Genomic DNA, 56,768 nt, shown 5'->3' with positions numbered 1-56,768 from the left:
GAGCAGTGGGCGTTCGCGCAGGGCCAGGGCGGCGCCGAGCGTCACCGGGCCGAGGCGGCCGACGAACATCAGCAGGATCAGCACCACCTGGCCGGCCGGCGGCAGGGCGGCCGTGATGCCGGTGGACAGGCCCACCGTGGCGAACGCGGAGACCACCTCGAACAGGATCCGTTCCTGGCCGAAGTCGGTGATGAGCATCAGGAACATCGTGGAGCCCACCACCAGGGCAATGGCCAGCAGCACCACCGTGATCGCCTGCCGGTGCACTGCGCGGGAGAGCCGCTTGCCGAAGATGTTCACCGCCGTGCCGCCCTGCAGTTCGGTCAGCAGGATGAAGAAGAGCACGCTGAAGGTGGTGATCTTCAGGCCGCCCGCCGTGCCGGCCGGCCCGCCGCCGATGAACATCAGGATGTCCATGCCCATCCAGGACACCGGGTGCATCTGGCCGATGTCGATGCTGTTGAAACCGGCCGTGCGCGTAATGACGGACTGGAAAAAGCCGGCCAGGACGCGCTCGCCGGGTTTGAGCGCGCCGAGGGTGGCCGGGTTGGACCATTCGACGGCGGTAAGGAAGACGGTGCCTGCCGTGAGGAGGACGGCCGTGCCCACCAGGACCAGCTTGGTGTTCATGCTCCAGTGGATGGGCCGCTGGTACTGCCGCCGCAGCTCGAACAGCACAGGGAAGCCGAGGCCGCCGATGATCACCGCGGCCGCGATGGGCAGGCAGATCCACGGGTCGCCCGCGAAGCCGATGAGGTTGTCCGTGTGCAGCGCAAACCCGGCGTTGTTGAACGAGGACACCGAATGGAAAACCCCGTGCCACAGTGCACGGCCGGGCTCGTACCCGTAACCGGCGACGAGCCTTGCGGCCAGGATCCCGGCGAGCACGATCTCCACGGTGAGGCTGATGGCCAGCACCCCGAGCAGCACGCGCCGCACGTCGCCGAAGCCCGTGCTCTTGATCTCCGCGGCCGCCGACAGCCGTGAGCGCAGCCCCAGCCGGCGGGCCATGAGCACACCCAGGAGCGTGCCGAAGGACATGACGCCGAAGCCGCCGATTTGGATCAGGCTAATGATCACCACCTTGCCGAAGCCGCTCCAGTACACGGGAGTGTCGACGGTGATCAGACCCGTGACGCACACCGAGGACGTGGAGGTGAACAGGGCATCCAGGAAGGGCGCACCACCGGGGCCGTTCCGCGAGACGGGCAGCATGAGCAGGCCCGTTCCGACGGCGACGGCGGCGGCGAAGCCGAGCACGATCACCTGGGCCGGGTGCTGGGGTGCGAAGACGTTGAGGATGCGCGGGAAGACGGTGCCTGCAGGCCGGGCCTTCGGGGCAGGAACGTCGCGCATAGGCGTCACGCTACCACCGTGGAATTCCCCGCGGCCGGTGTGAAGGATGAGGCGTTAAGAAAGCGTTAAGAATCCCCGCTTTTGGCGTTTTTGGCAATCCCGCCGGTGCTACGCTCCCGTGGTCATCAGCAAACTGCCCATGTGAATCGAAGGACCCCGTGGCCACCTCAAGCACGCAAGGCCGTGTCCTGCCATGCTGACCCAAAACGCCCCGTTGCTGTGGCTGATCCTCGGGATCGGCGTCACCGGCTACATGATCTACCGGCTGATCAGAGCAACGAAGTAGCCCCCGCGGTCGGACGCCCTCCCATGGTCCGGCGGCGGGCAAACCCTTCCTCACCTTTCGTCGCCTGATCCCTGACCCTTCCTCACGTCCCGCCGCCCGATCCCTGACCCTTCCGCAATACCGGCACCAATTTCCAGAAAGACATTTCATGACCGCACCAGCCCAATATTCTGTTCCGGCCAGTGTGCCCAACCCGGAGCGGGAAAACGGCCCCGGCGGCGCGTTCACGCGGTGGCTGCTGGAACACAAGGTGCACCAGCCGGTGGGTCCGGAATCCGAGGAAGGGGCCGGGCACCAGCAGAGCTGGTGGAAGGTCATGTGCCTGACCGGCGTCGACTACTTCTCCACACTGTCCTATCTGCCGGGCATTGCCGCTCTCGCCGCCGGGGCGTTGTCGCCGCTGGCCACGCTGTTGATCGTGGCGCTGACCCTGCTGGGCATGCTGCCGATGTACCGGCGGGTGGCGCACGAGAGCCCCCACGGGCAGGGGTCCGTGGCCATGCTGGAGAACCTGCTGCCGTTCTGGCGCGGGAAGGTGTTCGTGCTGGTGCTGCTCGGGTTCGTGGCGACGTCGTGGATCATTACCATCACGCTGTCCGCCGCAGACGCCACCGTGCACATGCTGGAGAACCCGTACCTGCCGCCGTTCCTCGAGGGCCAGGCCGTCCTCATCACCGTGGTGATGCTGCTGATTTTGGGCGGGGTGTTCCTGCTGGGCTTCTCGGAGGCCGTGGCCGTGGCCATTCCGCTGGTGGGCGTCTTTCTGCTGCTCAACGCGATCATTATCGGCGCCGGGATTTACGACGCCGTCACCCAGCCAGGTGCCGTGGCTGCCTGGATCGCTGCACTCGGCTCTTTTGGCGGCGGCTTCTTCAATTTAGCCGGCCCGGCGGTACTCGCGTTCCCGCTGCTGGTGCTGGGCCTCTCCGGCTTCGAAACCGGCGTCAGCATGATGCCCCTGGTGAAGGCCGCCGGGTCCACGCCCGAGGAGATGCTCCGGAACCGGATCCGCAACACACGCAAGCTCCTCACGACGGCGGCCGTGGTCATGAGCGTCTACCTGATCGGCAGCAGCTTCGTGACCACCGTGCTGATCCCGGCCCCGGCGTTCCAGGAGGGCGGGCCGGCGAACGGCCGCGCGCTCGCGTACCTGGCGCATGAGCGGCTGGGCAACGGCTTCGGGTCCGTGTACGACATCAGCAGCATCCTGATCCTGTGGTTCGCCGGTGCGTCCGCGATGGCCGGGCTCATCAACATCGTGCCCCGGTACCTGCCCTCTTACGGCATGGCGCCCGACTGGTCCCGGGCCGTGCGCCCCGTGGTGCTGGTATACACGGCCATCAGCATCCTCATCACCATCGGTTTCCGGGCCGACGTCAACGCCCAGGCCGGCGCCTACGCCACGGGGATCCTGGCGATGATGGTCTCCGGCGCGGTGGCCGTCAGCATCTCCGCGGCGCGGAAAAATAAGCGCGGGGCCGCCGTCGGCTTCACCGTCCTGACCCTGGTGATGCTCTACGCGCTGGTGGAGAACGTGATCGAGAAGCCGGACGGCCTGGCGATCTCCGGGTTCTTCATCCTGGGCATCGTGGTGGTCTCGCTGGTCTCCCGTGTCTCGCGCACCACCGAGCTGCGGGTGGAACGGATCGAGTTCGACGAGGCCGCGCGGCGGTTCGTGACGGACACGATTGACTACGACGGCCGGATCAACATCATCGCCAACCGGCCACAGGCCAGGGATGCTGCGGAGTATGCGGAGAAGGAAGCCGCGCAGCGGGAGAACAATCCCGTGCCCGGCACGGCTGACGTGATGTTCCTGGAGATCGACATCACGGACCCGTCGGGCTTCAGCGACGTGCTCACGGTCCGGGGCGTGGAGGTGGCGGGGCACCGTGTCCTGCGGGCGAACAGCCCGGCCGCTCCGAACGCCATCGCCGCGATCCTGCTGGCCCTGCACGCCGCCACCGGGGTCCGCCCGCACGCGTACTTCGAGTGGGCCGAGGGCAACCCGCTGGCACACCTGATGCGCTACCTGCTCCTGGGCCGCGGCGACACCGCCCCCGTAGTCCGGGAAATCATCCGCGAAAACGAACCCGACCCCGACCGCCGCCCCGGCATCCACGTCGGCTAGCCGGGCCTCCCTCCGGACGCTCCCTCACTTTCTGCCGGGTTTCTCCCGACGCGTCCTCACGTCCCGTCGGCTTCTGCCCAACCCTTCCTCACTTTTGGTCGCCTGATTCCCAACCCTTCCTCACTTTTGGTCGCGTGATTCCCAACCCTTCCTCGCAGACACCGTGAGGAAGCGTCTGGATGTAAGCGACAAGAAGTGAGGAAGCGTCTGGATGCAAGCGACAAGAAGTGAGGAAGCGTCTGGATGCAAGCGACAAGAAGTGAGGAAGCGTCCGGGGTCAGGAACTCGGCGCAGGGGAGGCCGCGACCACCACGTTCTTGCCCCACGGGTCCTCGGTGTAGCAGCTGATCAGGACTACCCGGTTGGGCACGACGTTCCAAATGTCGCTGTCCTTAAGCGTGTTCTTATCGTGCGTCGTCACCGAATCCACGACGTACTCCAGCGCGCCCTTTGCAGTGGTGACCGTCAGTGCCTTGCCCACGAGCGAGCTGTCGCTGAGCCTATTGAACGGGGCATCCCGGCCGTCCCAGCTGTGCCCCACGATGTACGTCGTGTTGGTCGAACCCGTGCCTGGGATGCCGTAGCCCGTCAACCAGTACGCGTCGAGAGTCAGTGGCGGCACAAGCGATTCCGAAGCCAAGTCCTCTGCACTCGGAGTCAGCGGCAAAACGCGCACGTTGAGGTCGGCCGCGCCGATGGACACTGCCGTGGGCGGCGCAGCCAGCGGCCGGACCGGCTTGCGGTTGGCCATCGCACTTGGGGCAGCCACGGCTGTGGGGGCAGCCGTTGTGGGAATGATGGGGGAGGCTGCCGGTGAAGGCACGACGGCGGGGCTGCCGCCCCCGTCCGGCGGCAGAGCGTTCGACGGCGCCAGGAAGAGAACCGCCGCGAGGCCGGCGGCAGCAACAGCAGGCACAGCAAGCCAGCGCCGGCGGAGGGGACGGCGTGGGTCGGTGCCAGATTGCGGAGCCACGGGCTTACTTAGGCGTGCGCTCCAGCCGGCGCATCCTCAGGGCCACCGCCGCGGGAACGGCGATGCCGGCCGCGAGCAGCCCGGCGAGGAGCGCCAGCCCGGGATGCACTCCCGGCTCGGCTTCCGCCGCGGTCTGCACGTTGAGGCCCCTGTTCGTGGCGATTGCCGGATTGCCGCCCCCGGCGTTAGGCAGGTCGACCGGGTTGGCGACGTCCGGCGTCGTGCTTCCTGGGCCGGTGACGGGACCAGTGACCGGCCCGGCGACAGGCGGGGCCGCCGGCGGCATGACGGGATCGGTGCCCGGGGAGTCCGGGTTGCAGGCTGTCAGGAAGGCCTCGAAGAGACCCGCGAGGTCGGCTGCGGAAGCTTCGTCGAGCGAGACGGCAGCCAGTGCGGCGTCGAAGTCGGCCGCCACGGCGTCAGAGGCGTCCTGGGCTGCGATGATGTCCGGCGTGCTGATGGCCGCGTCGTATGCCGCTGTCAGGTCCGCCACGGCCTTCCGGGCTTCCTCTTCGGCCTGCTCGGCTGCTGCCGTGGCTTCCTGGGCAGCAGTGATGGCGGCCGGATCACCCGAATCCTCGGCCACTTCCTCTGCCGCTTCGGCGGCAGCCGTCGCTTCTACGGCGTCGTCCAGCACGGCCTGTGCAGCCCCGAGTTCGGCCGCGGGGATCGCTCCGGCTGATTCGACCATCGACAGGTAAAGCGCTTCGGCGTCCGCGGCGATTGCGGCCTTGGACTCGAGATCTGCAACTGTGGCCTCAGTGATGCCGGCGGCGGAGAGCGCGGCCTCGAACTGGGTTGAAGCCTGTACGCACGCGGGATCCCCGGGCGCTGCGGCGGCTAAGGGGGCTCCGAGGAAAAGCCCGCCCGCCAACACGGCTGCCGACGAACCAGCGGCTGCCCATTTGGATGCTGCGGTCATGGTCTGCGTCCCCCCAAACACTGAATGGTCGCCGGGCCAGCCCCGGCGGTTCAGCACGCGACAGAACGGCCTACCCGTTGCCGCTGAGATTCCACGGGACCAGGCGGGAGGGACGCTCATGCTGCTAATCAACCGAAGTACGACAGCGAGACCTCAGTTACCTGAATGCCGCCCGGAAGATCGCTGTGAAAGCAAAAATACCGATCAATGCCGACCGTGGCAAACATCACTGCGGAAGGGTTGGGGAAAAGGCGACAGGAGGTGAGGAAGGGTTGGGGAAGAGGCGGCGGGAGGTGCGGAAGGGTTTAGGCGAGGCCGGGGGCTATCGAGAGGTTGGGTTCGGGCTGGGACAGGTCGCGGGCGCGCAGCACGGCCATCGACTTGGCGGCCACCTTCAGCACCGAGCCGGCGTCGATGGGTCCGCGGTCCACTCCTGTCCCGGCGGTGTTGATCACCATGTCCCAGGATTCGGCGAACTCTCCGGACGGGAGCGTGAACTTGATGTCGTCGTCGTGCGCGTTGAAGTACAGCAGGAAGTTGACGTCCGTGATCCGGCGGCCGCGGTCGTCCCGGCCCTGGATGCCGTCGCCGTTGAGGAAGGCACCAATGGTCCGGCCGAAGCCCCGGCCCCAGTCCTCGGGCAGCATTTCCATGCCCGCCTCGTTCAGCCACACGATGTCCGGCAGCTTTTCGCCCTTGCCGCGCCGCACGGGCCGGCCGTCGAAGAACTTGCTGCGGCGGAACGTGGGGTGCTTGGCGCGCAGCTGGTTCACCGCGGCGGTGAAGTCCAGGAGCGGCTTGTCCACGGTGTCCCAGTTGATCCAGCTGAGCCTGGAGTCCTGGCAGTACACGTTGTTGTTGCCCTGCTGCGTCCTGCCGAGCTCGTCACCGTGCGTGATCATCGGCACGCCCTGGGAAAGCAGCATGGTGGCGATGAAGTTGCGCTGCTGCCGCGCCCGCAGCGCCAGGACCTTGGGGTCCGACGTCGGGCCCTCCACACCGCAGTTCCACGAGCGGTTGTGGGATTCGCCGTCGCGGTTGCCCTCACCGTTGGCGTCGTTGTGCTTTTCGTTGTAGGAGACCAGGTCCCGGAGCGTGAAGCCGTCGTGCGCGGTGACGAAGTTGATGGACGCCACCGGACGCCGCCCCGACCGCTCGTACAGGTCCGCCGAGCCGGTCAGCCGCGAGGCGAACTCACCGAGCGTGGCCGGCTCTCCCCGCCAGAAGTCACGCACCGTGTCCCGGTACTTGCCGTTCCACTCCGTCCACTGCGGCGGGAAGTTGCCCACCTGGTAACCGCCGGGCCCGACGTCCCACGGCTCGGCAATCAGCTTCACCTGCGACACGATCGGGTCCTGCTGCACCAGTTCAAAGAAGGTGGAAAGCCGGTCGACGTCGTAAAACTCCCGGGCCAAAGCGGCAGCCAGATCGAAGCGGAACCCGTCCACATGCATCTCGGTGACCCAGTACCGGAGTGAATCCATCAGGAGCTGGAGGGAGTGCGGGTGACGGACGTTCAGGGTGTTGCCCGTGCCCGTGTAGTCCATGTAGTACTGCTTGTCGTCCGCCAGCAGGCGGTAGTACGCGGCGTTGTCGATGCCCCGGAAGCTCAGGGAGGGCCCGAGGTGGTTCCCCTCGGCTGTGTGGTTGTAGACGACGTCGAGGATGACCTCGATCCCCGCACGGTGCAGGGTGCGGACCATCGCCTTGAAGTCCTGCACCTGCTGGCCCATCTGGCCGATCGAGCTGTACGTGTTCTGCGGCGCGAAGAAACCGATGGTGTTGTAGCCCCAGTAGTTGCTCAGGCCCTTTTCCTGCAGCGTCCCGTCATTGACGAACTGGTGCACGGGCATCAGTTCGATGGCCGTGATGCCCAGCCGCTGGAGGTGGGCAATGACGGCAGGGTGGGAGACGCCGGCAAAGGTGCCGCGCTGCTCTTTGGGCACCTCGGGATGCAGCTCGGTGAGCCCCTTGACGTGGGCTTCGTAGATGACCGAGCGGTGGTAGGGGATGCGGGGCGGGCGGTCACCGGCCCAGTCGAAGAACGGGTTGATCACCACACCCAGCATGGTGTGCGGTGCAGAATCCTGGTTGTTGCGGGAGGAGGGGTCACCGAAGTTGTAGGAGAACATCGCCGGGTGCCAGTGCACCTGCCCGGCCACGGCCTTGGCGTACGGGTCAAGGAGGAGCTTGTTGGGGTTGCAGCGCTGGCCCCTGGAGGGATCGTATGGCCCGTGGACGCGGTACCCGTACTTCTGCCCGGGCTGGATCTGGGGCAGGTAGCAATGCCACACATACCCGTCCGCCTCGAGGAGCTCCACGCGCGTTTCGGTGCCGTCCCCGGCGATAAGACACAGCTCGACGGCGGTGGCCACCTCGCTGAAGAGTGCGAAGTTCGTCCCCATCCCGTCAAAGGTCGCACCCAGTGGATACGCGCTGCCCGGCCAAACTTCCATGATTACTCCTGCGGCTGTTCAGTTGTTTTCCGAACCATCGTCGATGTCCGGTCAGGGTCCGCGCGCCTCGTCCTGACTCAAGGCTAAGCACGCTTACTGGATTCGCCAAGCTGGATAGGGGCCCCGGGGGAGATGTATATCAAATTGTTTGTGATTCCCGCCTCGCAGGGAGGCGTTTTCGCGGGCAGCCGTCCCGGCCGCGCCTAGGATGAAGGTGATGACCCCGCCGCCGCCAGACAGCCCGCCCTTCAGCCTCCGGGGCATCGCCGTTCCGGCCTTCGGCCCCGCCCTCCTGTTCAGCATAGGCCAGGGCGCGATCCTGCCGGTGGTGGCGCTGTCCGCCCGGGAACTGGGCGCATCCGTCGCCGTGGCCGCGTTGATCGTCACGCTCATGGGACTCGGCTCCTGGTTTTTCAACCTCCCGGCCTCCATGATCACCCTGAAGTTCGGCGAACGGTGGTCCATCGTGGGTGCGGCCGCCGCAGGGGCGCTGGCCCTGCTGGCCGCCGGCATGTCCCTGGTGATCGGCAACGGACTGTGGCTGCTTGCGGTGGCGATGGCCGTCGTCGGAATGTCCGCCGCGGTGTTCAGCCTGGCCCGGCAGAAGTACCTCACGGAAGCGGTGCCGGTGGAGTTCCGCGCCCGTGCCCTGTCCACGCTGGGCGGGGTGAGCCGCATCGGCACGTTCATCGGTCCGTTCATTGGCGCCGCTGCCATGGCGTTCGTCGGGATCAGCGGTGCCTACTGGGTGGGCGTGGCCGGCATGGCAGCCGCCGCGGTGCTGGCCGTGACCGTCCCAGACCTCGTGGCCGCGGACGGGCACACCGCCCAGACCGGCCCGGAGCCCACACTCCGCGGCGTGGCCGTTTCACACGCCGGCGTTTTCCTGACGGCGGGCACGGGCATCCTGCTGCTCAGCGCCCTGCGCGCGTCCCGCCAGGTGGTGATCCCGCTCTGGGCCGACCACCTGGGCCTGGACCCCACCCATGCTTCGCTGGTCTACGGGCTCTCCGGTGCGATCGACATGCTGGTGTTCTACCCGGCCGGCAAGGTGATGGACCGGCGCGGCCGGCAGTGGGTGGCCATCCCTTCGACACTGATCATGGGCGTGGCGCTTGTACTGATTCCGCTGACCGGCGGGTTCACCAGCCTGCTGCTGGCGGCCCTGCTGATCGGCTTCGGCAACGGGATCAGTTCCGGCCTGGTGATGACCCTGGGCGCCGACTACTCGCCCAACCGCGGCCGCGGGCAGTTCCTGGGCCTTTGGCGGTTCATGGCCGACGCCGGGTCCACCGGCGGGCCGGTCCTCCTCTCCGCGGTGACGGCCGCGGCCTCCCTCGGCGCCGGGGTGACGGCCACAGGAGTACTGGGGTTTGCGGCGGCAGGTGTTTTCGCCGTCGTGCTTCCCAGGCTTAAGCACCGGCGCAATTACTGACGCCAAACAACCCGACTGATATATTAGGACGGCGGGACGCCGGGTTTGGGAGCAGAAGTTAGGTTAGCCTACACTCAGCTTGGCCCTCCGGCCGTTTCACTTCGCCTGCAGCGTCACAGGCAAATCAATATCTAGGTGGTATCCGTTGCGCTCTTCCTTCCCGCTGTCCGTGTCCGTGGGACTCGTGGCGCTCCTCTCCCTGTCCGCCTGCGGCTTCAGCGGCGAATCCGGCAAATCCGGCCAGGCCGCGGACCCCAACCAGCGGATCGTCGTCGACAACTTCCGCGCACCCGTGGCGGACTGGGCGCTGGAGAGCGACGCCGCCTACATCCTGTCCCTGTCCGGCTGCCTCGAGACCCTGACGCGCTACGACGAGACGCAGGGCAAGATCGTGCCTTCGCTCGCCACCGAGTGGAAGCAGGTCTCCGACCTCGAGTGGGACTTCACGATCCGTGAGGGCGTCAGGTTCCAGGACGGCGCCGCTCTCGATGCCAAAGCCGTGGTGACGTCCCTGCAGAACGTCCTGGACGCCGAGGTTCCGGCCCGCGCCTTCAGCCCGAAGGTGGTGAAGGCGGTCAAGGCCGTCGACGAGCACACCGTCCGCGTGACCACCCCGACCGAGAGCCCGCTGGTGCCCTACCGGCTGGCCAGCGTCAACACCGGCGTGCTCTCCCCGGCCGCCTTCAAGGGCGCAACCGTCGATCCGTTCGGCCACTGCACCGGCCCCTTCAAGCCCGTGTCCGAGAAGCCGAAGCAGTCCCTGACCCTGGACCGCAACGAGGACTACTGGGGCGGGAAGGTGCAGCTCGCCGGTGCCGAGATCAGGTTCATCACCGACGGTGCCACCCGCACCGCGCAGGTCCAGACCGGCGAGGCGGACGTGTCGCTGTCCATCCCGGTCTCCGGCCTCGCCGCCCTGGAGTCAGACTCCAAGGTCAAGGTCCTGAAGGCGGATTCGCCGCGGACCGCCACCCTGTACATGAACAACGGCAGGGCCCCGTTCGACGACGTCGACTTCCGCAAGGCGGTCCACTCGGCCCTGGATCTGGATGCGCTGGCCGCCAGCGTCTATGAGGGCGCCGCGATCCCCGCCACCGGGCCCTTCGCGCCGTCGGAGCCGTGGGCCATCAAGGGCGCCGGGACACCGAAGCAGGATCTCGACGCCGCCAGGAAACTGCTCGCCTCCGCCGGCTACACCGCCGGCCGGCCGCTGGAGATCATCGCGATCGTGGAACGCGCCGAGTTCGCGGACGTGGCCACCGTCATCCAGGAGAACCTGAAGGCCGTGGGCGTTCCGGTGAAGATCACCACCAAGGAATACGCCGCCGTCGAGCCGGACCTGCTCTCCGGCAACTACGACATGGTGCTGAGCCAGCGCAACCGCCTGATCGACATCGCGGACCCCATCGGCTTCCTCACCGCCGACTACACCTGCGACGGCACCTACAACCTCAGCCACTTCTGCAACGCGGACTACGACAAGAAGGTCAACCAGGCAGCCAAGACGGCCGACGCCGAGGAGCGCTACCGGCTGTACGCGGAGGCCGGCCAGATCCTCCAGGACCAGGCCGTGAACGTGTGGCTGGTCAACGAGCAGGCCATCGACGCCGTCCGCACGGACCTGCAGGCGCACGTCCAGGACCCGCTGGCACGCTATGTGCTCCGGGCGGAATCGGCCAAGTCCGGCTCGTGAGTTTCCCCGGTAGCGGACCCCAGGCTCCGGCATGATGCTGTTCCTCGCCAGGAGAACGGCGGCCCTGGTGGTCGCCGTTCTTCTGGCGTCTTTCGTGGTGTTCCTCATCCCGTACGTCACCCCTGGCGACCCGGTGCGCAAGATCATCCGCTCGCGGGTGGCCGGGGACGCGATCGACGACTCTGCGGTCCAGGCGCTGGCCGCGCAGCTGGGACTGCAGGATCCGCTGTGGACGCAGTACCTGCGCTGGCTGGGGCGCTTCGCCAGCGGGGACATGGGCCTGTCCTACACCAGCCGCACCCCGGTGGTGGACCAGGTGCTGCCCGCCCTCTGGGTCACGCTCAGCCTGGTGGTCATGACGCTCGCCGCGGCGGCCCTCATTGCCGTGGTCCTGGGCATCGCCGCCGCGCTCAACGAGGGCCGCGCCGCGGACAAGGCCATTACCGCCGTCTCGCAGGCGTTCGTCGCCATGCCGGAGTACTGGCTGGCGCCCATGCTGGTGCTGGTCTTCGCGCTGGAACTGTCCGTTCTGCCCTCGGCGGGGTGGGAAGGCCCGACGTCGGCCGTGCTGCCCGTGGCGGTCCTCGCCCTGCGTCCGGCGAGCCATTTCACGTCCGCCGTGCGCGAGGGAATGCTCGATGCACTCGGCGCCGACCACGTCACCGCCGCCCGGGGCAGGGGGCTGAGCTACTTCCATACCGTCCGCAAGCACGTGATCCCCAACGGCCTGCTGCCCCTCACCACGCTGGCGGCCGTATGGTTCGCTGGCCTGCTGGGCGGGTCGGTCATCGTCGAGGTGATCTTCGCGATCCCCGGCATGGGACGGCTGCTGTTCGACGGGGTCCTCAACAGCGATATCCCGCTGGCACAGGGAGCGGTGGTGGTGGTCGTCGGGCTGGCCGTCCTGCTGACCACGGCCGCGGACCTGGTCCACGGCCTCCTCAACCCCCAGGTCAGGATGCGGCATGCGTAACCTTCCCCTGCACGTCCGGATCGCCGCCTGCGTCCTCGCCGCGGTAGTCCTGTCCGTGGCCCTGGCCGACTGGATCGCGCCCTATCCGCCCGCGGGCCAGGACCTTGCCTCCCGGCTGGCCGCACCCAGCGGAACCCACTGGCTGGGCACCGACCACCTGGGCCGGGACACCCTGAGCCGGCTGCTCGACGGCGGGCGGTTCTCCCTGACCATCGCCGCCCTCGCCACCGTGCTCACCGCCGTCATCGGCACGGCAATCGGCGTGCTCAGCGCCCGGCGGCGGGGCTGGCTGGACGAGTTTTTCACCCGCACCAACGACATCCTGCTGGCCATGCCGGAGATGGTGGTGGCGCTGTTCCTGGTGGCGGCGCTGGGAGCGGGCTACCCGTCCCTGCTGCTCGCCCTGACCGTAACCGGCTGGACACCCTTCGCCCGGCTCGCGCGGGCGCTGGCCTACGACGTCTCCGCCCGCGGCTTCATCGAGGCCGCGCGCGTGCTGGGCTGCACCCCCTGGTTCACCGTGCGGCGGCATATCCTGCCGCACCTCGCCGGCCCGCTCCTGGGCCAGGCCACGCTCCGCTTCGGGCAGTTCCTGATCAGCGTCGGCGCCCTGTCCTACCTGGGCCTCGGTGTGCAGCCCCCGCAATCCGACTGGGGCTCGATGCTTGCCGCGGCCCAGCCGTACGCGGTGCGGTCGCCGATGACCATCCTGGCGCCCGGCCTGGTGATCTTCGCCGTCGCGCTGTGCGTCACCCTCATCGGCCAGCACCTGGCCCGCATGTCCAGCAGCAGGCTGCTGCTGGCCTCCGCGCCGGCTCCGGCGTCAACACCTGCCCCGGCACCCGCCCCTGCAAACGAGGTGACCCGTGCCTGACGGTCTGCTCATCGAGGACCTGCACCTCAGCGCCCCGACCCCCGCCGGCGCGTCTGCGCGGCCGGTGCTTTCCGGCGTCGGCCTCTCCGTGGCACCCGGCGAGTTTGTTGCCCTGGTGGGGGCGTCCGGAAGCGGCAAGACCATGACCGCGCTGTCCGTCCTGGGGCTGCTGCCGCCGCAGATCCGGGTGGACTCGGGATCCGTCAGCCTGGGCGGCACGGACCTGCTGCAGGCGGGCGGCGCGGAGCTCAACAGGCTGCGGGGCGGCCGGATCGGGATGCTGTACCAGCAGCCCAAACGGATGTTCAACCCGCGCATGACCATCGGCAGCCACCTGGCGGAACCGCTGAAGCTGCACCGGGGCCTGCGCGGCCGCCGGGCCACAGCGGAAGCCCAGGAACTGCTCGCCGGCGTCGGCTTCGATGACCCGGCCCGGATTGCCAGGGCGTATCCGCACCAGCTGTCCGGCGGCATGGCGCAGCGGGCCATGCTGGCCGTGGCCATGGCCGGGCAGCCGGAGCTGCTGCTGGCCGATGAGCCCACGTCCGCGCTGGACAAGGTGCTGGAGCGGCAGATCCTGGAACTGATCGACACCCAGCGGCGCGTGCACGGGCTCGGGGTCCTTTACATCACCCACGACCTCGCCACCGTGTCCGCGTTCGCCGACCGGGTGGTGGTGATGGACGCCGGCCGCGTCCAGGAGGAAGGGCCCGCCCGGACCGTCCTCGGCGCGCCCCGGACCGACTGCGCCCGGGAGCTGCTGGAAGCGTGCGCCCTCACCCGCCGCCGCATTGAGGCCGCCGGGGACGCCGTGGGCACCGCACCTTCCCGTGACGTCCTGGCCCTGGACGGAGTCACCAAGCGCTTCGCCGCGGCCGGGCGCCTTGGTGCCGCCAAGTCTGCCCGGCCGGCCCTGGAGAACGTCTCCCTGGGCCTCCGGGAAGGTGAGATCCTTGGCGTGCTGGGCCAGTCCGGCTCGGGAAAGAGCACCCTGGCGCGGCTGCTGGTGGACGTCGAGTCCCCGGACCGCGGCACCATCAGCCGGACGCTGCGCCCAGGGGACGGCAACGACGACGGCGGCAGCTCCCGTCCCGCTGCCCGCGGCGCCGGTTTCCGCGGCACGCAGGTGCAGCTCGTCTTCCAGGAACCGCACGACGCCTTCGATCCCCGGATGAAACTGTTCGCCAGCCTGGAAGCCCCGCTGCTGCGGCAGCGGAGCCGCACTCCGGAGGAGCGGCGGGAGCGCATTCACCAGGCCGTCATGGATGTGGAGCTGGAACCCGGGCTGCTGGACAGGTACCCGAGCCAGTGTTCGGGCGGCCAGCTGCAGCGGCTCACCATCGCCCGTGCGCTGCTGCTGGACCCGGATGTGCTGATCTGCGATGAGGCCACGTCCGCGCTGGACGCCGTGACGCAGCGCAAGGTCCTGGATCTGCTGCTGCGCCTGCACCGGGACCGCCGGCTGTCGCTGATCATGATTTCCCACGACATGAACGTCATCCGGTACATGAGCCACCGGGTGGCCGTGCTGTACAGGGGGGAACTGGTGGAACTCGCACCCACCGCCGACTTCTTCGCCAGCCCGCAGCACGCGCACAGCCGCGAACTGGTGGCTGCGGCCCTCGTCCAGCCGTCAGCCTGCACGGCTCCCGTGGCCTGCGGCGATCTGGCGGCATGTGCCCACCGGGTCATTGCCACAGCCCTTCGTACGCCGGTGCTCATTGGCGGCGGGCCGGAGCGGTCCCGCTCCCTGGAACTTGCCAGCACCCCGGACGCTTAAGGATCCACACGGCCAATGCGGTACCTGCCTGAAACGCGCATCCTGCTCGGCACCCAGCTGGTGTTCAACCTTGGCTTCTACGCCGTGGTCCCGTTCCTGGCCGGCGCCATGGGCGGGGATTTCGGCCTGGATGCCGCCGCCGTCGGGCTTGTCCTGGGGGCCCGCACGTTCAGCCAGCAGGGGATGTTCCTGTTCGGCGGCCTGCTGGCCGACCGGTGGGGTGCCCGGCGCGCCATCCTGGCCGGCTGCCTGGTCCGCATCGCCGGATACGCGACGCTGGCCGCAGCCTCGGATTTCACCCTGTTCCTCCTCGGAGCCGTGCTGACCGGTGCGGGAGGTGCGCTGTTTTCACCTGCCCTGGAGTCCCGGCTGTCCCATGCCGACCGTGCAGAACACGCGGACCCCGCGGAGCACGCGGACCCCGGGGAACAGAAGGACAAGGGAGGGCGGGGAAAGGGCCGGCGCTCGGTGTTCGTCTGGCTGGCGATCACGGGGGAGATGGGCGCCCTGGCCGGCCCGCTGCTGGGAGCGGCGCTGCTGGGGTGGGGCTTTGACGCGGCGCTGGCGGCGGGCATCGCGGTGTTCGCTGCCGTGACCGTGGTGCTGTGGTTCCGGCTCCCCGGCGCTTCCGGAGCTGCTTCATCCGGGACGCTGAAGACCGTGGGCCCGGGGGAGCCGGAAGCCTCCCCGGGGCAGTCCCGCAGCGCGCTGGGATGCCTGACGAACCGGCGCTTCCTGGCGTTCTGCCTGCTCGCCAGCACCAGCATGGTGGCCTACAACCAGCTCTATTTCGCGTTCCCGCTCGAGCTGGAGCGGCGGGGGCTGGATGCATCGTGGCTGGCCATGCTCTTCCTGCTCGCCTCGGTCCTGACGCTGCTCCTGCAGCTGCCCGTGGCCGCCGCCGGACAGCGGCTGGGACCGGGCCGGGCCATGTCGGCAGGTTTCCTGCTCGTGGGTGGCGCGTTGGCGGCGGCCGCGGTGACGTCCGTGGATGCCCCGCCGGTCGATGCGGGCGCAGCCCCCGGTTCGGGAGACGCCGCTTCAGTGGCGGTGATGGCGGGCATCGTCGGCGCGCTGATTCTGGGCCACATGCTCCTCAGGCCCACCATCCTGTCGCTGATCCCGCGGTTCATCCCGGCGGAGGGGCCGGCGTCGGGCCGCGGCGCGTATTACGGACTGTCCGCAACCTGTGGCGGCGTGGCGGTGCTGGCGGGAAACGCGGTGCTGGGGTGGCTGCTGGATCTGACCGGCCGCCATCACTGGTGGCCGGGCACCCCGTGGCTGCCGATGATCGGACTCGCGGTCCTGGCGGCGCTGGCCCTGCCACGGCTGCTGCGCGGCGTGCACCCGGAAAAGCCCGCTGCCCAACTGGCTCGCAGTTAACGCCGTTTTGAGGGCTGAAAACGGCAAGTACTGCAAGTCAGTTGGGCAGGGGCACCTGCGGGAGGGCGCGGCAGGGAGACGCTAGGCGCCGTACCAGCGGCGGAGCGTGCTGTTGACGAGGCCGATCAGCACGGCCGTCCACCAGCAGGCCTGCGAGATGCTGAGGGCGATCAGCAGGCGGTTGCGCAGCCGGCGGCCCAGTTCACTGAAACGAGTTTCCGGCGGGAGAGCGAACATCCGGTGCATGGCGGGGGCGATGCTCAGACCGTTGAGCATCAGGGCCAGCACGCAGACAAGCTTGATGACGGTCACCGGATTGGTGAGGTCGGGCTGGATGAGGGCACCGGAGGCCAGCAGCAGGGCCAGCCCGCCCCAGATCAGGGGCTTCGCGGCGGCCTCGAGCTTGGGGGATTCGTGCATCTGCACCTTGCCCATGAGCCACAGCAGGCCGAGCCAGTCGACAACGAGGATGGTGCCGAACGACAGCACCAGGGCCAGAATGTGGACCGCGAGACCGATGCGGTGCAGTTCCGGGCCGCAGTCCACGAAGTGGCCCACCAGCAGGGAGCCTACCCAGCCTGCGGTGCAGAGGAGGCCCAGCAGGAACAATCGGATGGTCTGCTTGAGGGAGGTGGTGCGGATGCGGTTGTCCCGCCTGCGCCGGACGGGGGCGAAAGTGCGCTTGGACGGGGAGGTTGCGGTGCGGGTTTCAGGGCGGGTCAAGGTGGTGCGGGTGTCGGCGATCATAAAATGCCGGCCTTTCATCACTGTTGGGCTCCCCTGAGAATGGTGCCGGGAGCTGGGCTGGCCGGGCGGTTCCGGACAGCAGGAATTGCAGGGCTGGGTTTGGGGATTATGGGGGTGCCGGGAGTGGCTGGCGCGCTGCGATGCAGGGCGCGGTCTCCTGGAAGGTATGGCTCCAGGGAGTTTCGGTCTACCTAAATGAATACGATACAGGTTGATTTCCGAATTAAGCAAAGAAAGAGTTTTTCAATCTCCGGCGTGTCGACTCGAAATTGTGACTTTCAATCGTGTAATACGAGCAATTCAACTGGGCCTTCGGCAAAGCTGCGGAAGGCCCGAGGTGAGGGTTCACGCCCCCGTGCAGAATCAGGTTCAGTCGTCGGAACCGTGGCCGCCGCTGTCGTCGCCCGGTTCGGGTGCCTTGCGCTGTCCGCCCTTGTCGTCACCCGGTTCCGGGGCCGTGCGCAGGCCGCCGCTGTCGTCGCCCGGGTGGACGACGACGGCGGGATTCCCGGCGGCGGGCTGGGAACCGGCGGTGCCCGCCGGCTGGGAGCCGGGATTGACGGCGCCGGACGGGGAGCCTATGGTGCTGCCGGGCTGGGACCCGGCCGGACCGGCGTCGTCATGTCCCGTAACAGTGCCGCCTGTGCCGTCACCGGGCGGACGCGTTGCTGCCGTCCGCCGGCCGCCCTTACGGTCACCGCCCTCGCTGTCCCCTTGGTCCGGCGCCGCGGCCGTCCTGGTGGCGGCGGGGGCGGTGCCGCTGCCGGCGACAGAGGCGGTGGCGGGCGCCGCTTTCGCGCTGGCGACGGCCGGTGTTGGAGTCCTGCCCGGGCTGTTAGGCAGAAGGACGCTGTTGGCGTTGCCGGTTCCCGCCGGCGTGGTGTTCAGCACCTGCGTGTTGACAGCGAGGGCTGCAGATCCGGTCAGGAGGATCCCGGTCACGGAAAGTGCAAGGGCTGCTCTGGTTTTCATGGTCCACTCCAGGAAGTTGTCCTAATTGGTTGGAGGCAGGTGCCAGGCCGCGGACGGGCTGTCACCCGGCGTCCTTGATCTCCTGCAGATGCGCCAGCATCGCCTGCTCGGGGTGCCCCGGATGTTCCGAGATGTGCCGGAGCAGACGCAGCCTGACCTCGGAGTTCAGGCTCTCGTCGCCAAGGATTTCGCCGATGAGCCGCATCAGTTGGCGCTGCAGAATGCCGCCATGCGGTGAGCGTTCGGGGCCGCGCGGCGGCGTGTGCCCGGCGCCTCCAGGGTGCCCGGCGGTGGGAGCCGGACAGGGAATTGCCGGCGGCCTTCCGGCCGGCTGGCTGGCGGGCCGGGCCGTCGGCGACTGCCAGTGGCTGCCGCCGGATGAGTACGGGTCAGGGCTCATCATCTTATTCACCTTCCACCTACGCCGCCCCGCGGGCCCTTCCGGCTGCGCTGAGACCGGCGGCGTTGCCGGCAATCCCCGTTGGCAGGAGGATGTGCCTCATGCCGATATTGTTCTTGGGCGCCATGGTGGATGGCCGGTGAACCTTGGACCGGCGGTGGGGGTGGGGTCCCCCCCGGGCCGCAGGTGCGCCGGAAGTTCCCGGCCTGTACGGGACGCCGGTAAATTGGGGGTCCGGCCTCTCCAAGGTTCAACGGGATTTCCCGAGGAACGGCTGGCACGATCTTTCCATCTGGTCGACGCCACAGCCGCGAGTGGCAGTTCAGCCAGTTGGCCGGCCCGGCAACTCACCCCCTGACATGCCGGGCCGGCAACCCCCCGGGTAGCTAGGCCTGCGAGTGGCGTGTCTCCAGCGGAGCCAGTAGCGCGTCCTGCAGTTCCGGACTCAGCGTGGGAGGCCGGTCGAGCTCAACGCCGAGGGCCAGCAGGGAGCGGCTTAGATAGTTTCGCGCCGCCGCCACCAGCGTGATGTCCATGATCTCTCTGTCGCTGAAGCCGTGCTCACGCAGCCTGAGGCCGTCAGCCTTGGTCATCGCCGCGGCATTGGCGCTGAGCTTTTCTGCGTACTCCATCATGGCTACCTCAGCGGGAGACAGCCCGGCGTTCCGAAAATCACGCGCGATCCGCAGCAGTTCCGGCTCCGGAATTGCCTTCAGGGACTTGAGTCCATGGGCCAGCCTGCAGTGTGTGGATCCGATGGCCGTTGCTGCTGCCAAGGTAATTAGCTCGTAACGCCGCAGGTCCATCCCGGCGGTGATCGTGCCCAGCAGCCCCTCGAAGGCCTCGTACGCCTCCGGATTGACCGCCATGGTTTTGGTATGGGTGGTGACGTACCCCAGGGACCGGAGGTCGTCGTCGTAGATCTTGGCCGTAAGGCCCGTGGCCTCAGCCTCGGGAGTGGTGCGCAGGACGGTCACGGCAGCTTCCTTGGACTCGCGGGAATGATCGGGATGAGGCCGGTGGGAAGCTTGATTTCCGCGTCCTCCGGCCGGTCCTGGCCCGCCCGTTCGATGGCGGCACGGAAGTGGGGCAGGCTGCGCTCCACCATTTCCTCGCTGGCCGTGAGGGAAATCCGGAAGAACCCTGGGGTTTCGAACAGGACGCCCGGAAGCACAAAGACGTCCTCCTGGCCGAGGGCCTCGGTGAAGGCCTCGTCGTCATCGATGGGGGAGCGGATGAACAGGTAGAAGGTGCCTTCGGCCGGCCGGAGCCGGTATCCCATGCCGCCCAGCTCCTGGACCATGCGGTCCCGCTTTTGCTGCAGCTGGCCGACGTCGATGCTGAACGTTTCCAGCCGCGGGAGCGCATATTGCAGCACTGCGTTGGGGTAGATCCAGCCCATGGCCAGCTGCATGGCCTCGATGGCGGTGCCCAGTTCCTTCCGGTCCGGCATGCTCTGCGGCAGCGCCAAGTAACCGATGCGCTCGCCCGGTGACAGGTGCGTCTTGCCGTAGGAGTAGGCCAGCAGTGTGTAGGGATAGAACTCCGCCGGGCTGTGAAAGCGGGCGCCGTCGAAGACGATCCTGTTGTACGGCTCATCCGAGACCAGGTAGATCCGCCGGCCTATCCGCTCCGACGCGTCATCAAGGAGCGCGGCAAGCTGGCGGAGCAGCCCGGGCGGGTAGATCCTTCCGGTGGGGTTGTTCGGCGAATTGATGATCACCACACGGGTGCGCTCCGTGATCGCACCTGCGATGGCCGCCAGATCCAGATCGAAGGTTTCAAGGTCGATGCTGACCTTGACCGGGACCAGTCCTGCCTCGACGGCGAGCGGCTCGTACAGGAACCAGGGCGGCAGGCTGTAGATGACCTCGTCGCCCGGATCGGAGACGGCCTTCAGCGCCACGGCGATCGCGGTGAACCCGCCGGTGGTGAGGTACAGGTCCCTGGGTTCGAAGGGGACCTCCAGCAGCCGGCTCAGGGACTCCGCGGCCGCCTCCCTGGCATCCACCTCGTTGGTCTTGTACGCGAACCACTGGTCGTCGTGCGGGTGGAGCGCGTCCCGGAGGGCATCAACATAGGCTTCCTGCGGCATCTGGTGCGGGTTGCCCAGGGTGAAGTCGCAGATGTCCGGAAGATGTTTGCGGCGGGAATAGGTGGAATGGTTCAGGTGCTCCGAGATCCTCCGGAACGACGGAATGCCGGCCACCTCAAGGGCGCGGCGCGATGCGGCGGAGCCGGTGCCCGGGGAGTCCGTCACTGTCCCGTATCCCGGGGCTTGGCATTGGCCTTCGCCGTGAGCAGCAGGTACTCCCATTCCATCTGCGCCGGGGTGTCGCCATGGGCTTCGATGTAGGTGCCGGCCAGTTCCGTGAGGGCCTCGTCCAGGGCCTTGGCCTTATCCCCGTCGCCCGACAGTGACTTGTACAGGGAGATGGTGGGGCCGTAGTGCGACTTGAAGTAGCGCAGGAAGTCCTCGGGCTGCCGGAAGCTGGTGATGGCAACGGTCCGCTTCTGCGCCCGGATGTCGTCCAGACGGTCGCCGAACAGCTTGCGGACATGGTCCTCGCTGCCCCAAAGCGGCGCGGGCTGCGTGCCTGGCGGCGGCGGGGGAGCGAACGGTTTCATGGTGGCGAACATCTGCCCGATAAAGCCCTCCGGCGTCCAGTGCAGCAGCCCCACGGTTCCGCCGGGCTTGCAGACACGCGCCATTTCGTCGGCGCTCGCCTGGTGGTGCGGGGCGAACATGGCACCGAGGCAGGACATGACGACGTCGAACTCGCCGTCCGCGAAGGGGAGGTTCTCGACGTCGGCCTCCACCCATTCGAGCTCAACGCCGCGGTCGGCAGCCTGCCGCCTGCCGGCGTCGAACATCTCCGGGGTGAGATCGCTGGCGATAACCCGGGCACCCATCATGGCCGCGGGGACGGCAGCATTGCCGGCACCCGTGCCGACGTCCAGGACGCGCTGGCGGGGTTTGACGTTGCAGGCCTCCACCAGGATCGCGCCCAGATCGGCGAGGAGCTCGCTGGCGAGGGCAGGGTAATCGCCCTGCGCCCACATGGCCCGGTGCTTTTCCTTCAGGGCCTTGTCCGCCCCGGCCTGGTCGTTCATGTCCGCGCACCTCTGCTCTCGCAGGTTCAGTTGCAGCGCACTGCCGAGTCAGTGGAGGCTGACCCGGTGGAGGCTGTGGTGCGACTTATTGTGGGCTTCGCGGCTGGGCTTGTAAAGGCTGCGCGGGGCGCCCGCCTTCGTCAGTCCCGGCGCCGGACGGCATACGCGAACAGGGACGTCGTGGCCACGGTGGCCAGATACCCTGCGATCACGATCAGCGAGATGCCCGCCCAGAAGTAGTTGGTGGTGCTGCCCTCCTGGCCGGCGCCCGGCGCAATGTTGACCAGCGAATACACGGACACCGCCGCCGAGGCCAGCCCCAGCACCACCGGCAGCCCGATCCACAGCCGCGCCGATCCCCAATGGCCGCCGAAGCCGTCCCAGACGCTCCACTCGCGGCCGTCGTTGCGGAGGATCAGCCAGCCCGCGGGAATCGTGAAGCAGCCCACCACGAGGAACGCCGCCACCACATCCGCCGGCCGGTGCCACTGGTTGACGAGCGTGGACATGCCTGAAGCGATCGCGAAGGTTCCGCCCACAAACCCGGCCAGCGGGCGCCACCGCGGGGAGGCCATGAGGAACACGGCCGCCGCCGCGGACGCTGCCAAGGTGGTGTGCCCGGACGGCAGCGAATTCAGCTCCAGCGTCTCCACGCCGCGGTATGGCCGCAGCGGCAGCAGGTCCTTCAGCACCTGGGTGGCGATGTTCGCCGCCACGCACGCCGTGACCGCAATACCGGCGTCCCGCCAGCGGCGGTGAAGGACCGTCACCAGAAGGACAACGACGGCGGCCATCACCAGGGAGATGGTGGGCAGCCAGTCCAGGAACCGGGTGGTCACCTTGCCCGCTGGCCCGTGGATTTCCACTGCCTCCACCAGGGCGGACTCGTCGATGAACTGGCCGGTGGTGGTGCGGACGAAGTAGTAGTAGGTGGCCGCGAGGCCCGTGGCGCAGGCCAGGGTGGCCACAGCAAACAGGAAGCCGGTGCCGGCTGCGAGGCGTACCGGCCCGGCCGAGGGCTGGCGGCGCGGCTTCTGACGGCCCTGCTGCTGGCGGCCTTGCTTCTTACGGCGGGGGTCCCTGAGCTGGAAAGTCATCGTAACAAGGGTGTCACAGTTTGCTGGGAGGTTCCTGTCCGCCGGGTGGGTGCGCCCTGCTTCCGGACTTCCGGAGGCTGCCTGGACTCTCGACACTGCCATGCCGCGCGATTACGTTGGGGCCATGAGCGAAAACCCAGACGTGACCGGCGCTGACCGCGACGAGCCGGCCCGCGACGAGCCTGGCCGGGAAGCGCCTGACCGGGAAGATATGGACCTCAGCACCAAGCTGGACCCGGATTTCATCCCGCAGCAGGGCGATACGCCGGAAGTGCAGCGCGCCCGCGAGCACCCGGAGGAAACCGGAAGTTGACGGCACCGCCGGCGCGCCGGAACGGCGGCCGGGAACAGGGCAGAACGGCGGGTAAGAACAGTGCCGGGGGCGGCTAAAGTTGGTGCATGGGCGGTCTCGTGGGTGCACTTGGCCCCATCCTGGAAATAATGACCTGGGTGGGCTTCCTCCCCGGCGTGCCGTTGCTCGTGTGGGGGCTGATTATCGAGCGGCGCCGCTGCGCGTGGACCAAGACCACCGGTGAGGTTTACACGGCCGGCGGCTTCACCGGCTTCCGCTGGACCGACCAGGAAAACGTCCCGCGCCAGACCCTGGTGGACTCGGACGTCGCGCGGGGGCTTGTGGCCGGAACGCAGGTGGAGCTGCATTACGACCTCTGCCACCCTTCACGGTGGGGCCTGAAACCGCCCAAGCACGACAATATCGTCCTGATCCTCGGCTGGATCCTCACCGCGGTGGGCGTTCTGAGTTTCGTCGGGGGATTCGTGGTCCTGCTCTTCTGAGCGGGTTTCCAGCCGACTGAGCGGCCCCCCAAGACTGAGCGCCCCCCAAGACTGAGCGACCCGCCCAATCCGGGCCTGACATGCATCGGGTACCCGTGCCGCGCCGGGTACCCGGTCTGTGGGGCAGCCGAAGCTGCGGTGTGCCTGCTAGACGTGCGGATCGACGGCTGCAGCCCGGTCGCCGCGCGGCGGACGGCCGCCGCGCCGGTTCCGGTCGCGCAAGTGGTCCAGCAGGGCCTGTTCAGGATGGCCGGGGTTCTCGGCCAGGTGGCGCAGGAGCCGGCGCCGGACCTCTGACCGCGGATCGGAGGTGGCGAGCACATTGTGAATGATGTCCAGGACCTGCTGGTGGAGTTCGGAGTCGTCCACCATCACGGTTGTCGGCTGGCCGTAGGCTGAGTCGACCGTGGAGCCCCATCGTTCCGGCGGAATGGGCTCGTACAGATCGCGGAATTCGGTGTGCATCACTGACTCCTTGTTGCGGGGGGAAACTGCTTCTTCTGGTTGCCGCCGCGTGCGCTTATTCATTGCTGCTGCCGCTCCTGCTGCTGGTGCCGGAGAGACCGTCTTTGCCGTCGAGCTGGCTCGAGGACGTTGAATCGTCAGTGGGTTCCACTGCGGGGGAAGTGACCTGGCGCGGTTCCACAAGCTCGACGCCGGCTTCCTCGTTAGGATTTTCGGTGTAGTCAGGGGCTTCGGTGGCGTCAGGGGCTTCTGTGGCGGGTGCCGGGTCCAGTGGCGCTGATTTCAGTGCGGGGGAGGAACTCCTGGGCGTCGCCCTGGGGCTGGTGCGCGGCGATACGCCGGGGTTTTCGGTGCTGCCCTTGAGCACCAAGTCCCGGGGGGCCGGTTCACGGACAATGACGCCGGGTTGCTCAGTTGTCGGAGCCCCGGTAACAGCCTGCGCCCAGACGGTGATGCTGGCGAGACCCACCAGCGGAATGCTGAGCAACGACCACCTTTTCATCGGCCTGCCACACCTCCTTCGTGCTTCAACTGTGGAGTGTGAAGGTGAGGCAGGGATGAGACGCCCATGAGAGTCTTCTCATGCACCCCGCATGCGGTCTAACCAGCAGGGGCGGCAGGGGAGGGGCCCGGAAGGCACACGAGGCGGTAACCCACGCCCCGGACAGTCTGGATGCGGTCCTGGCCGAGCTTGTGCCGCAGGTAGCGCACGTACACGTCCACCACGTTCGAGGAGCCTTCGAAGTGGTAGCCCCACACCCGGCTGAGGAGCTGCTCGCGGCTGAGCACCTTCCCGGCGTTCTCCATGAACGTGCGGGCCATGACGAACTCCCGGGCGGACAGGTCGATCACGCGGCCGCCGATCTCGGCCGTGCGGAGGTTCACGTCGAGCGACAGGTCGCCGCAGACGAACGTCGGCGCGGAGGCAACCGCCTGGGCCCCGCGGAGACGGAGCTTGATCCGGGACAGCAGTTCCTCGAACCGGAAGGGCTTGGTCATGTAGTCGTCCGCGCCGCCCTCGAGCGCCGCCACCGTGCTTTCGAGGCTGTCCGCCGCAGTCAGGATGATCACCGGAATCGTGGACTGCATGCCGCGGAGGTTCTTGAGCACGGTGAGACCGTCCATCCTCGGCATTCCGATGTCCAGGATGAGGAGGTCGAACTCCCCGGACGTGGCGTAATCCAGCGCCTTCACACCGTCCGAGACCTGGGTGGTGGTGTAACCGGCCGCGGTGAGGCCCTTGGCGAGGAACGCTGCGATGCGCGGCTCGTCGTCGGCTATCAGGATCCGGGTCAAGGAGTACCTCCCGCCCTGGTAGCCAGCCCAATGCCCGACGCCGGTCCCGCCGGCTTTGGCTTGCCGCCTCCGGCGCCCGTCCCCTTGTGCCGGGGTCCCCTGGGGGCGGGGCGGCCGGGGGCATGGCCTTCCATGCCGCTGCCGCTTTGGCCGGCGGCATCCGCCGCGGCCGAATCGTCCGCTTCACGGCCAGCGTGCCCGCCGCCGGACGGGATCCGGAGCACGAAGCGGCTGCCCTTGCCCTCCTCCGATTCCAGCAGCACCGTGCCGCCATGTGCCTCGGCGATGGCCTTCACGATGGACAGCCCCAGGCCTGAACCCTCCGACGCCGCCGAATTGCTGCCCTTGCCGAAGCGCTCGAAGATGCGCTCATGGTCGCCGGCGGGGATCCCTGTGCCTGTGTCTGACACCCAGATCTCCAGCACCCGCGGTGCCGAGTCTGCCAGCTCCCGCGCAACTGCCGCCCGGCCGCTCTGGGGAGCGCCGCCGTCGTCCTCCACCCAGGCCCCGCCGACGGAAATACGGTCCGACGCCGAGGTGTGCTTAACCGCGTTGGCAGCGAGCTGCTCGAGCGCCTGGGTGAGCCGGCGGCGGTCGGCGCGGATCAGGCCGCCCGGTTTCGCGTCCAGCTGCCACCGGCGCTCGCCGAGGACCCGGACCCGGTTCAGGACGTCTTCGAGGAGGTCGTCCGCCTCCACCCAGGCGGGGGTGACGAAGTCCGGCCGGCCGCTGCGGGCCAGGATCAGCAGGTCATCCACCAGTACCTGCATCCGGTCCAGCTCGTCCAGGAGCAGCATCCGGGTCTGGTCGACGTCGTCCGGATCCCCGGCCCGGAGCAGCTCCAGGTAGCCGCGGATGATCGTCATGGGGGTGCGCAGTTCGTGGCTGGCGTCGTGGACGAAGCGGCGCTGGTTGTCGAAGCCCGCTTCAAGACGCTCGAGCATGCGGTTGAAGTTCATCGCAAGCTGGGCAACGTCGTCCGTGCTGTCAGGCACCTCAACCCGCTTGGTCAGGTCCTCAAAGGTCGTGGCCTCGGTGGCTTCGCGGAGGCGCCGGACGGGACTGAGCAACCGTCCGGTGACCATGTAGCCCACCAGGCCGGTCATTGCGAGCGTTGCCAGGGAGGCCAGGGCGAACGTCCACATCGAAGCGAAAACCTCGGCCCGCTGCGCGCCGATCTCACTCGAGGCAATCAGCAGGCCCCTGTCCTGGCGGCCGCCGGTGTTCAGGGAAACCGACGTGATGGCCAGGCGGACCTGCCTGCCCTGAAGCTCAACGTCCCGCATGACAGTCTGGTTTGGAACACTCCAGTCCCAGACATGGTCGGTGATGGCGCGGGTGTTCAGCTTGGTTGGCTGTTCCGCGTAGGGCAGGATGACGTTGCCCCCGCGGAGCATGGTCATGACGGATTCGTAGCCGCCGGGAGCCCCGTTGCGCAGATAGGTCCTGAAGAGGTCGTGCAGGGTGGTGTACGCGGTGCCGCCGAAATTCGGCCGGCCTTGTTTGGCCAGCTCGTCCAGGTTCTTGCGCGGCAGCTGGAGTTCGGCGTTGACACGGTCGTTGAGGCTCTTCAGCTGCGCGGCATGGGTGGCCGCGCCGGCGACGAAGAGCCCCACGGCCATGAAGACAAGCAGCGTGGCCAGCAGCCGGAAGCGGACGGAATGGACCTCCGTGCGCAGTGCGCCGGCGGCGTTCATGGGAATACCCGGGCTCTTCCGCGGTGTGACGCACTTAACATGGCGCACGCCGGGGCGCGCCGCGCAGAAATTTTTTGAAATCCTGAGCGGCCGGCAAAGACGCTCATCGCCGAGTACTCGGAGTACTTGGTTGTACCCGGCCCGGCCATGGTCCGCCTCATTGGATCACCCATTTCATGCTGACTGAGCGGTCCTCCGGGGACGAGGATCGCAAAAGTACCGTTCTAACTGCGGATACTTACGAATGTAGCCCCGGGTTCTTGGGAAAAACTTGGTGTTCGCGGAGCCCGCTGCGGTCCTTCGGGCGGGTTCCAGGGGGAACCCGGGGGTCACCCCGGGCCACTCATCCGCGTGGTGGCCGGATAGATGCAAATGCGACCAAGTAGTGGCCGAACCGAAATTCGAGTACTCGCTACTCGTGCCCCTACTTGCCTGAGTGACAAGTATGAATCCAAGCCATTCATGGGGAATGCAGTTCATGGGGATAGTAGGTGCAGAAACAATGGTTCAGACAGTTGCAGAAGATACCCGTTGGGCCCGGAGAGCTAACGACGACGAGTACCTGCCAAATTCACTGGAAGATGGTGGCGCAACGACGAAGTTGTCTATCAACATCCTGGGTCCGCTCCGGGTCCGCCGCGGCGGCACGGTGATCGGATCCCACGAGCTGGGCGGCCCCAAGCCGCGCCAGGTCCTGGAAATCCTGTTGCTCAAGCTGGGGACCCCGGTCTCCAAGAACCACCTGATCGATGTACTGTGGAACGGCCAGCCGCCGGCTGAGGCCCTGTCCACGCTCGAAAGCTACGTCAGCGTCCTGCGCCGGCACCTTCAGCCGGGAAGCGGCAAGGGCGGCGCGCTCCGCACGGTTACCGGCGGCTACATGATCGACCGCAGCATGGTTGACCTGGACCTGGACCGCTTCGGAGACCTGCTCAAGCAGGCCGGGCATGCCTCTCCCGAGGAATCCTTCCGGCTGCTCGAGAAGGCCCTCGACATCGCGTCGGTGCCGCTGCTCGGTGATGAGCTGCTGGCCGGCTGGGCCGAAGAGGAGCGTTCGCTCCACTCCGCACGCGTCGCCAGCATCAAGGCGCGGGCCGCGGAAGCCGCCGTCGCCGTCGGACACCCTGAACGCGCGGTTGCCCTGGCCAGCGAACTGCTGGTGGACGATCCCATCAACGAGCGCGCCTGGACCGCACTGGTCCTGGGACTCGAGGAGTCGGGCCAGTACATGGAAGCGCTGCGGGCCTACGGGCGCTGCCGCCTGGTCATGGACCAGGAGATCGGCTGCCTCCCGGGACGTCCGCTGCGGGAAGCACACGCCCGGCTGCTGCAGGCAACAGCCGCCAGCGAGGACGAGATGGATCTCTCAGATTCGGATGCGCCGCTCCAGGCGACATCCCAGACCACCCGCGAAATCAGCATTCTCACCATCGATGACCACAGCACGTTCACCGAACTGCTGACGGCCGCCCTGGACCGCGAGCCCGACCTGCGCAGCGTCGCCTCGGCCACCACCGCCAAGAGCGGCGTGGAGCAGAGCATCGCCCTCAAGCCCGACGTCGTGATCATGGACTTCCACCTGCCCGACGGCGACGGACTCACCGCCGCTGCCCGCATCCTGGCGGACGCCCCCAACACGCGGATCGTCATGCTCACCGGCGATCCGACGCCCGAAGCCCTGCGGACGGCCGCCTCGATGGGCATCTGCGCCTTCCTGCCGAAGGGCGGATCGCTGTCCACCCTCCTGGACACCCTTCGCTACGCACGGGCCGGCAACATGGTGGTCCACCCGTCGCTGGTGGCGCAGCTGGGAATGTCCACTCCCGCTCCGGCCCCCGCCACACGCGAAGTGGAGCCGGGCGGACCCGTCCTGACGCCCAGGGAACTGGATGTGCTGCGGCTGATGGCCGGCGGCCACGGGTCGAAGGAAGTGGCCAGCAAGCTGGACATCTCCCTCAACACCTGCCGCGGCTACGTGAAGGCGATCTTCGCGAAGTTGGGAACCCACTCGCAGCTCGAATCGGTCATGGAAGCGTCACGGCGCGGCATGCTCGAGCAGCCCAACCATGGCTAGGCCATCGCTCCGCAAACCTGCCCTGTTCCGTCCGTTCGAATCGCCGGCCAACCAGAATTCAGAGGTTTTCAAGGCCGTCCGGCGGTTCCTGCTCATGGGGCTGGTTGCCCTGGTGGTGGTTACCACCCCGGTGGCCTTCTGGATCTGGTCCGAGGCTGAACGCCACGCGCTGCAGAACTCCAAGGAGGCCACCGACCACCTGGCCAACAACGTGGTGGGGCCGCTGCTGGACGAGGAAGTCCTGGCCGGCTCGCCCACCGCGGTTGAACGGCTGGATGAGCGCCTCCGCCCGTGGATGGGGGAGTCATCAGTCTTCGAGATCCGGCTGTGGAACAAGGACGGCCGCATCGTCTACTCGGAAGATTCCAACCTGATCGGCAAGACGTTCGATTTGCCGCATGAGGCGCAGGAAGTGCTGGCCGGCGGGGACGTCCCCGCCAACCTGGAGATGCAGAAGGACGAGGTCAACACGCCCGGCGTCGAAAACGGCGAGCTGGTGGAGGTCTACGTTCCTGTCACGGCCCCGGACGGCCAGAAGCTGGTTTTCGAGACCTATTACGACGACGACGGTGTCCGCCAGGAGCAGGCTGCCGTTCTGTTCGGCATGGCCCCGCCGTTCCTCCTGTCGCTGGCAGTCCTGCAGCTCGCGCAACTGTTCCCGGCAGTCCAGCTGGCGCGCAGGATCCAGGCCTATGAAGCCGGCCGGAGCCGGCTGCTCCGCCGGGCCATCGAAGCTTCGGAGCTCGAGCGGCAGCGCATCGCCCGGGACCTGCACGACGAAGTGATCCAGGAACTCTCGGGGCTGTCCTACGTCATGGAGTCCGAGGAACTGCACAGCCCGGTGGGCCAGCGGGCGCTCTTCTCAGACGCCCGGCGGATCCTGCAGGACAACGTCCGCAGCCTGCGGGCCATGACCAGCGAACTGTACCCGCCGGACCTGAATCGCCTCGGCCTCTCGGGGGCGCTGGCCCGGCTCGGCGATCCGCTTGAAGAACGCGGCATCAGCTTGGAGCTCGACCTGCCGGAGAAGTGCGAGCTGGACCGGGACCGCGCCGCGCTTTTCTATCGGGTGGCACGTGAGGCGCTGGCCAACACCGGCAAGCATTCCCGGGCGACCAAAGCCGAACTCCACCTCCGCCAGGACGGCGACTGCTCGGAGATCCGGATCCAGGACGACGGCTGCGGCTTCGACCAGGGCCAGGGATCGCCGGAAGGACACTTCGGCCTGCGCATCATGAAGGACACCATCGGCGAGGCCGGCGGCACGCTCCAGGTGATGTCCGCGCCGGGCCGGGGGACCACCGTGATAGCACGCTTCGGGGTCGGAGGCGCCGACGTTCCTGCCTCCTTCGACCACGAGCCGGAACCGGTGCCCTCGGGGTAGCTCCCTTTTTGGCACCAACAGCATTCACAAGCCGCCGGCCCCTCCAACGGAGTAGGGGCCGGCGCAGTCCGTTCAAACACGACCCTTCCTCACCTCCCGTCGCCTGGACCGTGATCCTTCCTCACGTCCCGTCGCCTGGACCGTGATGCTTCCTCACGTCCCGTCGCCTGAACCGTGATGCTTCCTCACGTCCCGTCGCCTGACTTCTGCGCCGGTACAGTGATCCCATGTCCTTCCAGCGCCCGTCCCTCGAGGAGTTGCTCGCCACAGCCCGCGTCGTGACGCTGCCCATGCGCGTGAAGTTCCGCGGGATCCTGGAACGGGAAACGCTGCTCCTCCGGGGCCCGGCCGGATGGAGCGAGTTCGGTGCATTCCCCGAGTACGGTGACGCGGAAGCCTCCCGCTGGCTCGCCTCCGCCATTGAGGCCGGCTGGTATGGTTTCCCGGACCCCGTACGGACCAGCATCCCCGTGAACGCGACCGTGCCCGCCGTCGCGGCCGGGCAGGTCCCGGAAGTACTGGCCCGCTTCGGCCGTGTGGACGCCGTCAAGGTCAAAGTGGCCGAACGCGGCCAGACGCTCGACGACGACGCCTCCCGGGTTGCTGCTGTCCGCGCCGCCCTCCCGGAGGCAGCCATCCGGGTGGACGCCAACGGCGGCTGGGATGTTCCTGCGGCGGTGGCTGCGCTGACCCGGCTGGCTGACGCGGGCCTGGAATACGCCGAACAGCCGGTGCCTGAGATCGCGGGCCTGGCCGAGGTGCGCCGGCAGCTCCGTGAGGCGGGCGTTCCGGTACTGATCGCGGCCGACGAAAGTGTCCGCAAGGAGGAGGACCCGCTCAAGGTGGCCCGGGCAGGAGCGGCGGATCTGCTCGTGGTCAAGGTGGCACCGCTTGGGGGAGTGCGGCGCGCGCTGGCGTTGGTGGCGGAGGCCGGGATGCCCGCCGTCGTCAGTTCAGCCCTCGACACGTCGGTGGGGATCCGCGCCGGGCTCGCGCTCGCGGCCGCTCTGCCGGAGCTGCCGTACGCGTGCGGGCTGGGAACGGTCTCGCTGCTGGCGGCGGACATCAGCACTGACCCGTTAGTGGCCGACGACGGCGCCATCACCTTGCGCGACACCGTCGCCGACGAGGGGCTGCTTGAGGAATATGCCGCAACGCCCGAACGCCGGGAATGGTGGCTCGCCCGGCTCCGCCGCGCGCACGCACTGCTCCCCGTCCCGGCGTAGGCCCGTTCCACGACGCGTCCTCACTTCCTGCCGGGTTTTCCCTGACGCGTCCTCACCTCCTGCCGGGTTTAGACCAACCCTTCCTCACCTCCTGTCGGGTTTTCCCTGACGCGTCCTCACCTCCTGCCGTCGAGTTCACCGGAACTTCATCTGAGTGTCGGCTTCCGGTTGGCTTTCACTGGAAGGGTGGCGGTGCCGCATCTAAACCCTTGGAAGGTCTCTTTCCCATGCCTGAAATCTCCGGACGCAAGTTCGCTCTGCTGCCCATGCTCGGTCACACCAAAGGCAAGCGCAGCCCCATCACCTGCGCCCTCAAGTGCGATAACGCCTGCGCGGGTGACGTCTGCAACACGAGCTCGAACAGCTACTTCCGCGACATTGCCTCCACCACGCTGTCCCGCCGCGCCGCCCTGGGCTTTGGCGCCGCCGGTGCCCTCGCCGTCGTGCTTGGGGGCGCCGTAAACTCCGGCGAGAAGGCCGTCGCCGACGGCGGAACGGGACTGTCGGCCGCCGCGAAGAACGGCTTTGGGCCGGGTGCGTCCAAGCTCAAGTTCACTGCCATCCCGGCCGTTGCATCCGATGTCGACGCGTTGACGGTTCCGGCAGGGTTCACCTGGCAGCCGGTGATCCGCTGGGGCGATCCGATCTTCAACGACGCGCCGGCGTTCGAACTGGGCAACCAGACCGCCGCAGCCCAGGAGCGGCAGTTCGGCTACAACAACGACTACTCGGACATTCTCGAGATCCCCGGCAGCAAGGGGCGCCGCGCGCTGCTGTTCGCGAACCACGAATACACCAACGAGAACATCATGTTCCCGGCCTCCATGCCTGCTGAGCAGATGCGTGCGGTGGGCGCGGCGGCCCACGGCCTGACCGTCGTCGAACTGGAGCGCAAAAACAAGAACCAGCCGTGGAGCTACGTCCAGGGCGCCCCGCTGAACCGGCGCTACCTGAACAGCACCCGCTACGAACTGACCGGCCCCGTCGCCGGTTCGGATCTGGTCAAGACGGTGGCTGATCCTGAGGGTCGCTGGATCAACGGCACATTGGGCAATTGCTCGGGCGGCACCACGCCGTGGGGCACCATCCTCTCTGGCGAGGAAAACTTCAACGGATACTTCGTTGCTCCGGGCACGTCCGCCTCGGACAAGCGCTACGGCCTGACGAACAAGGCCACGGCACGCCAGTGGGAGCTCGACGATCCCCGCTTCAACGCCAACAACCCCGGCTACGAGAACGAGACCAACCGCTTCGGCTGGATCGTGGAGGTGGATCCGTTCGATCCCACGTCCACACCGAAGAAGCACTCATCGCTGGGCCGCTTCAAGCACGAGGGTGCCAACGTGATCGTGGCGAAGTCCGGCCACGTGGTTGCCTATTCCGGCGACGACGAGCGCTTCGACTACCTTTACAAGTTCGTTTCCAAGGCCAAGTACCGCGAAGGCGACCGCAAGCACAATATGACGTTGCTCTCCGAAGGTGACCTCTACGTTGCCAAGTTCACCGGCAGCTCACCGGTGACGGAGATCGACGGCAAGGGCTCCGTTCCCTCCGACGGTTCCTTCGACGGCACGGGCGAGTGGCTGCCCCTGGTGGTCGGCGGCAAGTCCATGGTTGCCGGCATGTCCCTCGAGGAAGTGCTCGTGTACACGCGACTGGCCGCGGACAAGGTCGGCCCCACCAAGATGGACCGCTGCGAGGACGTCCAGCCCAGCCTGCACACCGGAAAGGTCTACGTCGCCTGCACCAATAACTCCGACCGCGGCAAGGCCGGCAAGGAAGGCGCCACCGAGGTCAACCCGCGCAACGAGAACCGCGACGGCCACATCGTCGAAATCACCGAGACCGGCGACCAGACGTACACCAGGTTCACCTGGAACCTGCTGATGGTCTGCGGCGACCCCTCCACGGGCGACGTCACCTACTTCTCCGGTTTCCCGGCCGACCAGGTTTCACCGATCTCGTGCCCCGACAACCTGGCTTTCGACTCGGTGGGCAACCTTTGGATCTCCACCGACGGCGCCCCGTCCGGCATCGGCAAGGCTGACGGGCTGTTCAAGGTCACCCTGGACGGTCCTCAGCGCGGCCGTGTGGAGCAGTTCCTCGCCGTGCCCCGCGACGCCGAAACCTGCGGCCCGATCATCCACGACACCGAGCGCAGCGTGTTCGTCTCCGTGCAGCACCCGGGCGAGGAGGGCACCTTCGAAGCGCCGACCTCCTACTTCCCGGACTACGTTGCCGCCGGCGCGTCACCCCGCCCCGGCCAGGCCCGGGCTCCGCGTCCGGCTGTGGTCCAGGTGTTCCGCGCGGACGCCTAGCCGCCGGTCACCGGCAGACGCTCCATCAGATCCTGCAGGGTTTTCCCGACGCGCCATCAGATCCTGCCGGTTCTCGGCCAACGCTCCCTCACTTTCCTGGGGAAAGTGAGGGAGCGTTTGGGTTTGGGCGGCAGGAGGTGAGGGAGCGTTTGGGTTTGGGCGGCAGGAGGTGAGGACGCGTTTGGGTGTGGGCGGCAGGAGGTGAGGACGCGTTTGGGTGTGGGCGGCAGGAGGTGAGGACGCGTTTGGGTTGGGGCGGCAGGAGGTGAGGACGCGTTTGGGTGTGGGCGGCAGGATCTGAGGGAGCGTTGGTTGGTGGCAGACTGGTTCGGTGACTTCCGAGCCCACTGAGCCCACCGCTTCCACTCCTGCTGAGCCTTCCGTTTCCGACGCACCCTCTGCCGGCACGTCCGACGCCGGTCTTGCGCCTGCGCTGGCCTCCGTGGCTTCTGCACGGATTGCGGTGGCGGCGCTGCTCGACGGCGGAGTCCGGTTTGTCGTGGTGGCTCCCGGATCGCGGTCCGCCCCCATGGCGTACGCGCTGGCTGAGGCCTCGGCGGCCGGGAAAGTCGAGCTCCTGGTCCGGATCGATGAGCGTTCGGCCGGGTTCACGGCGCTTGGCCTCGCGCTGGCCACGGGCGCACCGGTGGCCGTGCTGACCACGTCGGGGACGGCCGTCGGGAATCTTCTGCCGGCAGTGATGGAGGCCAACCACGCCGCCGTCCCCCTGGTGGTGCTTTCAGCCGACCGGCCGGAAGAACTGCGCGGAACAGGCGCGAACCAAACCACCGTCCAGCTGGACCTTTTCGGTGAGCACGTCCGCTTCGCCGTCGACGTTCCAGCCGGGGAGAGCCCGCAGCGCGCGGTGCAAACGGCGCTGGCCGCTGCAACCGGCGCCTTCGAGGACACGCCGCCGGGACCCGTTCAGCTGAACCTCGCCTTCCGCGACCCGCTGGTGCCTGAAGCGGGGGAGCGGCTGCCCGAACAGCGCGGCCACGGGACCTTCCGGATCGGTACCGACCCGCTTACGATGACCCTCGACCCCGCCCCGGCGGGCCTCCCGGAACGGCGCACCGTGGTCCTCGCAGGGCACGACGCCGGGCCGGTCGCCGAGGCGTTCGCCCGCGCCCATGGCTTGCCGCTGCTGGCTGAGCCGTCGTCGAACTCCCGCTTCGGCCCCAATGCCGTGGGACCGTACCGGCTGCTGCTGGAGCACTTCGGGCCGGATTCAGCGTCCCCGATCGAGCGTGCCGTGGTCTTTGGCCGCCCCACGCTGTCGCGGCCCGTCTCGGCGCTACTGGCCAGGACGGACATTCCGGCCGCCCTCTACGAGCCGGCGCCGGTGGCCTGGTACGAGCCAGGACGGCGCCGGGAAACGCCCATCGCCAGCCTGGCAGAACTCGCGGAGTTCGCCGGCCGCGGGCCGTCCTCATGGCTTGACGCCTGGCTGCTCGCCGGCGCGGCCGCCCAACATGCCGTCGACGGCATACTTGCCTCCGAGGAGTCAGCGACGGGTCCCGCCGTCGGCGCCCTTGTCTGGCAGCACACCCGGGGGCAGTTGGTCCTGGGGTCCTCCAACGGCATCCGCGACGTCGACCTCGCCGGCCAGCCCGCACCCGGACCCTCCGCCACGGTCTTCGCCAGCCGCGGCCTCGCCGGCATCGACGGCACCATCTCCACCGCCACCGGCATCGCCCTCGGCGGCCACCAGGAAACCACGCTGCTGCTCGGCGACGTCACTTTCCTGCACGACGCCGGGGGACTCTTCCTCGGCGCCGGCGAGGAACAGCCGAACCTTCGCATCGTGGTCCTCAACGACGCCGGCGGCGCCATTTTCAGCCTTCTGGAGCACGGTGCCGTTGCCGAGGCAGGCGGTTACGGGGACGCCGTCGAACGCCTCTTCGGCACCCCGCACTCCGTGGACATTGCCGCACTCGCCAAGGCATACGGCGTCGGGCATTGCTCGGTGAGTACGACGGCGGGACTCGCCGAAGCGCTTGCCGCGCCGTTCACCGGACGCACCATTGTTGAGGTGCGCACTGACCGGCATGAACTCCGCGCCCTGCATGGCAGGATCAAGGCGGCGGTGGGCACTGCAGTGGCCGGGGTTCTGGCTGACTAGGACCCGCTGCGAGGTGTTGCACGGCCCGTGACGCGCAAAAGCCCCGGCGCCACCGGAATTCCGGTAGCGCCGGGGCATATGCGTGTCGTAGAGCGGTTTCCGCGTCCTGGGAGGAGTGGGTCTACTCGGCGATCTCGATGTGGGTCGGGTCCAGCACGCGCCGGAGGAATTCCTTGGTGCGGCCCTGCGTGGGGGAGCCGATGACCTGCTCGGCGGCCCCCTGCTCCACCACCACGCCACCGTCCATGAACACCACGCGGTCGGCGACTTCGCGGGCAAAGCCCATCTCGTGGGTGACAACCAGCATGGTCATGCCTTCCTTGGCCAGGTTCCGCATGACGGAGAGCACGTCGCCGACGGTCTCGGGGTCGAGGGCCGAGGTGGGCTCGTCGAAGAGCATCAGTTCGGGGTCCATGCTCAGCGCGCGGGCGATGGCGACCCGCTGCTGCTGGCCGCCGGAGAGCTGGTCCGGGAACCGGTCGGCAAGGTGCCCCAGCCCCACGCGCTCCAGGTTGGCACGGGCGATCTGGTCGGCTTCGGCCTGCGGGCGCTTGAGCACCTTGGTCTGGGCAATGGTGCAGTTGCGCAGCGCGTTCAGGTGCGGAAACAGGTTGAACTGCTGGAACACCATGCCCACCTTGCGGCGCATCCTGTCGATGTCCACGTCGGGGTCGGTGGCATCGAAGCCGCCCACATGGATGCTGCCCTCATTGGGCTGTTCCAGCAGGTTGACGCACCGCAGCAGCGTGGACTTACCCGAGCCGGACGGGCCGATCAGGCACACCACTTCACCCGGTGCGACGTCCAGGCTGATGCCCTTGAGGACCTCGTTGGAGCCGTAGGACTTGCGCAGGTCCTTGATGGCCACACCGGCGGCGTGGACCCGCCCGGTCTGGGGGCGGGAGTGAATTTCGACGTCGTTCATGACTTCTCTGCCTAACGCTTGGTCCGCGCGGAGCGGCTTTCGAACTTCCGGGCCAGGAGGCTCAGCGGGATGGTCACCACAAGGTAGAACGCACCCGCCACCAGGAGCGGGGTGAGCCCTGCTCCCAGGCTGGAGATGCCGTCGCGGCCGAACTTGGTGAGCTCGTACTGCGCCGCCGTCAGGCCCAGGACGTAGATCAGCGAGGAGTCCTTGGTCAGCAGGATAACCTCGTTGGTCAGCGGCGGGAGGACAATCCGGAAAGCCTGCGGAATGACGATCGTGACCATGGCCCGCCACTGCGGCATGCCCAGCGACCGTGCCGCTTCCGTCTGGCCCTTCGGCACGGCCTGAAGCCCGGCACGAAGAGTCTCCGCGATGTAGGCGGAGGCCACCATGCCCAGGGACACCATCACCACGACGGCTACGTTCCACTGGACACCGAACGCGAGCGGAACACCGTAGCCGAAGGCGATGAACACCAGAAGTGCGGGGATGCCGCGGAAGAACTCGATGTAGCCGGTGGCGATCCAGCGGTACAGGGGGAAGCTGGAGAGCTTCATGAGGGCCAGCAGCAGGCCCCCGGACAGGCCCACGACGAAGCCGAGGAACGTGTAGATGAGGGTGTTCTTGAGGCCGGAGAAGAAGATGTCCGGGAACATCGGGCCGATCTTGGCGAAGTTGAAGACGTTGGTGCTGACGGTCTTCCAGTCGGTGGCCAGGATCAGCGCGGCCACGGCCACAACGAAAATCGCGGCCTGGATGTACAGACTTACTCTGGCCCGCTGTCGTGCGGTCATTGCCATGGTGTACTCACATTCATGTTGCGCGGTTGGGGCCCCGCACGGACTGCTGAGCAGATTCCGGACGAGGCCCCGGCCACGTAGGGGTCAGGCGCGCCGGATTACTTGGCGGCTTCGCCGAACCAGCTGGTCTCGAACTTCTTGAGGCTTCCGTCGTCGGTCAGGCGCTTCAGCGTGGCGTTGACCTGGTCCAGCATGGCGGTGTTGCCCTTCTTGACCGCGATGCCGAGCTTTTCCCCGGTGGCGTAGTTTTCGACGCGCTTGAACTTGGCGTCATCCTTGATGGCGTAGCCGAGAACCGACTGGTTGCCGAGGGCGGCATCAACGGTGCCGGCCTTCAGCGCCTGGACAAGCAGCCCGGTGTCCTCGAACTGCTGTGCGTCCAGGCCCTTGTCCTTGGCGTACTTGGCGCCGGTGGTGGCCTGCTGCACGCCAACCTTCTTGCCCTTGGCGCTGTCGAGGTTCGTGATGCCGGAGGCATCCGAGGCCACCAGGGTGAGGTCGTCGTTCAGGTAAGGATTAGAGAAGTCCATGACAGCCTTGCGCGTGTCCGTGATGGACACGGAGGAGATGGAGACGTCGCAGCCGGTGAGCGCGGTGCCGGTCTCGATGGCCTCGAAGGAGCTGTCCACCACGTTGAGTTCGGCCTTCACGTCCTTGGCCAGTTCGTTGGCGATGTCCATGTCGAAGCCGACGATCTTGCCGTCCTTCTGGAATTCGAACGGCTCGTAGGGGACATCCGAGCAGACAGTGAGCTTTCCGGAATTGACGAGCTGCGGGCCGCCGCTGCTGCTGGTGGCAGCCGGAGTGGAGCTGCCGCCGCCGCAAGCGGTGAGGCTGATGGCCCCGACGGCGAGGATAGCGGCTGCCTTGGCACTGAATTTGGCCGTGGCACGGGACTTAAGCTGCATTTCTTTACCTTTTGTTGCAGGGGTATGCGGAACTAAATCGGTTCATAGTGTATCGCCGAAGAGGAGATGTGCATCACAGAAAACTAAGTTTCACTATTTGATAACTAAACCACGACGTTTTTCAAGGGCTTTAATCGCGGGCATGTCTGGAATCCCGGACGCTCCCCGAGCCGCAGCCCGGACACCCGCCTGCAACCAGGGGGTCAGTTGCTGATGCCCAACGACTCCAGCATCGGCCGGAACTTGGCCCACGTCTCCGCCAGTTCCGCTTCAGGCTGCGAGCCTTCCACAATGCCGCATCCGGCATATAACCGCACGGTGGTGGGGGATTCGATGACGGCGCCGCGCAGTGCTATGCCCCACTCGCCGTTGCCGGCGGCGTCAAGCCAGCCCACGGGGCCGGCATACGGTCCCCGGTCCAGGTGCTCCAGCTTCCGGATCAGGGCCCCGGCAACCTGGGTGGGCGTGCCGCACACGGCGGCCGTGGGATGCAACGCGTTGATCAGGGCCAGGCAGGTGGGAACGTGCCCCTCCACCTCGGTGAGCTCGGCCTTGACGTCGGATGCGAGGTGCCACACGTTGGGCAGCTCCAGGATGAAGGGCTCATCATGCGCGTTCATGGCCTCGGAGAAGGGGGCAAGCTGGGTGGTCAGCGACTGGATGGCGATTTCATGTTCGTGCCGCTGCTTCTCGGAGCCGGCCAGGACACGTTCGGCGTAGTCCAGCGGCAGCCCGGCCTCGCCCACGGCGTCGCGGCGGTCCAGCGTCCCGGCGAGCACCCTGGCCTGGGCGGTGCGGCCTTCCACCTGGATGAGCATCTCCGGCGTCGCGCCCACCAGGCCGTCCACCCCGTAGGTCCAGCATTCCCGGTAGCGTCCGGCCAGCTGGCGCAGCACCTCGGCGGCATTCACGCCCGCCGGGACAGTAGCCACGACGTCCCGCGCCAGGACCAGCTTCTCCAGTTTCCCCGTGCGGATTTCGGCGACGCCGGCGGAGACGGCAGCCATCCAGTCCTCTTCGCTGAGGGAACCGGTTGTCAGCGTGGCCGGGTCCGGATGGACGACGGCGGCACCCGGGCCAGCGGCCGGCTCGCCGGCGGCGGCAGGCGGGTCCGACTCCAGCCACCCCTTCAGGGCGGCGACGGCGCCCGCCCCGGTGAGCTCGACGTCGTCGGCCGTTATCTGGGTGAGCCAGGCGTGCCCGTCACGGACTCCCACCACGATTTCCGGCACAATCAGGCGTGACTCGTGGTCCGAGGCCTTGGAGAAGGCGAAGGACCCGAAGGCGACCGGGCCGGTGCCGGGGCATTCCACGTGGTCAGTAATATCCGCCTCGATGACCAGATGGCGCCACCAGATGTCCGCCTCGAGGAACCGTTCGGGGCCAGTGGCGGTGAAGCGGGCTACCTCGCCGAAGCCCACCAGGCCGGCCTCGCGGCGGGTCCAGCACAGAACGTCATCGCGGACCAGATACGACGGCAGCCCCTCGGGAGCCGAATCTCCATCCAAAGGGACTGTCAGGGTGCGGAGGGTGCTGGTCATGATGGGTCAACAGTACTCCGCGCAGCAAGTCGCGGACGTTTCCCGGCCGGTCAGCAGGGCCACCACGCCCGGCGGCACCCGTGTCACGAAGCCTGCTGAACTTTTGAGACAATGACTGGGTGAACCGAGCATCCTTGGATAAGCGTCCGGACGAAGTAGCCACGATGTTTGACGACGTCGCACCCAAATACGACGTCGTCAACGATGTCCTGTCGATGGGGCAGACGCGCCGGTGGCGCAAGATCGTGGTCGAGGCCATGGACGTCCGGGCAGGCCAGCGGGTGCTCGACCTCGCCGCCGGAACGGGAACCTCCAGCGAGCCGTATGCCGATGCCGGCATCAACGTGGTGGCGTGCGACTTCTCCCTCGGCATGCTCAAGGTAGGCAAGCGCCGCCGCCCCGACATCGACTTCATCGCCGGGGACGCCACCAACCTGCCCTTCGCCGACAACACCTTCGACGCCAGCACCATCTCCTTCGGCCTGCGCAACGTCAACGAGCCCAGGAAGGCCCTCGCCGAGATGCTCCGGGTCACCAAGCCGGGCGGCAAGCTGGTCATCGCCGAGTTCTCCCAGCCCGTCGTTCCGTTGTGGCGCACCATGTACACCGAGTACCTCATGCGCGCCCTGCCCGCCATCGCCACCAAGGTCTCCTCCAACCCGGACGCCTACGTGTACCTGGCAGAATCCATCCGCGCCTGGCCGGACCAGGACCACCTCGCCGCATGGCTCCAGGACTCCGGCTGGCAGGACGTCACCTACCGCAACCTGAGCGGCGGCATCGTGGCCGTCCACCGCGCCCACAAGCCGCTCGCCGGCAACGGGTCGGCGGATGCCATCGCCGCCCACACCGGTCCGGTGGCCAAGCTGCGCCGCAACCTCCCGCGGACCGCCCGCTGACGCTGTGAAAGTACTGATTGTTGGCGCGGGTCCCGCCGGATCCACCGCCGCGTACTACCTGGCCAAAGCCGGCATCGACGTCACCGTCCTGGAAAAGACCAGCTTCCCGCGCGAAAAAGTGTGCGGCGACGGCCTCACCCCGCGGGCTGTCCGGGAAATCCAGAAGCTTGGCCTGCCGCACCCCGAGCAGGACGGCTGGCGCCGGAACAAGGGGCTGCGCCTGCTCGCCGGCGGCCGCAGCCTGGAACTGCCGTGGCCCGAGGTGTCTGACTTCCCGCAGTACGGCCTGATCCGCACCCGCCTCGGCTTTGACGAGGAACTGGCCCGGCATGCCCAGGCCGCCGGTGCCTCCGTGCTGGAACGCCACAGCGTCACCGAGGCGCTGCGCGACGACGACGGCCGCGTCACCGGAGTCCGCGCAGCGGTCCTCGACGAGTCCGGACGGAAGACGGGGGAGTCGCTCGACTTCAATGCCGACGTCGTTCTGGCCGCCGACGGAAACTCCACCCGCACCGCGGTCTCGCTCGGCATCCAGAAGCGCGACGACCGCCCGCTGGGCGTCGCCGTGCGCACCTACTTCCAGAGTCCGCGGCATGACGACGACTGGATGGAAGGCTGGCTGGAACTTCCCGGCCGGGGCGGCAAGCTCCTGCCGGGCTACGGATGGGTGTTCGGCGTCGGCGACGGCACCTCCAACGTGGGCCTGGGCATCCTCAACTCGTCCAAGGAATTCGGCAAGCTCGACTACAAGCAGGTCCTCCGCGAGTGGACCGCCGGGATGCCCGCAGAGTGGGGCTTCACGCCGGAGAACCAGGTCGGGGAGATCCGCGGCGCCGCCCTGCCCATGGGCTTCAACCGCACCCCGCACTACTCGCCCGGCCTGCTGCTCCTCGGCGACGCCGGCGGCATGGTGTCCCCGTTCAACGGCGAGGGCATCTCCTACGCCATGGAGTCCGCCCGCTTCGCGGCCGAGTTCATCATTGATGCGTCTGGGCGGGTCGCCTCCGGTGGCTGGAACACGTCCGACGCCGATGCCCGCCTTGCGGGGTACGCGGACTATGTGCGCGGACAGTGGGGATCCCACTTCACGCTGGGCCGCGCCTTCGCAACGCTGATCGGCAAGCCCTCCGTGATGAAGCTTGCGCTGCGGACCGGGATGCCGATCCCGGTGCTGATGCGCTTTGTGGTCCGCCTGCTGGCCAACCTGACGGACCCTTCGGCCAAGGGCTTCGAGGACCGCGTAATTCGCGTGCTCGAACTGCTGGTCCCCGCCACCTCCAATACCTCCGCACTTGCCCCCGCCGGCCCCAAATCAGCGGTTTCCGCAACAAAAAGTTAGGGTTAACCCGTGACCAACTCCGCGAACCACAGCTGGACGCACGCCGGGCACGGCCTGCCGGACTCTGAACCCAGCCTCAACACCACCGCCATCGCCACCGGACTGCAGCTGCCGGCAGGGTTTGCGGCCATCGCGGAAGACCCTGACCTGGGTCCTGCCATCACCACCAACCTTGCCCGGGTGGAGAAGAAGCTCCGCGAAGCCATCGCCAACTCCGACCCCCTGGCTGACGCAACGTCGCGTCACCTCGTGGAAGCCGGCGGCAAGCGCATCCGCCCCCTGCTGACCCTGCTCTGCGCCCACCTCGGTGACGCCTCCCTGCCCGCCGTGGTGCAGGCCGCCGTCGTGGTTGAACTGACGCACCTCGCCACGCTCTACCACGACGACGTCATGGACTCGGCGCCCTTCCGCCGCGGCGCCCCCACGGCGCACGAGGTCTGGGGCAACTCGGTGGCCGTCCTCACCGGCGACCTCATCTTCGCCCGCGCCTCCATCCTGGTGTCCGAGCTGGGCTCGCGCGCACTCGGCATCCAGGCCAGGACCTTCGAGCGGCTGTGCCTGGGCCAGCTGCACGAAACCGTCGGGCCCCGCCCGGACGAGGATCCGGTGAAGCACTACCTCTCCGTGATCGCGGACAAGACCGGCTCCCTCGTGGCGGCCTCCGGGCAGTTCGGCGCCATCTTCTCCGGCGCCGACGAGGCTTACGAGCAGGTTCTGGTGGAGTACGGCGAGAAGGTGGGCGTGGCCTTCCAGCTCGCGGACGACGTCATCGACGTGACGGGCGTCAAGGTCAAGTCCGGCAAGTCCCCGGGTACGGACCTGCGTGAAGGCGTTCCCACCCTGCCCGTGCTGCTGCTCCGCAACGCCGCAGCGGGCGGCGACCAGTCCGCCGTCGAACTTCTCAAGCTGATCGACGGCGACCTCTCCTCCGACGAGGCCCTCGCCGAAGCCGTCGCAGGGCTGCGCGAACACCCCGTCACCGCTGAGTCCTGGGTAGTGGCCCGCGCCTGGGCGGACGACGCCATCGCCGCACTGGCCCCGCTTCCGGAGGGCGTTGTGAAGGCCTCGCTGTCCAGCTTTGCGCGCGCAGTGGTGGATCGCGCCAGCTAGCCGCCCGCACTCATCAAGGAAGGCCCGCCCCCCAAGGCACGGGCCTTCCTTGTTTAATCCGGCATCGCACAAGCCGGCAGAAACGGAACGGCCCCGGTTCTGTGCAGCGTCACGAGTCATACGCTGCGCGGAACCGGGGCCGTCTCTCCGTTCGCATCAAACCCACCGGAGGCATTCAGTGGATCCGTGAAACACTCTATGACAGCTTTGTCATATCTGCAAAAGCTGTTGTTAACCGGCGTGTCACACACTCTGTGAGCCCTTCACCCGCCGTCGTGACCGTCTTTGGTTCAGGAGGACGAAGGACACGCCGCAACATGAGGCTTTAGGTAGGTTTCGCGCCTCAAAACAGGTCAGGACGGAGTGCCGCAGTTGTCCACATGGCGGTGCTCCAGACTCGCCGCGGCTCCGGTGTACGGTCACCTTTGAGTCATGGACCTGGAACTCTTCCTTGCCCGCCGCGGCGGTGTGGCCAGGAGAAGCGACATCCTGCGCGCCGGTTTCCAGAGGGTTCACCTGGAGGCCTTGGTGGCTGCTGGGCGCCTGCACCGCCCGCAGCGGGGCGTGTATGCAGTGGCCAAGGCGGACCGCGACGTTCTTGCCGCGTTCAGGGCGAACGGGCAATTGACGTGCATCTCGGCTGCACGGTTCTACGGCCTGTGGGTCCTGCACCCGCCGCAGGCCGTGCACCTCAGCTGCGGTAACGGTGTGCCCAAGCGGGGAGTGGTTGATCACGCGGCGTGCACCCATGAAGCCACGCTGGCCTACCCCGTGGCCGCATTGGCCGACGTACTCCTGCACGCACTACGCTGCCTGCCGGAGCTCGAAGCGTTGGTCATGGTGCAGTCCGCCACCGGCGCAGGGCAGATCTCGGTCAGTTTCCTGAGGAAGAAGCTCATCGGGAACAGGAACGGCCGTGCCCGCGCGGTGCTGGATCTCCTGATTCCCCGGGCGGATTCCGTTCTTGAGGTGCTGGCGCATACCCATTTCATCCGTGCAGGCCTCAAAGTGAAAATGCACGTCAACCTCCCGGGCGTGGGCGAAGTGGATTGCCTGGTGGAGGGATGCCTGGTGATCGAGCTGGATGGAGCCAGCCACTTCGAACCGAGTCAGATCAAGAAGGATCAGCGGAGAAATAAGGCGGGCATGCTCGGTGGCCACCTGACTCTGCGCTATTTCTATGACGACGTGGTGTACCAGCCCCAGGTGATGGTGGAGGAGATCCGCGCTGTGCTGCACTTATGGGCAACTGGCAGGTTCGCCCCTGGCTGTTGGCAGGGCAGGACTCCGCCGTCGTGACCCTCTTTGCCGGGCGTAAGGCCCAAACACGCCGACGCTGCGGCGTGTCTCGGCCGCCAGCCGGTCAAACAGGGTCGGGACGGAGGGAAAGGAGGAGCAGCGAAGAACTAGTCCTCGTCCTCGAAGGCCCACTCGAACATGTCGAAGACGAACTCCGAGAAGGTGCCTTCCTCGCTCTTCCACTGGCCGCGGGCATTGTTCCGGCGGTACACAATGGGGTCCGGGATGCTGAGGTCGCCCACACGGAACCCCCAGGTGAAGTTTTCTTCCTCGTCCTCGAGGAACATCAGGAAGCCTTCGTCGTCCACCTCGAGTTCCTCGGGGTCCCAGAAGTAGTGGTAGGCCTCCATGAGGTCCTCGCAGCCGCCGATCGCAAGGTAGAACTCGCGCAGCACCAGGGGGATGGTGAATTGGTGGTCGGAGAGCTCCGCGTCCAGTTCCTCGGCGGACAGCCCGTCCTCTTCCTGCCATTCGTCTTCGAGATACTTCGGGACAAGCGCGCGGAACTTCTCGAGGAACATGTCAGTCATGGCACTTATCCTAGCTAATCCCGGGCGCGTGAATTTCCGGCATCCAGGCCCAGCCGGTGCCACCCGCGGACGGCCAGCGGAATGCGCCAGGAAAGGCGCCACGCCACCACCCGGAAGGTGAAGACCGTGGCGGCCACAACGCAGGCGGTGACGGGAATGAATGCCCCCAGCTCCCACAGAACGGCAGTGAGGGCGGCGCCCAGGAACGCCGGCAGCGCATAGAGGTCGCGGGCGTCGAACAGCCGGGGCACCTCGTTGGCTGTGATGTCGCGCAGCAGGCCGCCGCCCACCGCCGTCGTGACCCCCAGCAGCGCCGCCGACACGGGGTTCATGCCAAAGGCCAGCGCCTTCAGTGTCCCGGTGATGCAGAACATGCCCAGCCCGGCGGCATCGAACAGGGTCAGCAGCGACGTATAGCGCTGCACGCTGGAGAACAGGAAGTAAACCAGCCCGGTGGCCAGCAGCGGCGGCACCAGGTACACCGGGTTGCTGAACACCGCGGGCGGGCCGGCGCTGAGGATGATGTCGCGGATCACCCCGCCGCCCAGCGAAACCAGGGAGGCGAGCAGCAGGGACCCGAGGAGGTCGAACTGTTTCCGGGCGGCGAGCAGCGATCCGGACACCGCGAAGAAGAAGATGCCCGCCAGGTCCAGCCATGCCAGGGCGATGTCAAAAGAGAAGGTCATGGAGCGTCCCGGCAAACTTCAGGGGGCGGACAGTGCAGCTCCAACGTTACGCTAGCCCCTATGAATAGCCCGATCATGATCGCCTGTGCCCATGGGACCTCCAACACGCAGGGAGCCGCCGAGGTCAATGCGCTCCGCGACGCCATTGCCGCGCTGCGCCCGGGGCTCGACGTCCGCGAGGCCTACGTGGACGTCCAGCAGCCCGATCTTGTGGACGTGGTGGCCGGGCTTCCCGCGGACACGGCAGCGTCCGACGGCGGTGCTGCCGCCACCTCCGCTGCCGCAGCACCCCGGACCGCCGGTGAGCCGGGCGCCGCCGGCGCCTCCGCCGTCGTCGTCCCTTTGCTGCTCAGCGTGGGCTACCACGTGAAGGTGGACATCGCGAAGGCGGTGAAGAGCCGGCCCGGCACGGTGGCCGCGGCGCCGCTCGGGCCGGACCCGCGCCTTGCCGCGCTGCTGGACCAGCGGCTGCGGGAGGCCGGCGTCACCGACAACGACGCGATCGTGCTTGCTGCAGCCGGCTCGTCCAACCCGAACGCCGCAGTGAGCGTCGAGGAGCTCGCGGACCAGCTGCGTGCCCTGCGCTCCAACCGGATCGTGCCGGCGTACGGCGCCTCGGCCAAGCCGTCGGTGCCCGAGGCCGTGGCCATGCTCCGTGAGGAGGCCGCGGGCGGTGCCGGAGCGGGGGAGTCGGCCGGGGGAGTGAGCGTGGGCGGGCGAGTGGTGGTGGCGTCGTACCTCCTGGCTCCGGGCTACTTCCACGACCAGCTCGCCAAGGCCGGCGCGGACCTGGTGACCGAGCCGCTGCTGCCCTCGCCGGTGCTCGCCGAGATCGCCCTGGAACGCTACGACGCCGCCCTGGCGGCCCACGCCCTCACCTTCTGAAGGAGCCGTCAGCGGGCAGCCGCCCGAAGCACACTGAAGGAGTGGTCAGCGGGCAGCCGCCCGAAGCACAGCCCGCCGCGCCGTTCAAGGCCTCCCGGCGAGTCATGACGAAATGTTTCCTTAGGTGACTTAGCATTTCCGGGCCTTTGTGACGTATTTCTGCGCGGCTCTACAGTCGATGCATGACTGATACAGCTCTAGCCGGAGCGTCCACGGACAAGCCCGCGCGCCCCGCCCGTGCCTCCCGCCCCGCCGCCAAGCCTCACGGCCAGTGGAAGGTGGACGGACCCACCCCGCTTAACGCCAACGAAACCTGGAAGCAGGAAGACGACGGCCTCAACGTCCGCGAGCGTATCGAGTCCATCTACGCCAAGGAAGGCTTCGACGCCATCCCCGGCCAGGACCTGCACGGACGCTTCCGCTGGTGGGGCCTGTACACCCAGCGCAAGCAGGGGATCGACGGCGGCAAGACCGCAACGCTTGAGCCGCACGAGCTCGAGGACAAGTACTTCATGCTCCGCGTCCGGATCGACGGCGGTGCGCTGACCACCGAGCAGCTGCGCGTCATCGGCCAGATCTCCGTTGACTTCGCACGGGACTCCGCGGACATCACGGACCGCCAGAACATCCAGCTGCACTGGATCCGGGTGGAGGACGTTCCGGAGATCTGGCGCCGCCTCGAGAGCAACGGCCTGTCCACCACCGAGGCCTGCGGCGACGTTCCGCGTGTCATCCTCGGTTCCCCTGTGGCCGGCATCGCCAAGGACGAGATCATCGACCCCACCCCGCTCATCGCAGAGCTGGGCGAACGGTTCATCGGCAACCCGCTGCTGTCCAACCTGCCGCGCAAGTACAAGACGGCCATCACCGGGCATCCCAGCCAGGACGTGGTGCACGAGATCAATGACTGCGCGCTGGTCGGCGTCCGCCACCCCGAACTCGGCGTCGGCTACGACCTGTGGGTTGGCGGCGCACTGTCCACCAACCCGATGCTCGGCAAGCGCCTCGGCGCCTTCGTCACGCCGGAGCAGGCCGCGGACGTGTGGCTGGGTGTCACCAGCATCTTCCGTGACTACGGCTACCGCCGCATGCGCACCAAGGCCCGCCTCAAGTTCCTCCTGGCCGACTGGGGTCCGGAGAAGTTCCGCCAGATCCTCGAGGACGAATACCTCGGCTACAAGCTGGCTGACGGCCCCGCCGCACCCAAGCCGTCCACCCCGGGCGACCACGTGGGCGTGCACGAGCAGAAGGACGGCAAGTTCTTCATCGGCGCCACCCCGCTTGCTGGCCGCCTGTCCGGCTCGCAGCTGGTGAAGCTCGCGGACACCATTGAGGCCCGCGGCTCCCGCCGCCTGCGCACCACGCCGCACCAGAAGATCGTGGTGCTGGACGTGCCCAAGGACGAGGTGGAGCCGCTTGTGGCCGAACTGGACGCCCTGGGCCTGTCCGCCCGCCCGTCCGTGTTCCGCCGCGGCACCATCGCCTGTACCGGCATCGAGTTCTGCAAGCTGGCCATCGTGGAGACCAAGGTCACCGCTGCCACGGCCGTTGCCGAGCTGGAGCGCCGCCTGGCTGACCTCGCGGACAGCGGCCAGCTTCCGCAGGCCCTGTCCCTGCACATCAACGGCTGCCCCAACTCCTGCGCCCGCATCCAGACCGCGGACATCGGGCTCAAGGGCATGATGCTTCCCACGCCCGACGGCGACCCCAGCCCCGGCTTCCAGGTCCACCTGGGCGGCGGGCTGGCTTCCACCGAACGTGACGAAGCCGGTCTCGGACGCACCGTCCGCGGTTTGAAGGTCTACGTCGCCGACCTGCCCGACTACGTCGAACGCGTCGTCCGCCGGTTCGTCGCCGACCGTGCCGAAGGCCAGACCTTCGCCGAGTGGGCGCACGCAGCAGACGAGGAGGCACTGCAGTGACCAACGAAACCACGGTCCCGGCTACCAAGCGCTCCCACGAGGAGCTGAAGGCCCTCGCCGAGGCCGGCGCCGCCGAGCTCGGCTGGGATGCCCCGGCCCGCGACGTCATCGCCTGGGTCGAGCGCAACTTCGACATGCCCGCCGTCGCCGTTGCGTGCTCCATGGCCGACGCCGTCCTGCCGGCACTGGTCGCCGACCAGCTGCCCGGCGTGGACGTCCTGTTCCTGGAGACCGGCTACCACTTCCCGGAGACCTACGCCACGCGCGACGAGGTGGCCGCGAACCTCCGCGTCAACGTGGTGGACGTGCTTCCCGAGAACACCGTGGAGCAGCAGGACCGGCTCCTGGGCAAGGACCTCTTCGCCCGCGACGCCGCCCAGTGCTGCGCCCTCCGCAAGGTGGCCCCGCTGCAGCGCACGCTCGCCGGCTACGAACTGTGGTTCACCGGCGTCCGCCGCGACGAGGCCCCCACCCGCACCAACACGCCGCTGGTGGCCTGGGATGATAAGAACGGCCTGGTCAAGGTCAACCCGATGGCCGCCTGGACGTTCGACCAGCTGGTCCAGTACTCCGACGACAACCTCCTGCCCGTCAACCCGCTCCTGTCCCAGGGCTACCCGTCCATCGGATGCCAGCCCTGCACCCGCAAGGTGGCTCCCGGCGAGGACCCCCGCGCCGGCCGCTGGGCAGGAACCAACAAGACAGAATGCGGACTACACGTATGAGCACTTTCCTGACTGAGGAGTCCACCCTGGTGACCGACGCCGCTGAATCCACGCGCCTCTCCAGCCTGGACACCCTCGAATCCGAAGCCATCCACATCATCCGCGAGGTCGTCGCCGAGTTCGAGAAGCCGGCGCTGCTGTTCTCCGGCGGCAAGGACTCCGTGGTCATGCTGCACCTGGCCACCAAGGCCTTCTGGCCGGGCAAGGTCCCTTTCCCCGTGCTGCACGTGGACACCGGCCACAACTTCCCCGAGGTCATCGACTTCCGCGACCGGACCGTCGAGCGGCTGGGCCTGAAGCTCGTCGTCGGCTCCGTGCAGGAGTTCATTGACCGCGGCGAGCTGGCCGAGCGTGCCGACGGCACCCGCAACCCGCTGCAGACCGTCCCGCTGCTGGACGCCATCCAGTCCAACAAGTTCGACGCCGTCTTCGGCGGCGGCCGCCGGGACGAGGACAAGGCCCGTGCTAAGGAGCGCATCCTGAGCCTTCGCGACGAGTTCGGCCAGTGGGATCCGCGCAACCAGCGCCCCGAGCTGTGGAACCTGTACAACGGCCGCCACACCGTGGGCCAGCACGTCCGCGCGTTCCCCATCAGCAACTGGACCGAGCTGGACGTCTGGCGCTACATCGAGCGCGAAAACATTGAACTTCCGGGCCTGTACTACGCCCACGAGCGCGAGGTCTTCGCCCGCGACGGCATGTGGCGCGCAGTCGGCGAGGTGTCCCAGCCGCTGCCGCATGAGGAAGTCATCACCAAGACCGTCCGTTACCGGACCGTCGGTGACATGTCCTGCACCGGCGCCGTTGAATCGGCTGCCGCCACCGTGCGCGACGTCGTGATCGAAGTTGCCGCCTCCACCATCACCGAACGTGGCGCCACCCGTGCGGATGACCGCATCTCCGAGGCCGCCATGGAAGACCGCAAGAAGGACGGCTACTTCTAATGACTACCGACATTGACACCGCCCGCGCTGCGGCGCTCCTGGACGAGGCCCCGCTCGCGTCCGCTTCGCTGTTCCGCTTTGCCACGGCCGGATCGGTCGACGACGGGAAGTCCACTCTGGTGGGCCGCCTCCTGCACGACTCCAAGGCCATCCTTGCCGACCAGCTCGAGGCTGTTGCCCGCACGTCCTCGGACCGCGGCTTCGGCGGCGACAAGGGCGGCATCGACCTCGCACTGCTGACCGACGGCCTGCGCGCCGAGCGCGAGCAGGGCATCACCATCGACGTCGCCTACCGCTACTTCGCCACGGACCGCCGCAGCTTCATCCTCGCGGACTGCCCCGGGCATGTGCAGTACACCAAGAACACGGTGACCGGCGCGTCCACCGCGGATGCCGTCGTCGTGCTCATTGACGCCCGCAAGGGTGTCCTCGAGCAGACCCGCCGGCACCTGTCCGTGCTGCAGCTGCTGCGCGTGGCCCACGTGATCGTGGCCGTGAACAAGATCGACCTCGTGGACTTCAGCGAGACCGTGTTCCGCGAGATCGAGGCGGACGTGCAGCAGGTGGGCCGCGAGCTGGGCCTGGGTTCCGACGGCATCTCGGACCTGCTGGTGGTTCCGGTTTCCGCGCTCGACGGCGACAACGTCGTCGAGCGCTCGGAGCGAACCCCCTGGTACACCGGCCCTGCGCTGCTGGAGGTCCTGGAGACGCTGCCCGCCGCCGATGAACTCGAGAGCCACCTGGAAAGCTTCCGCTTCCCCGTGCAGCTGGTGATCCGGCCGCAGGGCGCGCTGGCGCCGGACGCCGTTGCCGCCGGGCTCGACGTCGAGGCGTACCGCGACTACCGCGCCTACGCCGGGCAGATCACCGAAGGCTCCGTGAAGGTGGGGGACCAGGTCAGCGTGCTGACGCCCGGCCAGGACCCGCGGACCACCACCGTTGTGGGCATCGACTTCGCCGGGGCATCGCTGGAGGAAGCCTCCGCCCCGCAGTCCGTGGCCATCCGGCTGGCAGACGAGTTCGACGTCGCCCGCGGTGACACCATCGCCGCCGCAGGCACCGTCCGCGAGAGCTCTGCCGACCTGTACGCCCAGCTGTGCTGGCTGTCCCCGAAGCCGCTCCGCGAGGGCGCGAAGGTCCTGGTCAAGCACGGCACCCGCACCGTGCAGGCCCTGGTCCGCAGCGTCAGCGGCAAGCTGGACCTGGCCACCTTCAACCTCGAGGGTGCCTCCAGCCTGGAGCTCAACGACATCGGACACGCGCAGCTCCGGCTGGCCGCCCCGCTGCCGCTCGAGAACTACCTGCACCACCGCCGCACGGGCGCGTTCCTGGTGATCGACCCGATCGACGGCAACACCCTCGCCGCCGGCCTGGTCAAGGACCACCCGGGCGACCACGAGGACGAGCGCTACAGCATCTGATCTCCGCGAATTAGCCGGAACGCATCGAGGCCGCCGTAACTGTACGGCGGCCTCGCTGCGTTCCGGCGTCTTCGGCGGTTAAAGCGCCGCGCCGGCCTCCAGGATCGACTTGAGCTTGTGCAGGTCCTTGCGTGTTGCCCTGCGGATCATCGGCGGCATGAGCAGCCCCGCGAGCCGCGAAAAACCCGACGGCTGGCCCGTGTTGCCGAGCGTCATCCGGGCTCCGCCGCCGGTTTCCGCCCAGGTGTAGGTTGTCTGCATCGGAAAGGGGCCCTGCGCGGTGCGCATCACCAGCTTCTCGCCCGGAACGTACTCGACGAATTCGTAGGTGTAGTTCAGCTCCCGGCCCAGGAACCTGGCAGTGAAGGCCACCTTGGAGCCGACGTCGATGGGTCCTGCCGTCAGCCGCTGCGAAGAGTGGATGTTGTCGTACCACTTCGGGGCGTTGTCCGGGTTCGCAGCGTACTCTGCAACTTCCTCCCGCGGCCGCCGGATGAGGATCTCTGTCTCAACGTCCACCATGCTTGTGCCTCCTTTGGGAAGTACCGGTCATTTGGGCAGCGCCGGGGTTTAGCCTAGAACCTACGCTAGTCCGCGTTCTTCCAGTTGGAGGCCATGCATGGAAAACATCACCAGCCGGCTCCTGAACTGGGCCTCGATCCTGGACGACAAGACCCGTGAGCAGGCCCTCACCACCTCCCGCCTGCCCTTCATCTACCCCCATCTGGCGCTGATGCCGGATGCGCACCTGGGCAAGGGCGCAACGGTGGGATCCGTCATCCCGACGCTCGGCGCGATCATTCCCTCCGCCGTCGGGGTGGACATCGGGTGCGGCATGATCGCGGTGCGGACCCAGTACACCCTCAAAGACCTCCCGCGGGACCGGAAGCCGCTGCGCGAGGGCATCGAGCGTGCCGTCCCGCTGTCCGCCGGCCACAACAACCGCAAGGTGACGGCCACGGCGGAGCCACGCATCGCCGAACTGCACCGGCGGGCCGAGAAGGCCGGCTTCAACCCTGCCCAGTACGTGGCGAAATGGGAGCTCCAGCTCGGCTCGCTTGGCTCCGGCAACCACTTCATCGAGGTCTGCGCCGACGAAACGGATGCTGTCTGGCTGTTCCTGCACTCCGGCTCACGCGGCGTGGGGAACAAGATCGCCCAGCACCACATCGAAGTGGCGCAGGGCTGGGCCCGCGACAAGCGGATCACCCTGGAGGACAGGGACCTTGCGTACCTGGAGGAGGGCACACCCCAGTTCACGCGGTACATCAAGGAGCTGCGCTGGGCCCAGCACTTCGCCCTGCTTAACCGCGAGGAGATGATGGACCGCGTCATCCGGCAGTTCAGCGACTGGGTCGGCGGAACGGTCAAGGAGACGGAGCGGATCAACTGCCACCACAACTTCACCCAGCAGGAAACGCATTACGGAAAGTCCGTCTGGGTGTCGCGCAAGGGTGCCATCAAGGCGGAAGCGGGCGACCCCGGCCTCATTCCGGGTTCCATGGGCACGGCCTCCTACGTTGTGGAGGGCCTAGGCAACACTGCCTCCCTGAACTCGTCGCCGCACGGTGCCGGCCGCGAGTACTCACGCAATGCCGCCCGCAAGGCCTTCTCCCTGGCGCAGCTGAAGGAGGCCATGCACGGCATCGAGTTCCGGGCCACGGAGGCGTTCATCGACGAGATCCCTGCAGCCTACAAGCCCATCGACCAGGTTATGCGGGACGCCGCGGACCTGGTGACCGTGCGGCACCGGCTGCGCCAGCTCGTCAATGTCAAGGGGGATTAGCCCCTGTAACGTTACGGGCGCACCAGTACGCGGTTTTTGTGGCTGAATGTGACGTTGGATGAACCTGCGTGACCCCGGGTTTCCGCTTCATTGAACCCCCTTTATGCCAGTCCCTATGGTGAATCCATGAGTACTCCCAGGCCGGGCATGACCCGCATTGTGGCCGGCGAAAGCCAGACGCCCAAGCGCCGCCGTGCCCTGGAAGTCGCACTGGCCGTCGGCCTGGTCCTGCTGATCAGTGTGGGAGCGGTCGTCGCATCGGCAGTGGCCCGGGATTCGAACGCTTCGGCGGCCCCTGTTGCCGCTGGTACCCCGGCGGAAGAGCTGAAGCTGGGCTACTTCGGCAACATCACGCACGCTCCAGCGCTGGTCGGCGTCAAGCAGGGCTTCATCGCCAAGAGCCTCGGCAGCACGAAGCTGAGCACGCAGGTCTTCAATGCAGGTCCCGCGGCGATCGAGGCGCTGAACGCCGGTGCGATCGACGCCACGTACATCGGCCCGAACCCGGCCATCAACTCGTTCGTCAAGAGCAAGGGCGAGTCCGTCAGCGTCATCGCCGGTGCAGCGTCCGGCGGCGCGCAGCTGGTGGTCAAGCCGGAGATCAAGAGCGCGGCGGACCTGAAGGGCAAGACGCTCGCCTCCCCGCAGCTGGGCGGCACGCAGGACGTGGCGCTGCGCGCGTGGCTGGGCAAGCAGGGCTACAAGACCTCTCCCGACGGCGGCGGGGACGTTGCGATCAACCCCACCGAGAACGCCCAGACGCTGAAGCTGTTCCAGGACGGCAAGCTCGACGGCGCGTGGGTGCCTGAGCCGTGGGCCTCCCGGCTGGTGCTCCAGGCCGGGGCGAAGGTGCTGGTGGATGAGAAGGACCTGTGGGACGGGTCGCTGACGGGCAAGCCGGGCGAGTTCCCCACCACCATCCTGATCGTGAACAAGAAGTTCGCGGCCGAGCACCCGCAGACCGTGGAGGCCCTGCTCAAGGGCCACGTCGAAGCCGTGAAGTGGCTGAACGACACCCCGTCCGCCGAGAAGGCCGCCGTCGTCAACGCCGCCCTCAAACAGGACGCCGGCAAGGCACTGGCCCAGAACGTCATTGACCGCTCTCTGAAGAACATCGTCTTCACGGTGGACCCGCTGGCCGGAACGTACCAGAAGCTGCTGCAGGACGGCGTCGATGCCGGAACCACCAAGCAGGCCGACCTCAGCGGCCTCTTCGACCTCCGGGCGCTGAACGCAGTGTCCACGGAAAAAACCTCAGCTGCAGGGCTGGGCCGGGACTAGCCCGGCCCGCATCTGCACCGCCGCATTCACTGCACCTCGAACAAAGGACGGGACCATGCCAGTCGTACTGGAGAACCTGGGCAAGCGCTTCGGCGAAGGCGCCCCGGTGCTGGACGACGTCAATGCCACCATCGGCAAGGGTGAGTTCGTTGCCCTCCTCGGTGCGTCCGGCTGCGGCAAGTCCACCCTGCTGAACATCATGGCGGGACTGGAGCTCCCGACGTCGGGCGCCCTTGAGGTGCCCAGCGACGGCGCCGCCTTCATGTTCCAGGACTCCGCCCTCTTCCCGTGGCTCACCGCGCGCGAGAACGTCGAGCTGGCGCTGAAGCTGCGCGGCGTGGGCAAGGCCGAGCGGCGGGTCAAGGCCGCCGAGCTGCTGGACCTGGTCCACCTCGGCGAGGCCGCAGACCGGCGCCCGCACGAGCTCTCCGGCGGCATGCGCCAGCGGGTGGCCCTGGCCCGTTCACTGGCGCAGGACCGGCAGCTGCTGCTCATGGACGAGCCGTTCGCGGCCCTCGACGCCATCACCCGTGACCTCCTGCATGACGAACTGGAGCGCATCTGGAAGGAAACCGGACGCACCATCGTCTTTGTGACCCACAACGTCCGCGAAGCGGTCCGGCTGGGCCAGCGCGTCCTGCTGCTGTCCTCCCGGCCCGGCCGCGTGGTGCAGGAATGGGAAGTCACCGAAGAACACCGTACCGACGCCGGTCTTGCCGGACAGCTGACCGGGGTCATCACCGCCCGGCTGCGAGAGGAGATCCGCCGCCATGCCAAGTAACTCATCTCCCGTGGCTGAGCCCGTCGAGACGCCCGTGGCCGAGGCACCGGTGGTTGAGCCTACGGAAACCAGGCGGACCTCGTCTGACGGTGAGAAGGTCCACGCCGCGCTGACCCGGTCCTCCACCGGCTCCGCTGACCTGCGTGAACTGGAATCCGGGCTCGACTCGCTGCAGTCCGACGCTGTCCGCAAGGCACGCGTCGACTGGAGCCGCGTCCTGCTGCCGGTCGCCGCGGTGGTGGTGCTGATTATCATCTGGCAGTTCTATGTCTCGCTCGGCCTCAAGCGCCGCGACCAGGTGCCCGGCCCCATGGATGTGCTGGAGCAGTTTGGCACGCTGTGGGCCGAGGGATCGCTGCAGGAGGCGGTCTGGACATCGCTGCAGCGCGGGCTTCTGGGATTCCTGATCAGCGTTGCGATTGCCACCCCGATCGGTCTGCTCCTGGCCCAGGTGGCGCCGCTGCGCCGGGCGTTCGGCCCGCTGATCTCAGGGCTGCAGGTTCTGCCTTCGGTCGCCTGGGTGCCGGCGGCGATCATCTGGTTCGGGCTCACCGACGCCACCGTGTACTTCGTGGTGTTCATGGGCGCCATCCCGTCCATCATCAACGGCCTCATCTCCGGCGTGGACCAGATTCCACCGCAGTACCGCAGCGTGGGCACCGTCCTGGGCGCTTCGCGGCTGCAGATGGCCGTGCAGATCATCCTCCCAGCGGCGCTGCCGGGCTACCTCGGCGGCCTCAAACAGGGCTGGGCTTTCTCCTGGCGTTCGCTCATGGCCGCGGAAATCATCGCGGTGGGCGGCACCATTGGCTTCGGCCTCGGCTCCATGCTGAACCAGGGCCGCGACCTCGCCGACATGACCATCGTGATGTCCGCGATCCTCCTGATCCTCGCCGTGGGCATCCTCATCGAGCTGCTGGTTTTCGCGCCGATCGAGAAGCGCCTTCTGCAGCGCCGCGGCCTCCTGGCAGGCAGCACCCGCTAATCACCGCACTGAAGCAGAAAGCCCGACGG

General features: G+C 67.7%; 49 protein-coding genes (1 of these 49 running past the window's edge). 27 read left to right on the top strand and 22 right to left on the bottom strand.

All coding sequences use genetic code 11. From position 1 onward, the window contains the following. A protein-coding gene (locus tag ACFUTU_RS08700) for a TrkH family potassium uptake protein (protein ID WP_377963212.1) crosses the window boundary here: on the bottom strand, positions 1 to 1,356 show its 5' portion. 36 nt of this gene lie to the left of the window's left edge; the window shows 1,356 of its 1,392 coding nt (coding positions 1–1,356); it begins with the start codon at positions 1,354 to 1,356; the stop codon falls past the left edge of the window. Positions 1,357 to 1,790: 434 nt separating this feature from the next. Here ACFUTU_RS08700 and ACFUTU_RS08695 point away from each other — a divergent pair, with 434 nt between their 5' ends. Continuing rightward, positions 1,791 to 3,773 carry an amino acid transporter gene (locus ACFUTU_RS08695; protein WP_377963210.1) on the top strand — a complete coding sequence of 661 codons (1,983 nt, stop codon included), beginning with the start codon at positions 1,791 to 1,793 and terminating at the stop codon, positions 3,771 to 3,773. 277 nt (positions 3,774 to 4,050) lie between these two features. Here the strand turns inward: ACFUTU_RS08695 and ACFUTU_RS08690 are convergent, their stop codons facing one another. From ACFUTU_RS08690 to glgX, 3 genes are all read right to left on the bottom strand, one after another. Then, entirely contained in the window at positions 4,051 to 4,746 is a 696-nt protein-coding gene (locus ACFUTU_RS08690; RefSeq protein ID WP_377963208.1) for a class F sortase, read from the bottom strand. 4 nt (positions 4,747 to 4,750) lie between these two features. Next, positions 4,751 to 5,668 (bottom strand): hypothetical protein, encoded by a 918-nt coding sequence (locus tag ACFUTU_RS08685; protein ID WP_377963206.1) that lies wholly within the window; start codon positions 5,666 to 5,668, stop codon positions 4,751 to 4,753. A gap of 305 nt (positions 5,669 to 5,973) precedes the next feature. Further along, positions 5,974 to 8,124: a glycogen debranching protein GlgX gene (glgX, locus tag ACFUTU_RS08680; RefSeq protein ID WP_377963204.1), complete on the bottom strand. Its 2,151-nt coding sequence runs from the start codon at positions 8,122 to 8,124 to the stop codon at positions 5,974 to 5,976. Between the two features lie 217 nt (positions 8,125 to 8,341). On the opposite strand from glgX, the gene ACFUTU_RS08675 reads away from it, so the two are divergent. The 6 genes from ACFUTU_RS08675 (at position 8,342) to ACFUTU_RS08650 (ending at position 16,262) form a co-directional block, all read left to right on the top strand. Continuing rightward, positions 8,342 to 9,559 (top strand): MFS transporter, encoded by a 1,218-nt coding sequence (locus ACFUTU_RS08675; RefSeq protein WP_377963202.1) that lies wholly within the window; start codon positions 8,342 to 8,344, stop codon positions 9,557 to 9,559. 145 nt (positions 9,560 to 9,704) lie between these two features. Beyond that, on the top strand, positions 9,705 to 11,252 hold the full coding sequence (locus tag ACFUTU_RS08670; RefSeq protein ID WP_377963200.1) for an ABC transporter substrate-binding protein: 1,548 nt from the start codon (positions 9,705 to 9,707) through the stop codon (positions 11,250 to 11,252). Between the two features lie 31 nt (positions 11,253 to 11,283). Continuing rightward, the gene (locus tag ACFUTU_RS08665) at positions 11,284 to 12,225 is read left to right on the top strand and encodes an ABC transporter permease (protein WP_377963198.1); all 942 of its coding nucleotides are present in this window, start codon (positions 11,284 to 11,286) and stop codon (positions 12,223 to 12,225) included. Further along, positions 12,218 to 13,099, top strand: coding sequence for an ABC transporter permease (locus ACFUTU_RS08660; RefSeq protein WP_377963196.1), 882 nt, complete (start codon positions 12,218 to 12,220; stop codon positions 13,097 to 13,099). The genes ACFUTU_RS08665 and ACFUTU_RS08660 overlap by 8 nt, the downstream gene beginning before the upstream one ends. Beyond that, complete coding sequence (locus tag ACFUTU_RS08655) at positions 13,092 to 14,879, top strand: ATP-binding cassette domain-containing protein (RefSeq protein ID WP_377963194.1); 1,788 nt, start codon at positions 13,092 to 13,094, stop codon at positions 14,877 to 14,879. Before ACFUTU_RS08660 ends, ACFUTU_RS08655 begins: the two co-directional genes overlap by 8 nt. A 15-nt stretch (positions 14,880 to 14,894) precedes the next feature. Then, complete coding sequence (locus ACFUTU_RS08650; protein WP_377963192.1) at positions 14,895 to 16,262, top strand: MFS transporter; 1,368 nt, start codon at positions 14,895 to 14,897, stop codon at positions 16,260 to 16,262. A gap of 81 nt (positions 16,263 to 16,343) precedes the next feature. On the opposite strand, the gene ACFUTU_RS08645 is transcribed toward ACFUTU_RS08650, so the two are convergent. The 7 genes from ACFUTU_RS08645 to ACFUTU_RS08615 form a co-directional block, all read right to left on the bottom strand. After that, positions 16,344 to 17,009 carry a hypothetical protein gene (locus tag ACFUTU_RS08645; RefSeq protein WP_377963191.1) on the bottom strand — a complete coding sequence of 222 codons (666 nt, stop codon included), beginning with the start codon at positions 17,007 to 17,009 and terminating at the stop codon, positions 16,344 to 16,346. 369 nt (positions 17,010 to 17,378) lie between these two features. After that, positions 17,379 to 17,981 (bottom strand): hypothetical protein, encoded by a 603-nt coding sequence (locus tag ACFUTU_RS08640; protein ID WP_377963189.1) that lies wholly within the window; start codon positions 17,979 to 17,981, stop codon positions 17,379 to 17,381. Between the two features lie 61 nt (positions 17,982 to 18,042). Beyond that, positions 18,043 to 18,384 carry a hypothetical protein gene (locus ACFUTU_RS08635; RefSeq protein ID WP_377963187.1) on the bottom strand — a complete coding sequence of 114 codons (342 nt, stop codon included), beginning with the start codon at positions 18,382 to 18,384 and terminating at the stop codon, positions 18,043 to 18,045. Positions 18,385 to 18,767: 383 nt separating this feature from the next. Then, positions 18,768 to 19,358, bottom strand: coding sequence for a carboxymuconolactone decarboxylase family protein (locus ACFUTU_RS08630; protein ID WP_377963185.1), 591 nt, complete (start codon positions 19,356 to 19,358; stop codon positions 18,768 to 18,770). Continuing rightward, positions 19,355 to 20,641 carry an aminotransferase class I/II-fold pyridoxal phosphate-dependent enzyme gene (locus ACFUTU_RS08625; protein ID WP_377963183.1) on the bottom strand — a complete coding sequence of 429 codons (1,287 nt, stop codon included), beginning with the start codon at positions 20,639 to 20,641 and terminating at the stop codon, positions 19,355 to 19,357. Before ACFUTU_RS08625 ends, ACFUTU_RS08630 begins: the two co-directional genes overlap by 4 nt. Continuing rightward, entirely contained in the window at positions 20,638 to 21,495 is an 858-nt protein-coding gene (locus tag ACFUTU_RS08620; RefSeq protein ID WP_377963181.1) for a class I SAM-dependent methyltransferase, read from the bottom strand. The genes ACFUTU_RS08625 and ACFUTU_RS08620 overlap by 4 nt, the downstream gene beginning before the upstream one ends. 140 nt (positions 21,496 to 21,635) lie before the next feature. Then, positions 21,636 to 22,592, bottom strand: coding sequence for a phosphatase PAP2 family protein (locus ACFUTU_RS08615; protein ID WP_377963179.1), 957 nt, complete (start codon positions 22,590 to 22,592; stop codon positions 21,636 to 21,638). 124 nt (positions 22,593 to 22,716) lie between these two features. On the opposite strand from ACFUTU_RS08615, the gene ACFUTU_RS08610 reads away from it, so the two are divergent. Beyond that, the gene (locus ACFUTU_RS08610) at positions 22,717 to 22,905 is read left to right on the top strand and encodes a hypothetical protein (protein ID WP_377963177.1); all 189 of its coding nucleotides are present in this window, start codon (positions 22,717 to 22,719) and stop codon (positions 22,903 to 22,905) included. A gap of 86 nt (positions 22,906 to 22,991) precedes the next feature. Next, the gene (locus tag ACFUTU_RS08605; RefSeq protein WP_377963175.1) at positions 22,992 to 23,387 is read left to right on the top strand and encodes a hypothetical protein; all 396 of its coding nucleotides are present in this window, start codon (positions 22,992 to 22,994) and stop codon (positions 23,385 to 23,387) included. Positions 23,388 to 23,534: 147 nt separating this feature from the next. Here the strand turns inward: ACFUTU_RS08605 and ACFUTU_RS08600 are convergent, their stop codons facing one another. The 4 genes from ACFUTU_RS08600 to ACFUTU_RS08585 all read right to left on the bottom strand — a co-directional run bounded on the left by ACFUTU_RS08600 (position 23,535) and on the right by ACFUTU_RS08585 (position 26,845). Beyond that, on the bottom strand, positions 23,535 to 23,852 hold the full coding sequence (locus ACFUTU_RS08600) for a hypothetical protein (protein ID WP_377963173.1): 318 nt from the start codon (positions 23,850 to 23,852) through the stop codon (positions 23,535 to 23,537). A gap of 55 nt (positions 23,853 to 23,907) precedes the next feature. After that, a complete protein-coding gene (locus tag ACFUTU_RS08595; protein ID WP_377963171.1) occupies positions 23,908 to 24,339 on the bottom strand; it encodes a hypothetical protein in 432 nt (143 codons plus the stop codon). Between the two features lie 113 nt (positions 24,340 to 24,452). Continuing rightward, complete coding sequence (locus ACFUTU_RS08590) at positions 24,453 to 25,148, bottom strand: response regulator transcription factor (protein ID WP_377963169.1); 696 nt, start codon at positions 25,146 to 25,148, stop codon at positions 24,453 to 24,455. Further along, positions 25,145 to 26,845 carry an ATP-binding protein gene (locus tag ACFUTU_RS08585; RefSeq protein ID WP_377963167.1) on the bottom strand — a complete coding sequence of 567 codons (1,701 nt, stop codon included), beginning with the start codon at positions 26,843 to 26,845 and terminating at the stop codon, positions 25,145 to 25,147. The genes ACFUTU_RS08590 and ACFUTU_RS08585 overlap by 4 nt, the downstream gene beginning before the upstream one ends. A 601-nt stretch (positions 26,846 to 27,446) precedes the next feature. Between ACFUTU_RS08585 and ACFUTU_RS08580 the strand changes: the two genes are divergently transcribed. From ACFUTU_RS08580 to menD, 5 genes are all read left to right on the top strand, one after another. Then, complete coding sequence (locus tag ACFUTU_RS08580) at positions 27,447 to 28,919, top strand: BTAD domain-containing putative transcriptional regulator (RefSeq protein WP_377963165.1); 1,473 nt, start codon at positions 27,447 to 27,449, stop codon at positions 28,917 to 28,919. Further along, complete coding sequence (locus ACFUTU_RS08575) at positions 28,912 to 30,303, top strand: sensor histidine kinase (RefSeq protein ID WP_377963163.1); 1,392 nt, start codon at positions 28,912 to 28,914, stop codon at positions 30,301 to 30,303. The genes ACFUTU_RS08580 and ACFUTU_RS08575 overlap by 8 nt, the downstream gene beginning before the upstream one ends. 227 nt (positions 30,304 to 30,530) lie before the next feature. Next, entirely contained in the window at positions 30,531 to 31,529 is a 999-nt protein-coding gene (locus ACFUTU_RS08570) for an o-succinylbenzoate synthase (RefSeq protein WP_377963161.1), read from the top strand. A 227-nt stretch (positions 31,530 to 31,756) separates the two neighbouring features. Beyond that, positions 31,757 to 33,847, top strand: a complete 2,091-nt coding sequence (locus ACFUTU_RS08565) for a PhoX family protein (RefSeq protein WP_377963159.1) — start codon at positions 31,757 to 31,759, stop codon at positions 33,845 to 33,847. 433 nt (positions 33,848 to 34,280) lie between these two features. Continuing rightward, positions 34,281 to 35,969, top strand: coding sequence for a 2-succinyl-5-enolpyruvyl-6-hydroxy-3-cyclohexene-1-carboxylic-acid synthase (menD, locus tag ACFUTU_RS08560; protein WP_377963298.1), 1,689 nt, complete (start codon positions 34,281 to 34,283; stop codon positions 35,967 to 35,969). Positions 35,970 to 36,090: 121 nt separating this feature from the next. On the opposite strand, the gene ACFUTU_RS08555 is transcribed toward menD, so the two are convergent. The 4 genes from ACFUTU_RS08555 to ACFUTU_RS08540 form a co-directional block, all read right to left on the bottom strand. Next, positions 36,091 to 36,894 (bottom strand): amino acid ABC transporter ATP-binding protein, encoded by an 804-nt coding sequence (locus ACFUTU_RS08555; RefSeq protein ID WP_377963157.1) that lies wholly within the window; start codon positions 36,892 to 36,894, stop codon positions 36,091 to 36,093. A gap of 11 nt (positions 36,895 to 36,905) precedes the next feature. Continuing rightward, entirely contained in the window at positions 36,906 to 37,697 is a 792-nt protein-coding gene (locus tag ACFUTU_RS08550; RefSeq protein WP_377963155.1) for an amino acid ABC transporter permease, read from the bottom strand. Positions 37,698 to 37,795: 98 nt separating this feature from the next. Further along, the gene (locus ACFUTU_RS08545) at positions 37,796 to 38,605 is read right to left on the bottom strand and encodes an ABC transporter substrate-binding protein (RefSeq protein ID WP_377963153.1); all 810 of its coding nucleotides are present in this window, start codon (positions 38,603 to 38,605) and stop codon (positions 37,796 to 37,798) included. 203 nt (positions 38,606 to 38,808) lie between these two features. Then, positions 38,809 to 40,146 carry an isochorismate synthase MenF gene (locus ACFUTU_RS08540; RefSeq protein WP_377963151.1) on the bottom strand — a complete coding sequence of 446 codons (1,338 nt, stop codon included), beginning with the start codon at positions 40,144 to 40,146 and terminating at the stop codon, positions 38,809 to 38,811. Positions 40,147 to 40,265: 119 nt separating this feature from the next. Between ACFUTU_RS08540 and ACFUTU_RS08535 the strand changes: the two genes are divergently transcribed. The 4 genes from ACFUTU_RS08535 (at position 40,266) to ACFUTU_RS08520 (ending at position 44,793) form a co-directional block, all read left to right on the top strand. Further along, positions 40,266 to 41,045, top strand: coding sequence for a demethylmenaquinone methyltransferase (locus tag ACFUTU_RS08535; protein WP_377963149.1), 780 nt, complete (start codon positions 40,266 to 40,268; stop codon positions 41,043 to 41,045). Positions 41,046 to 41,049: 4 nt separating this feature from the next. After that, on the top strand, positions 41,050 to 42,384 hold the full coding sequence (locus ACFUTU_RS08530) for a geranylgeranyl reductase family protein (protein WP_377963147.1): 1,335 nt from the start codon (positions 41,050 to 41,052) through the stop codon (positions 42,382 to 42,384). Positions 42,385 to 42,393: 9 nt separating this feature from the next. Beyond that, entirely contained in the window at positions 42,394 to 43,494 is a 1,101-nt protein-coding gene (locus ACFUTU_RS08525; protein WP_076800986.1) for a polyprenyl synthetase family protein, read from the top strand. A gap of 432 nt (positions 43,495 to 43,926) precedes the next feature. Further along, positions 43,927 to 44,793, top strand: coding sequence for a type IV toxin-antitoxin system AbiEi family antitoxin domain-containing protein (locus tag ACFUTU_RS08520; RefSeq protein WP_377963145.1), 867 nt, complete (start codon positions 43,927 to 43,929; stop codon positions 44,791 to 44,793). Between the two features lie 107 nt (positions 44,794 to 44,900). Here ACFUTU_RS08520 and ACFUTU_RS08515 read toward each other — a convergent pair whose 3' ends face one another. Further along, positions 44,901 to 45,323 carry a hypothetical protein gene (locus ACFUTU_RS08515; protein ID WP_377963143.1) on the bottom strand — a complete coding sequence of 141 codons (423 nt, stop codon included), beginning with the start codon at positions 45,321 to 45,323 and terminating at the stop codon, positions 44,901 to 44,903. Between the two features lie 14 nt (positions 45,324 to 45,337). Then, the gene (locus ACFUTU_RS08510) at positions 45,338 to 46,009 is read right to left on the bottom strand and encodes a trimeric intracellular cation channel family protein (protein ID WP_377963141.1); all 672 of its coding nucleotides are present in this window, start codon (positions 46,007 to 46,009) and stop codon (positions 45,338 to 45,340) included. 60 nt (positions 46,010 to 46,069) lie between these two features. Here ACFUTU_RS08510 and ACFUTU_RS08505 point away from each other — a divergent pair, with 60 nt between their 5' ends. The 5 genes from ACFUTU_RS08505 (at position 46,070) to ACFUTU_RS08485 (ending at position 51,906) form a co-directional block, all read left to right on the top strand. Then, on the top strand, positions 46,070 to 46,894 hold the full coding sequence (locus ACFUTU_RS08505; protein WP_377963139.1) for a sirohydrochlorin chelatase: 825 nt from the start codon (positions 46,070 to 46,072) through the stop codon (positions 46,892 to 46,894). A gap of 182 nt (positions 46,895 to 47,076) precedes the next feature. Further along, positions 47,077 to 48,816: a nitrite/sulfite reductase gene (locus ACFUTU_RS08500; protein ID WP_377963137.1), complete on the top strand. Its 1,740-nt coding sequence runs from the start codon at positions 47,077 to 47,079 to the stop codon at positions 48,814 to 48,816. After that, entirely contained in the window at positions 48,813 to 49,541 is a 729-nt protein-coding gene (locus ACFUTU_RS08495) for a phosphoadenylyl-sulfate reductase (protein WP_377963135.1), read from the top strand. Before ACFUTU_RS08500 ends, ACFUTU_RS08495 begins: the two co-directional genes overlap by 4 nt. Then, positions 49,538 to 50,485: a sulfate adenylyltransferase subunit CysD gene (gene cysD, locus ACFUTU_RS08490; protein ID WP_377963133.1), complete on the top strand. Its 948-nt coding sequence runs from the start codon at positions 49,538 to 49,540 to the stop codon at positions 50,483 to 50,485. The genes ACFUTU_RS08495 and cysD overlap by 4 nt, the downstream gene beginning before the upstream one ends. Continuing rightward, on the top strand, positions 50,485 to 51,906 hold the full coding sequence (locus tag ACFUTU_RS08485; protein WP_377963131.1) for a sulfate adenylyltransferase subunit 1: 1,422 nt from the start codon (positions 50,485 to 50,487) through the stop codon (positions 51,904 to 51,906). The genes cysD and ACFUTU_RS08485 overlap by 1 nt, the downstream gene beginning before the upstream one ends. A gap of 78 nt (positions 51,907 to 51,984) precedes the next feature. On the opposite strand, the gene ACFUTU_RS08480 is transcribed toward ACFUTU_RS08485, so the two are convergent. Further along, positions 51,985 to 52,428 (bottom strand): SRPBCC family protein, encoded by a 444-nt coding sequence (locus ACFUTU_RS08480; RefSeq protein ID WP_377963129.1) that lies wholly within the window; start codon positions 52,426 to 52,428, stop codon positions 51,985 to 51,987. A gap of 97 nt (positions 52,429 to 52,525) precedes the next feature. Between ACFUTU_RS08480 and ACFUTU_RS08475 the strand changes: the two genes are divergently transcribed. The 4 genes from ACFUTU_RS08475 to ACFUTU_RS08460 all read left to right on the top strand — a co-directional run bounded on the left by ACFUTU_RS08475 (position 52,526) and on the right by ACFUTU_RS08460 (position 56,739). Then, entirely contained in the window at positions 52,526 to 53,692 is a 1,167-nt protein-coding gene (locus ACFUTU_RS08475) for an RtcB family protein (protein ID WP_377963127.1), read from the top strand. Between the two features lie 126 nt (positions 53,693 to 53,818). Further along, positions 53,819 to 54,973: an ABC transporter substrate-binding protein gene (locus ACFUTU_RS08470; RefSeq protein WP_377963125.1), complete on the top strand. Its 1,155-nt coding sequence runs from the start codon at positions 53,819 to 53,821 to the stop codon at positions 54,971 to 54,973. A 55-nt stretch (positions 54,974 to 55,028) separates the two neighbouring features. Continuing rightward, positions 55,029 to 55,754 carry an ABC transporter ATP-binding protein gene (locus ACFUTU_RS08465; protein ID WP_076801011.1) on the top strand — a complete coding sequence of 242 codons (726 nt, stop codon included), beginning with the start codon at positions 55,029 to 55,031 and terminating at the stop codon, positions 55,752 to 55,754. Beyond that, positions 55,744 to 56,739: an ABC transporter permease gene (locus tag ACFUTU_RS08460; RefSeq protein WP_377963123.1), complete on the top strand. Its 996-nt coding sequence runs from the start codon at positions 55,744 to 55,746 to the stop codon at positions 56,737 to 56,739. Before ACFUTU_RS08465 ends, ACFUTU_RS08460 begins: the two co-directional genes overlap by 11 nt. Positions 56,740 to 56,768: the final 29 nt, after the last annotated feature.

Origin of the sequence: Arthrobacter sp. NPDC057388, from assembly GCF_042668165.1 — a bacterium.
Lineage (GTDB): Bacteria > Actinomycetota > Actinomycetes > Actinomycetales > Micrococcaceae > Arthrobacter.
This window is presented reverse-complemented; position numbering and strand designations above follow the sequence as displayed.

Excerpts from the sequence above, each read along its gene's own strand:
- ACFUTU_RS08660 (WP_377963196.1), top strand. The coding sequence starts at position 12,218 with ATGCGTAACCTTCCCCTGCACGTCCGGATCGCCGCCTGCGTCCTCGCC.
- ACFUTU_RS08520 (WP_377963145.1), top strand. The coding sequence starts at position 43,927 with ATGGACCTGGAACTCTTCCTTGCCCGCCGCGGCGGTGTGGCCAGGAGA.
- ACFUTU_RS08645 (WP_377963191.1), bottom strand. The coding sequence starts at position 17,009 with ATGATCGCCGACACCCGCACCACCTTGACCCGCCCTGAAACCCGCACC.
- ACFUTU_RS08605 (WP_377963175.1), top strand. The coding sequence starts at position 22,992 with ATGGGCGGTCTCGTGGGTGCACTTGGCCCCATCCTGGAAATAATGACC.
- ACFUTU_RS08470 (WP_377963125.1), top strand. The coding sequence starts at position 53,819 with ATGAGTACTCCCAGGCCGGGCATGACCCGCATTGTGGCCGGCGAAAGC.
- ACFUTU_RS08685 (WP_377963206.1), bottom strand. The coding sequence starts at position 5,668 with ATGACCGCAGCATCCAAATGGGCAGCCGCTGGTTCGTCGGCAGCCGTG.
- ACFUTU_RS08500 (WP_377963137.1), top strand. The coding sequence starts at position 47,077 with ATGACTGATACAGCTCTAGCCGGAGCGTCCACGGACAAGCCCGCGCGC.
- ACFUTU_RS08480 (WP_377963129.1), bottom strand. The coding sequence starts at position 52,428 with ATGGTGGACGTTGAGACAGAGATCCTCATCCGGCGGCCGCGGGAGGAA.
- ACFUTU_RS08620 (WP_377963181.1), bottom strand. The coding sequence starts at position 21,495 with ATGAACGACCAGGCCGGGGCGGACAAGGCCCTGAAGGAAAAGCACCGG.
- ACFUTU_RS08570 (WP_377963161.1), top strand. The coding sequence starts at position 30,531 with ATGTCCTTCCAGCGCCCGTCCCTCGAGGAGTTGCTCGCCACAGCCCGC.
- cysD (WP_377963133.1), top strand. The coding sequence starts at position 49,538 with ATGAGCACTTTCCTGACTGAGGAGTCCACCCTGGTGACCGACGCCGCT.
- ACFUTU_RS08640 (WP_377963189.1), bottom strand. The coding sequence starts at position 17,981 with ATGAAAACCAGAGCAGCCCTTGCACTTTCCGTGACCGGGATCCTCCTG.
- ACFUTU_RS08460 (WP_377963123.1), top strand. The coding sequence starts at position 55,744 with ATGCCAAGTAACTCATCTCCCGTGGCTGAGCCCGTCGAGACGCCCGTG.
- ACFUTU_RS08565 (WP_377963159.1), top strand. The coding sequence starts at position 31,757 with ATGCCTGAAATCTCCGGACGCAAGTTCGCTCTGCTGCCCATGCTCGGT.
- ACFUTU_RS08545 (WP_377963153.1), bottom strand. The coding sequence starts at position 38,605 with ATGCAGCTTAAGTCCCGTGCCACGGCCAAATTCAGTGCCAAGGCAGCC.
- ACFUTU_RS08615 (WP_377963179.1), bottom strand. The coding sequence starts at position 22,592 with ATGACTTTCCAGCTCAGGGACCCCCGCCGTAAGAAGCAAGGCCGCCAG.
- ACFUTU_RS08515 (WP_377963143.1), bottom strand. The coding sequence starts at position 45,323 with ATGACTGACATGTTCCTCGAGAAGTTCCGCGCGCTTGTCCCGAAGTAT.
- ACFUTU_RS08650 (WP_377963192.1), top strand. The coding sequence starts at position 14,895 with ATGCGGTACCTGCCTGAAACGCGCATCCTGCTCGGCACCCAGCTGGTG.
- ACFUTU_RS08540 (WP_377963151.1), bottom strand. The coding sequence starts at position 40,146 with ATGACCAGCACCCTCCGCACCCTGACAGTCCCTTTGGATGGAGATTCG.
- ACFUTU_RS08465 (WP_076801011.1), top strand. The coding sequence starts at position 55,029 with ATGCCAGTCGTACTGGAGAACCTGGGCAAGCGCTTCGGCGAAGGCGCC.
- ACFUTU_RS08475 (WP_377963127.1), top strand. The coding sequence starts at position 52,526 with ATGGAAAACATCACCAGCCGGCTCCTGAACTGGGCCTCGATCCTGGAC.
- ACFUTU_RS08485 (WP_377963131.1), top strand. The coding sequence starts at position 50,485 with ATGACTACCGACATTGACACCGCCCGCGCTGCGGCGCTCCTGGACGAG.
- ACFUTU_RS08550 (WP_377963155.1), bottom strand. The coding sequence starts at position 37,697 with ATGGCAATGACCGCACGACAGCGGGCCAGAGTAAGTCTGTACATCCAG.
- ACFUTU_RS08675 (WP_377963202.1), top strand. The coding sequence starts at position 8,342 with ATGACCCCGCCGCCGCCAGACAGCCCGCCCTTCAGCCTCCGGGGCATC.
- ACFUTU_RS08665 (WP_377963198.1), top strand. The coding sequence starts at position 11,284 with ATGATGCTGTTCCTCGCCAGGAGAACGGCGGCCCTGGTGGTCGCCGTT.
- ACFUTU_RS08600 (WP_377963173.1), bottom strand. The coding sequence starts at position 23,852 with ATGCACACCGAATTCCGCGATCTGTACGAGCCCATTCCGCCGGAACGA.
- ACFUTU_RS08610 (WP_377963177.1), top strand. The coding sequence starts at position 22,717 with ATGAGCGAAAACCCAGACGTGACCGGCGCTGACCGCGACGAGCCGGCC.
- ACFUTU_RS08555 (WP_377963157.1), bottom strand. The coding sequence starts at position 36,894 with ATGAACGACGTCGAAATTCACTCCCGCCCCCAGACCGGGCGGGTCCAC.
- ACFUTU_RS08695 (WP_377963210.1), top strand. The coding sequence starts at position 1,791 with ATGACCGCACCAGCCCAATATTCTGTTCCGGCCAGTGTGCCCAACCCG.
- glgX (WP_377963204.1), bottom strand. The coding sequence starts at position 8,124 with ATGGAAGTTTGGCCGGGCAGCGCGTATCCACTGGGTGCGACCTTTGAC.
- ACFUTU_RS08510 (WP_377963141.1), bottom strand. The coding sequence starts at position 46,009 with ATGACCTTCTCTTTTGACATCGCCCTGGCATGGCTGGACCTGGCGGGC.
- ACFUTU_RS08575 (WP_377963163.1), top strand. The coding sequence starts at position 28,912 with ATGGCTAGGCCATCGCTCCGCAAACCTGCCCTGTTCCGTCCGTTCGAA.
- ACFUTU_RS08585 (WP_377963167.1), bottom strand. The coding sequence starts at position 26,845 with ATGAACGCCGCCGGCGCACTGCGCACGGAGGTCCATTCCGTCCGCTTC.
- ACFUTU_RS08635 (WP_377963187.1), bottom strand. The coding sequence starts at position 18,384 with ATGATGAGCCCTGACCCGTACTCATCCGGCGGCAGCCACTGGCAGTCG.
- ACFUTU_RS08505 (WP_377963139.1), top strand. The coding sequence starts at position 46,070 with ATGAATAGCCCGATCATGATCGCCTGTGCCCATGGGACCTCCAACACG.